The 56,541-nt window shown below is 62.8% G+C and carries 54 protein-coding genes (1 of these 54 only partly in view); 15 read left to right on the plus strand and 39 right to left on the minus strand.

Going from position 1 to position 56,541, the window contains the following annotated elements; all coding sequences use genetic code 11:
• Window positions 1-558 precede the first annotated feature (558 nt).
• The 3 genes from tyrS to CXQ94_RS14610 all read right to left on the minus strand — a co-directional run bounded on the left by tyrS (window position 559) and on the right by CXQ94_RS14610 (window position 4,819).
• A complete protein-coding gene (tyrS, locus tag CXQ94_RS14600) occupies window positions 559-1,869 on the minus strand; it encodes a tyrosine--tRNA ligase (protein ID WP_104091315.1) in 1,311 nt (436 codons plus the stop codon).
• A 92-nt stretch (window positions 1,870-1,961) separates the two neighbouring features.
• On the minus strand, window positions 1,962-4,202 hold the full coding sequence (locus tag CXQ94_RS14605; RefSeq protein ID WP_104091316.1) for a UvrD-helicase domain-containing protein: 2,241 nt from the start codon (window positions 4,200-4,202) through the stop codon (window positions 1,962-1,964).
• Between the two features lie 92 nt (window positions 4,203-4,294).
• Window positions 4,295-4,819 (minus strand): adenine phosphoribosyltransferase, encoded by a 525-nt coding sequence (locus CXQ94_RS14610; RefSeq protein ID WP_104091515.1) that lies wholly within the window; start codon window positions 4,817-4,819, stop codon window positions 4,295-4,297.
• Window positions 4,820-4,946: 127 nt separating this feature from the next.
• Between CXQ94_RS14610 and CXQ94_RS14615 the strand changes: the two genes are divergently transcribed.
• A complete protein-coding gene (locus tag CXQ94_RS14615; RefSeq protein WP_181034235.1) occupies window positions 4,947-5,606 on the plus strand; it encodes a GNAT family N-acetyltransferase in 660 nt (219 codons plus the stop codon).
• Here the strand turns inward: CXQ94_RS14615 and CXQ94_RS14620 are convergent.
• Window positions 5,566-6,210 carry a DNA-3-methyladenine glycosylase gene (locus CXQ94_RS14620; protein ID WP_104091317.1) on the minus strand — a complete coding sequence of 215 codons (645 nt, stop codon included), beginning with the start codon at window positions 6,208-6,210 and terminating at the stop codon, window positions 5,566-5,568. The two genes, CXQ94_RS14615 and CXQ94_RS14620, sit on opposite strands and share 41 nt — an antisense overlap.
• A gap of 66 nt (window positions 6,211-6,276) precedes the next feature.
• Between CXQ94_RS14620 and CXQ94_RS14625 the strand changes: the two genes are divergently transcribed.
• Window positions 6,277-7,152, plus strand: coding sequence for a DNA-3-methyladenine glycosylase (locus tag CXQ94_RS14625; RefSeq protein ID WP_181034236.1), 876 nt, complete (start codon window positions 6,277-6,279; stop codon window positions 7,150-7,152).
• Here the strand turns inward: CXQ94_RS14625 and CXQ94_RS14630 are convergent.
• Window positions 7,149-8,513, minus strand: coding sequence for a diaminopimelate decarboxylase (locus CXQ94_RS14630; protein WP_104091319.1), 1,365 nt, complete (start codon window positions 8,511-8,513; stop codon window positions 7,149-7,151). The two genes, CXQ94_RS14625 and CXQ94_RS14630, sit on opposite strands and share 4 nt — an antisense overlap.
• A gap of 194 nt (window positions 8,514-8,707) precedes the next feature.
• On the opposite strand from CXQ94_RS14630, the gene CXQ94_RS14635 reads away from it, so the two are divergent.
• Complete coding sequence (locus tag CXQ94_RS14635; RefSeq protein ID WP_181034237.1) at window positions 8,708-9,382, plus strand: response regulator transcription factor; 675 nt, start codon at window positions 8,708-8,710, stop codon at window positions 9,380-9,382.
• A 15-nt stretch (window positions 9,383-9,397) separates the two neighbouring features.
• On the opposite strand, the gene CXQ94_RS14640 is transcribed toward CXQ94_RS14635, so the two are convergent.
• Complete coding sequence (locus tag CXQ94_RS14640; RefSeq protein ID WP_104091321.1) at window positions 9,398-9,892, minus strand: helix-turn-helix domain-containing protein; 495 nt, start codon at window positions 9,890-9,892, stop codon at window positions 9,398-9,400.
• 99 nt (window positions 9,893-9,991) lie between these two features.
• Between CXQ94_RS14640 and CXQ94_RS14645 the strand changes: the two genes are divergently transcribed.
• Window positions 9,992-10,897, plus strand: coding sequence for a DMT family transporter (locus tag CXQ94_RS14645; RefSeq protein ID WP_104091322.1), 906 nt, complete (start codon window positions 9,992-9,994; stop codon window positions 10,895-10,897).
• Window positions 10,894-14,253 (plus strand): BTAD domain-containing putative transcriptional regulator, encoded by a 3,360-nt coding sequence (locus CXQ94_RS14650; RefSeq protein ID WP_104091323.1) that lies wholly within the window; start codon window positions 10,894-10,896, stop codon window positions 14,251-14,253. Before CXQ94_RS14645 ends, CXQ94_RS14650 begins: the two co-directional genes overlap by 4 nt.
• Here the strand turns inward: CXQ94_RS14650 and CXQ94_RS14655 are convergent.
• The 12 genes from CXQ94_RS14655 to argC all read right to left on the minus strand — a co-directional run bounded on the left by CXQ94_RS14655 (window position 14,250) and on the right by argC (window position 26,538).
• Window positions 14,250-15,068, minus strand: a complete 819-nt coding sequence (locus tag CXQ94_RS14655; RefSeq protein WP_104091324.1) for an ABC transporter permease — start codon at window positions 15,066-15,068, stop codon at window positions 14,250-14,252. The two genes, CXQ94_RS14650 and CXQ94_RS14655, sit on opposite strands and share 4 nt — an antisense overlap.
• On the minus strand, window positions 15,065-16,066 hold the full coding sequence (locus CXQ94_RS14660; RefSeq protein WP_104091325.1) for an ATP-binding cassette domain-containing protein: 1,002 nt from the start codon (window positions 16,064-16,066) through the stop codon (window positions 15,065-15,067). The genes CXQ94_RS14655 and CXQ94_RS14660 overlap by 4 nt, the downstream gene beginning before the upstream one ends.
• Window positions 16,067-16,151: 85 nt before the next feature.
• A complete protein-coding gene (locus tag CXQ94_RS14665; RefSeq protein WP_104091326.1) occupies window positions 16,152-16,796 on the minus strand; it encodes a hypothetical protein in 645 nt (214 codons plus the stop codon).
• A gap of 82 nt (window positions 16,797-16,878) precedes the next feature.
• Complete coding sequence (locus CXQ94_RS14670; RefSeq protein WP_104091327.1) at window positions 16,879-17,613, minus strand: maleylpyruvate isomerase family mycothiol-dependent enzyme; 735 nt, start codon at window positions 17,611-17,613, stop codon at window positions 16,879-16,881.
• Window positions 17,614-17,699: 86 nt separating this feature from the next.
• Window positions 17,700-19,163: an argininosuccinate lyase gene (gene argH, locus CXQ94_RS14675; protein ID WP_219817065.1), complete on the minus strand. Its 1,464-nt coding sequence runs from the start codon at window positions 19,161-19,163 to the stop codon at window positions 17,700-17,702.
• An 11-nt stretch (window positions 19,164-19,174) separates the two neighbouring features.
• Window positions 19,175-20,380, minus strand: coding sequence for an argininosuccinate synthase (locus CXQ94_RS14680; RefSeq protein WP_104091329.1), 1,206 nt, complete (start codon window positions 20,378-20,380; stop codon window positions 19,175-19,177).
• A 126-nt stretch (window positions 20,381-20,506) separates the two neighbouring features.
• Entirely contained in the window at window positions 20,507-21,043 is a 537-nt protein-coding gene (locus tag CXQ94_RS14685; RefSeq protein WP_104091330.1) for an arginine repressor, read from the minus strand.
• 2 nt (window positions 21,044-21,045) lie between these two features.
• A complete protein-coding gene (gene argF, locus CXQ94_RS14690) occupies window positions 21,046-22,017 on the minus strand; it encodes an ornithine carbamoyltransferase (RefSeq protein WP_104091331.1) in 972 nt (323 codons plus the stop codon).
• A 2-nt stretch (window positions 22,018-22,019) separates the two neighbouring features.
• Window positions 22,020-23,327 carry an acetylornithine transaminase gene (locus CXQ94_RS14695; RefSeq protein ID WP_104091332.1) on the minus strand — a complete coding sequence of 436 codons (1,308 nt, stop codon included), beginning with the start codon at window positions 23,325-23,327 and terminating at the stop codon, window positions 22,020-22,022.
• The gene (gene argB / locus CXQ94_RS14700; protein WP_104091517.1) at window positions 23,324-24,223 is read right to left on the minus strand and encodes an acetylglutamate kinase; all 900 of its coding nucleotides are present in this window, start codon (window positions 24,221-24,223) and stop codon (window positions 23,324-23,326) included. Before argB ends, CXQ94_RS14695 begins: the two co-directional genes overlap by 4 nt.
• Before the next feature lie 102 nt (window positions 24,224-24,325).
• On the minus strand, window positions 24,326-25,495 hold the full coding sequence (argJ, locus tag CXQ94_RS14705; RefSeq protein WP_104091333.1) for a bifunctional glutamate N-acetyltransferase/amino-acid acetyltransferase ArgJ: 1,170 nt from the start codon (window positions 25,493-25,495) through the stop codon (window positions 24,326-24,328).
• Window positions 25,492-26,538, minus strand: a complete 1,047-nt coding sequence (gene argC / locus CXQ94_RS14710; RefSeq protein ID WP_104091334.1) for an N-acetyl-gamma-glutamyl-phosphate reductase — start codon at window positions 26,536-26,538, stop codon at window positions 25,492-25,494. The genes argJ and argC overlap by 4 nt, the downstream gene beginning before the upstream one ends.
• 144 nt (window positions 26,539-26,682) lie before the next feature.
• Here argC and CXQ94_RS14715 point away from each other — a divergent pair, with 144 nt between their 5' ends.
• Both CXQ94_RS14715 and CXQ94_RS14720 read left to right on the plus strand, forming a co-directional pair.
• Window positions 26,683-27,657, plus strand: a complete 975-nt coding sequence (locus CXQ94_RS14715; protein ID WP_104091335.1) for a quinone oxidoreductase — start codon at window positions 26,683-26,685, stop codon at window positions 27,655-27,657.
• Between the two features lie 42 nt (window positions 27,658-27,699).
• Window positions 27,700-28,320 (plus strand): MBL fold metallo-hydrolase, encoded by a 621-nt coding sequence (locus CXQ94_RS14720; protein WP_104091336.1) that lies wholly within the window; start codon window positions 27,700-27,702, stop codon window positions 28,318-28,320.
• Window positions 28,321-28,385: 65 nt separating this feature from the next.
• On the opposite strand, the gene pheT is transcribed toward CXQ94_RS14720, so the two are convergent.
• Together pheT and pheS are read right to left on the minus strand one after the other, a co-directional pair.
• Complete coding sequence (gene pheT, locus CXQ94_RS14725) at window positions 28,386-30,929, minus strand: phenylalanine--tRNA ligase subunit beta (RefSeq protein ID WP_104091337.1); 2,544 nt, start codon at window positions 30,927-30,929, stop codon at window positions 28,386-28,388.
• Between the two features lie 5 nt (window positions 30,930-30,934).
• Window positions 30,935-32,041, minus strand: a complete 1,107-nt coding sequence (pheS, locus tag CXQ94_RS14730; RefSeq protein ID WP_258067106.1) for a phenylalanine--tRNA ligase subunit alpha — start codon at window positions 32,039-32,041, stop codon at window positions 30,935-30,937.
• A gap of 185 nt (window positions 32,042-32,226) precedes the next feature.
• Between pheS and CXQ94_RS14735 the strand changes: the two genes are divergently transcribed.
• From CXQ94_RS14735 to CXQ94_RS14745, 3 genes are read left to right on the plus strand one after another with little or no spacing between them, the layout of a single operon-like run.
• A complete protein-coding gene (locus CXQ94_RS14735; RefSeq protein ID WP_104091338.1) occupies window positions 32,227-32,811 on the plus strand; it encodes a hypothetical protein in 585 nt (194 codons plus the stop codon).
• Window positions 32,808-33,320, plus strand: a complete 513-nt coding sequence (locus CXQ94_RS14740) for a hypothetical protein (protein WP_258067107.1) — start codon at window positions 32,808-32,810, stop codon at window positions 33,318-33,320. Before CXQ94_RS14735 ends, CXQ94_RS14740 begins: the two co-directional genes overlap by 4 nt.
• Window positions 33,317-33,970, plus strand: coding sequence for an SIMPL domain-containing protein (locus tag CXQ94_RS14745; protein ID WP_104091339.1), 654 nt, complete (start codon window positions 33,317-33,319; stop codon window positions 33,968-33,970). The genes CXQ94_RS14740 and CXQ94_RS14745 overlap by 4 nt, the downstream gene beginning before the upstream one ends.
• A 69-nt stretch (window positions 33,971-34,039) precedes the next feature.
• Here CXQ94_RS14745 and CXQ94_RS14750 read toward each other — a convergent pair whose 3' ends face one another.
• Window positions 34,040-35,536 carry a long-chain fatty acid--CoA ligase gene (locus CXQ94_RS14750; RefSeq protein ID WP_104091340.1) on the minus strand — a complete coding sequence of 499 codons (1,497 nt, stop codon included), beginning with the start codon at window positions 35,534-35,536 and terminating at the stop codon, window positions 34,040-34,042.
• A 166-nt stretch (window positions 35,537-35,702) separates the two neighbouring features.
• On the opposite strand from CXQ94_RS14750, the gene CXQ94_RS14755 reads away from it, so the two are divergent.
• Window positions 35,703-36,863 carry an Rv2578c family radical SAM protein gene (locus CXQ94_RS14755; protein WP_104091341.1) on the plus strand — a complete coding sequence of 387 codons (1,161 nt, stop codon included), beginning with the start codon at window positions 35,703-35,705 and terminating at the stop codon, window positions 36,861-36,863.
• Window positions 36,864-36,890: 27 nt separating this feature from the next.
• On the opposite strand, the gene CXQ94_RS14760 is transcribed toward CXQ94_RS14755, so the two are convergent.
• A complete protein-coding gene (locus CXQ94_RS14760) occupies window positions 36,891-37,094 on the minus strand; it encodes a DUF5302 domain-containing protein (RefSeq protein WP_104091342.1) in 204 nt (67 codons plus the stop codon).
• A 98-nt stretch (window positions 37,095-37,192) separates the two neighbouring features.
• Window positions 37,193-37,639: a (deoxy)nucleoside triphosphate pyrophosphohydrolase gene (locus tag CXQ94_RS14765; protein ID WP_306418908.1), complete on the minus strand. Its 447-nt coding sequence runs from the start codon at window positions 37,637-37,639 to the stop codon at window positions 37,193-37,195.
• A 173-nt stretch (window positions 37,640-37,812) separates the two neighbouring features.
• On the opposite strand from CXQ94_RS14765, the gene CXQ94_RS14770 reads away from it, so the two are divergent.
• The gene (locus CXQ94_RS14770; protein ID WP_104091343.1) at window positions 37,813-39,072 is read left to right on the plus strand and encodes an MFS transporter; all 1,260 of its coding nucleotides are present in this window, start codon (window positions 37,813-37,815) and stop codon (window positions 39,070-39,072) included.
• Between the two features lie 59 nt (window positions 39,073-39,131).
• On the opposite strand, the gene CXQ94_RS14775 is transcribed toward CXQ94_RS14770, so the two are convergent.
• The 5 genes from CXQ94_RS14775 to infC form a co-directional block, all read right to left on the minus strand.
• Entirely contained in the window at window positions 39,132-40,070 is a 939-nt protein-coding gene (locus CXQ94_RS14775; protein ID WP_104091344.1) for a cation diffusion facilitator family transporter, read from the minus strand.
• A gap of 146 nt (window positions 40,071-40,216) precedes the next feature.
• Complete coding sequence (locus CXQ94_RS14780; RefSeq protein WP_104091345.1) at window positions 40,217-41,128, minus strand: RNA methyltransferase; 912 nt, start codon at window positions 41,126-41,128, stop codon at window positions 40,217-40,219.
• Window positions 41,129-41,190: 62 nt separating this feature from the next.
• Window positions 41,191-41,574 carry a 50S ribosomal protein L20 gene (gene rplT, locus CXQ94_RS14785; protein ID WP_104091346.1) on the minus strand — a complete coding sequence of 128 codons (384 nt, stop codon included), beginning with the start codon at window positions 41,572-41,574 and terminating at the stop codon, window positions 41,191-41,193.
• A 109-nt stretch (window positions 41,575-41,683) separates the two neighbouring features.
• Window positions 41,684-41,878: a 50S ribosomal protein L35 gene (gene rpmI, locus CXQ94_RS14790; RefSeq protein ID WP_062005911.1), complete on the minus strand. Its 195-nt coding sequence runs from the start codon at window positions 41,876-41,878 to the stop codon at window positions 41,684-41,686.
• A 107-nt stretch (window positions 41,879-41,985) separates the two neighbouring features.
• On the minus strand, window positions 41,986-43,113 hold the full coding sequence (gene infC / locus CXQ94_RS14795; protein WP_104091347.1) for a translation initiation factor IF-3: 1,128 nt from the start codon (window positions 43,111-43,113) through the stop codon (window positions 41,986-41,988).
• 283 nt (window positions 43,114-43,396) lie between these two features.
• Here infC and CXQ94_RS14800 point away from each other — a divergent pair, with 283 nt between their 5' ends.
• Window positions 43,397-43,804: a DUF1844 domain-containing protein gene (locus tag CXQ94_RS14800; RefSeq protein ID WP_104091348.1), complete on the plus strand. Its 408-nt coding sequence runs from the start codon at window positions 43,397-43,399 to the stop codon at window positions 43,802-43,804.
• 227 nt (window positions 43,805-44,031) lie between these two features.
• On the opposite strand, the gene CXQ94_RS14805 is transcribed toward CXQ94_RS14800, so the two are convergent.
• From CXQ94_RS14805 to CXQ94_RS14835, 8 genes are all read right to left on the minus strand, one after another.
• Window positions 44,032-45,354: an MFS transporter gene (locus tag CXQ94_RS14805; protein WP_104091349.1), complete on the minus strand. Its 1,323-nt coding sequence runs from the start codon at window positions 45,352-45,354 to the stop codon at window positions 44,032-44,034.
• 60 nt (window positions 45,355-45,414) lie between these two features.
• A complete protein-coding gene (locus CXQ94_RS14810) occupies window positions 45,415-46,305 on the minus strand; it encodes an SseB family protein (protein ID WP_104091350.1) in 891 nt (296 codons plus the stop codon).
• A gap of 5 nt (window positions 46,306-46,310) precedes the next feature.
• Window positions 46,311-47,051 (minus strand): bifunctional 1-(5-phosphoribosyl)-5-((5-phosphoribosylamino)methylideneamino)imidazole-4-carboxamide isomerase/phosphoribosylanthranilate isomerase PriA, encoded by a 741-nt coding sequence (priA, locus tag CXQ94_RS14815; RefSeq protein ID WP_104091351.1) that lies wholly within the window; start codon window positions 47,049-47,051, stop codon window positions 46,311-46,313.
• 48 nt (window positions 47,052-47,099) lie between these two features.
• Window positions 47,100-47,255, minus strand: coding sequence for a hypothetical protein (locus CXQ94_RS22670; RefSeq protein ID WP_181034238.1), 156 nt, complete (start codon window positions 47,253-47,255; stop codon window positions 47,100-47,102).
• Window positions 47,256-47,936 (minus strand): imidazole glycerol phosphate synthase subunit HisH, encoded by a 681-nt coding sequence (gene hisH, locus CXQ94_RS14820; RefSeq protein WP_104091352.1) that lies wholly within the window; start codon window positions 47,934-47,936, stop codon window positions 47,256-47,258.
• The gene (gene hisB, locus CXQ94_RS14825) at window positions 47,933-48,559 is read right to left on the minus strand and encodes an imidazoleglycerol-phosphate dehydratase HisB (RefSeq protein ID WP_104091353.1); all 627 of its coding nucleotides are present in this window, start codon (window positions 48,557-48,559) and stop codon (window positions 47,933-47,935) included. Before hisB ends, hisH begins: the two co-directional genes overlap by 4 nt.
• Before the next feature lie 174 nt (window positions 48,560-48,733).
• The gene (locus CXQ94_RS14830) at window positions 48,734-49,831 is read right to left on the minus strand and encodes a histidinol-phosphate transaminase (protein ID WP_104091354.1); all 1,098 of its coding nucleotides are present in this window, start codon (window positions 49,829-49,831) and stop codon (window positions 48,734-48,736) included.
• Between the two features lie 65 nt (window positions 49,832-49,896).
• Window positions 49,897-50,289 carry a LysM peptidoglycan-binding domain-containing protein gene (locus CXQ94_RS14835; protein ID WP_104091355.1) on the minus strand — a complete coding sequence of 131 codons (393 nt, stop codon included), beginning with the start codon at window positions 50,287-50,289 and terminating at the stop codon, window positions 49,897-49,899.
• Window positions 50,290-50,643: 354 nt separating this feature from the next.
• On the opposite strand from CXQ94_RS14835, the gene lexA reads away from it, so the two are divergent.
• Window positions 50,644-51,333: a transcriptional repressor LexA gene (lexA, locus tag CXQ94_RS14840; protein WP_146070327.1), complete on the plus strand. Its 690-nt coding sequence runs from the start codon at window positions 50,644-50,646 to the stop codon at window positions 51,331-51,333.
• Window positions 51,334-51,413: 80 nt separating this feature from the next.
• On the opposite strand, the gene CXQ94_RS14845 is transcribed toward lexA, so the two are convergent.
• Complete coding sequence (locus CXQ94_RS14845; protein ID WP_104091357.1) at window positions 51,414-53,486, minus strand: ATP-dependent DNA helicase; 2,073 nt, start codon at window positions 53,484-53,486, stop codon at window positions 51,414-51,416.
• Entirely contained in the window at window positions 53,479-55,131 is a 1,653-nt protein-coding gene (hflX, locus tag CXQ94_RS14850; protein WP_104091358.1) for a GTPase HflX, read from the minus strand. Before hflX ends, CXQ94_RS14845 begins: the two co-directional genes overlap by 8 nt.
• Window positions 55,132-55,284: 153 nt before the next feature.
• Here hflX and CXQ94_RS14855 point away from each other — a divergent pair, with 153 nt between their 5' ends.
• Window positions 55,285-55,923 carry a class I SAM-dependent methyltransferase gene (locus tag CXQ94_RS14855; RefSeq protein WP_104091359.1) on the plus strand — a complete coding sequence of 213 codons (639 nt, stop codon included), beginning with the start codon at window positions 55,285-55,287 and terminating at the stop codon, window positions 55,921-55,923.
• Here the strand turns inward: CXQ94_RS14855 and dapF are convergent.
• Window positions 55,904-56,541 carry the 3' portion of a diaminopimelate epimerase gene (dapF, locus tag CXQ94_RS14860; RefSeq protein ID WP_104091360.1) on the minus strand. It continues 295 nt past the right edge of the window, so 638 of the gene's 933 nt are visible here — the last part of the coding sequence; its start codon lies off the right edge, out of view; it ends in the stop codon at window positions 55,904-55,906. The two genes, CXQ94_RS14855 and dapF, sit on opposite strands and share 20 nt — an antisense overlap.

Below are 56,541 nucleotides of genomic sequence, written 5' to 3' on the forward strand. Positions count from 1 at the left end.
CAATCAAATAACCAATTCAATATAAATAAATTGGTATCAATAAAACTTGGCACACTATTGAGTTCTCAAACAACAACTGCAATTCGAGTAATTCCCAAGTACTTATTCCCTGGTTTTCGTCGCTGCAATATCTTTACTTTATCTTATTGGAATTCATTCTGTCCACTCCATATTGTGTATGGTTGGTCACTTCATGAATTCCACAAACCGGTATTTCTTTTTGTTTATCAACGACTTTAGAAGTCGTTGAATCCCATTCAGATTTTTTGGTTTGGTCTCCTGCAAGTTGGGAGTCCTGCTTCTTTCGAAGCGACTCAACCTTGTGCAAGCAACAGATAGAACAATACACAGATGCCCGCCCCGAATGCAAATCGGGGCGGGCATGAGGACCAGGCGGCGGCATCGGTGTTTCCGTAGGTGACGTAAAGGAGACACTAAGGCCGCCCCTCGGCCGTGTATCTGGGCCCACTGGCGCGAGGGGCCCCGGCCGAGCTTGCGAGGTTGGGGAGCGCTTGGGGAATAGTCGCCGCGGGAATGCCGGCTCCGACGCCACGGCTCTTAGCCGGCGAGCTCCACCATTGCCAGTGTCCTCTTGCCACGACGCACCAGTAAGTACTTGGCATGCAGCGCATCTGCGGAAGTCAGAACGGCGTCGGGGTCGGTGACCTTGACGTTGTTGACGTAGGCTCCGCCCTCCCCCACCGTGCGACGCGCTGCTGAGTTGCTTGCGGAAAGGCCGGAGGCAACCAGCAGTTCCACAATGCCCAGTCCATCGGCGGGTGCAGAAGCCCGGGGCAATTCACGCGTGGCCGATTCCAGTGTTGCCAGATCCAGTTCAGCCAGTTCGCCTTGGCCGAAGAGTGCTGCCGAGGCAGCGATGACCTTCATGGTGGCATCCACTCCGTGTACCAGCGAGGTGACCTGGAATGCCAGGGTGCGCTGGCCTTCTCGGGCCTGCGGCCGGCTGGCAACGGACTCGGCGATGGCGGCTATTTCTTCGCGGGAAAGAAAGGTGAACACTTTCAGTCGATCCACCACATCAGCATCGGTGGTGTTGAGCCAGAACTGGTACATGTCGAACGGGCTGCACATGGCCGCGTCGAGCCAGATGGCGTTGCCCTCGCTCTTGCCGAACTTGGTGCCGTCGGAGTTGGTGATCAGCGGCGTACCCAGTGCATGCACGGAGGCGCCCTCGACCTTGCGGATCAGTTCGGTACCGCTGGTGAGGTTGCCCCACTGGTCGGACCCGCCCTGCTGCAGCACGCAGCCGTACTGGCGGAACAGTTCCAGGTAGTCCATGCCCTGCAGGATCTGGTAACTGAATTCGGCGTAGCTGATGCCCTCGTCCGAGTTCAGCCGCGAGGCGACGATGTCCTTCTTGATCATGGTGCCGACCCGGTAGTACTTGCCGATGTCGCGCAGGAAGTCGATGGCGCTCATGGGCGCGGTCCAGTCGAGGTTGTTGACCATGCGGGCGGCGTTCACGCCATCAAAGGAAAGGAAGCGCTGAACCTGGCCCTGCAGGTAGCCAACCCACTCCGCAACCGTCTCTTTCGAGTTCATGGTGCGCTCCGCCGTCGGACGCGGATCCCCGACCAAACCGGTGGAGCCCCCTACCAGGCCCAGCGGTTTGTGGCCGGCGAGCTGCATACGGCGCATGGTCAGCAGCTGGACCAGGTTGCCAAGGTGCAAGCTGGGCGCCGTCGGGTCAAACCCGCAGTAATAGGTGATGGGTTCGCCGGCGAGCAGTTCCTCGAGGGCTGCCTCGTCGGTGGAGACCTGTACCAGGCCTCGCCACTTGAGCTCCTGCCAAACATTGGCGAAGCTGGGATCGTTCTCGGGGGCGCGGAGTTCAGTTTGCAAAGACACGCTTCAAAATTACCAGCACGACGCCGGTTCTTTACGATTTTGTGCGTTCGTTGCGGCCCGCTGTGGTCAATTCAGCGGGCCGCGGGCCCGAATTACTTTTCGATTCCTTCAGGCAATGGGGTCGAGGCGATGAGGCGAAGGCGCTGGGTGGGGCGCGTCATGGCCACGTAAAGATCGCCGACACGGCCACCTGCACCGGCCAGGAGTGCTGCTGGTTCAACGATGATGACGCCGTCGAATTCCAGGCCCTTGGCCTCGTGAGGATCGAGCACCACAATGTCCTGCTCCACCGATCCGGCCCCATGGCCCACCCGGTGACCATAGACAGCGCGTAAGGCCGCAGCCGTTTCTGCCACCATCGCCGGAGGGGCAATGACGGCCATCAGGCCACCGGAAACCGCGGCGGATTCCTCATCCATGACCGCCACCACCTGGGCCACCAAACCGTCGGGGCTCACGTGGTCAACAATCGGTTCCCATTCGCCGTCGCGCACTGCCTTGGGGGCAGAGACGATCTGGCCCGCGGCATTGGCCATACGAACAGCGGCCTCGGCGATTTGCGTGGGAGTACGGTAGTTCACCGTGAGTTCCTCCAGCGCCCAGCGGTCCCCCATGAAGGGTGTCAGGGCCTGGCGCCATGAGTTGGCGCCAGCTGCGGAACTCGTTTGGGCAATGTCGCCAACAATCGTGAATGATTTCACCGGGCACCGGCGTACCAACAGGCGCCACTGCATGGGCGAAAGTTCCTGCGCCTCATCAACCACCACGTGACCGTAGGCCCAGGTCCTATCGGTGAGTGCCTTCTCGGCGTTGGTCAGAGCTTCCTCTTCGACCACATTGAAGTCGGCCAATTGCTCGGCAGTCAGCATGCCGTCGACGCCGGAATCCTCCAACTGCTGGTTCATGTTGGAGATGGCTTTCTCGGCATTTGCGAGATCACGCTTGCGCTGGGCGTCGTTTGCGGCCTCGGCACGGCCACCTGTTTCATCAAGATCGCCCAAAAGTTCGGCGGCCTCATCAAGGAGCGGAACATCCGACTCGGTCCACGGCGAATTGGCCGGGCGCAGCAGCAGTGCCCGTTCTGCCTCGGTGAAGCCGGGGGTAACTGCACGCAGAATCTCCGGCTTGCTGAACATGTCCCGAACCAGCTTGTGGGCGCTGATGGGCATCCAGCACAGGTTCAGCATGATGCGCACGTCGCGGGAGCCTCGTACATCGTCGGCCAGGTAGGACCTGTCAGCCGTGTTCCCGGCCCCGGTGGACTCAATGTGTTCGCGCAGCTGATCCGTCAGTTCACCAAGCAGGATCTTGACGAAAGTCACGCGGGCCTCGTTGTGCGGCTTGCCGGTGGCACGCGCCCTGTCCCTGGCCCGGCGCACCTGGCGAGGTGTCAGGATCAAACGAGTGCCTTCGACGTCGAGCCTTTCATCCCCGCGCGGCAGGCGCTGGCGGTTGGCAACGGCGTTGGACATGACCTGGACCATGTCGATCCGGCCCTTGAGCTGGGCCACTTCGGCACTCTCAAAGGCCGTGGCGGTGACTCCGGGCAGCAGGTTGCCCATGCTGGACATCACCACGCCGGTCTCACCAAGGGAGGGAAGAACGCGTTCGATGTACTTCATGAAGGCATTGGAGGGACCCACCAGCAGCACGCCGGCCGACTCGAGCCGTTCGCGGTGCGTGTACAGGAGGTAGGCGGCACGGTGCAGTGCGACGGCGGTCTTGCCAGTGCCCGGGCCTCCCTGGACCACCAAGGCACCACTCAAGGGCGAGCGGATGATCCTGTCCTGCTCGGCCTGGATGGTGCCCACGATGTCATTCATCCGGCCCGTGCGCTTGGAGTTCAGGGCAGCCAGCAAGGCGCCCTCCCCCTGCAGGTGCTCGCCTTCGACCAGCATGCTGTGGTCCAGGACGTCGTCCTCAATGGACTTCACGGTGCGTCCCTGAAGGAGCAGATGCCGACGTCGGCGTACACCGAGCCGCTCGAAGGCGGTGGCCTGGTAGAACGTCCCGGCTTCCGGGGCCCGCCAGTCAACCATGAGCTGGCGCAGATCCTCGGTGGAGAGCCCGATGCGGCCAATGTAACGCTGCTCACCGGAGTCCAGATCCAGGCGGCCAAAGACCAGCCTGTCGTCAACAGCGTTCAGCTGCGCCAGGCGGTTCTCATACAGCGAGGCAAAGGCGTCGCGTTCGGATCGGTTCTGGTGCGTTCCCATGGATTTGGCGCGGCGAACTTCGGCCAGTTGCTGAACTTTTTCGGCACGGAGTTCATCCAGCCGGGCATACAGTCCATCGACGTAAGAACGTTCTTGTGCCAACTCGGCGTCATACATGCAAAGGCTCCTGTTACGAAAGGCGGACCGCAAAAGGCGGACCGTCTATTCTATACCTGTTGGGTGGGGCTGGGGTCCGGCGTGGCTGACGTCTAGACGCCAAGGAGGGATACAACCTCACGACCGGCGAGGTTGCTCCGGCCCGGCAGTGCCCCAATCTCCAGCACCACACCGATCCCGGCGACCACGGCTCCCGTGCGTTCCAACAATGCCGCGGCGGCACCAAGGGTACCCCCGGTGGCGAGGACGTCGTCGAGAATTAACACACGCGTGCCGGGAGGGACGTCTCCCTGGTGCAGTTCCAAAGTGGCCTCGCCGTATTCCAGCGCATAGCTTTCGGAGAAAACGGCGCGGGGCAGTTTCCCGGCCTTGCGAACGGTGATCACACCGGTGCCCGTGGCGTAGGCGGCGGCCGCTGCCAGCAGGAAGCCACGCGCCTCAACCCCTGCCACGGCGTCGAACTTTCCAGCGAACGGGGCCACCAGCGAATCCACCACCTGGCGAAGGGCCGGTCCGTCGGCAAAAACGGGGGTTAAATCTTTGAAAACAATTCCCTTCGACGGGTAGTCCTCAATGGTGGCGCACAAGCCCTCAACAACCGCGGAAACTGGCTGAATTTCGGCGTTTTTGGGAGCGTTCGAAAGGTTACTGGATGGGGTCTCAAAAGTCTCTTTCACCCCTCCACGCTACAGCGTCGCAAAAGAGGGCTTTTCGGATGCCCAAAAAGGTGCTTATATATTCTCCGTGCAACACAACATTTCACTCCCCGGACATGGTGTCCGGCTTGTGCCGTTACGGCGTCGTCACGCGGCAGATTTGTTCCCCTACATCGATGTAGACATGTGGGCCGGCATGGCCTCGGAACGCCCCACGTCCAAACGCGCCTTGGAGCGCCTGTTCGCCTCACGCATAGCGGATCCGGCCATTATCGCCTTCGCCGTTATCGACGAGGAGACCGGCACCGTGGCGGGAACAACCAGCCTGTACGACTACGTTCAAGATCAGTCACGGGTGGAACTTGGCATGACGTTTTTTGGCCGGGATTACTGGGGCCGCAACGTCAACGCCTCCTCAAAACTGGCTTTGCTCACCTTCGCCTTCGAGCAATTGCTGGTGCACCGGGTAACCCTTCGCTGTGACGTCCGCAACGTTCGCAGTGCCGCCGCTATCGTCAAGCTCGGGGCCACCCTGGATGGGGTGTTGCGCGGGTTCCGCCGGGGCCATGACGGGACACGGGTGGACACCAGCATCTATTCGATCCTGGAGCACGAATGGCCGCAGGTCCGCGCGGGCCTGGTGCACCGGCTCACCCCGGCGGACTTGCTACCCGAGGTGACCGAGCTCATTGAGCTGTCCGAGCAGCTTATGCGCGCCGACGTGGAGCACGCGCCACTCCCGGCTTGAATTTGGAGACTGTCGGATCCCCGTCAATCCAAAACCGCCACGGGTAGTGGGTGGTCCCGCCGGGTCCGCTGATGCCCACGCGCGGACCCGTCATGACCTGCCGGGCGGGGGCGGCCGGCAAGGTTACCGTGACCTCGCCTCCGAGCGCCGGAATTCCGTTGTGCTCGCGGCGCAAACCCATGGCCTTGGCGAGCCTGGCCGGGCCCTGCGCCAGCTCGTAATCGCGTTTGGCGGTGGGGCGGCGCAGACGCGCCAGCTCCAGGCCTTCCACGACCTCTCCGGCACGCATCAGGCATCCCGAGGACGTCCCCTCCGGTCGGCAGACGAGGTTCGCACAAAAGTGCATGCCGTAGGTGAAATAGACATATAGATGCCCGGGCGGTCCAAACATGACGGCGTTGCGGTTAGTCCTGCCCCGGTAGCTATGCGAACCAGGATCCGGGTCGGGGGAATCGGCAGGGCCAAGATAGGCCTCCACCTCGGTCAACCGGACGACGACGGGCCCTTGGGGACTCTCATGGCGCACCAAGGCGCCCAGCAGAAACGGTGCCGCCTCTGTGGCGGGGAGCGTCAGAAGTTCCAGGATGTCCAGTGGCCGGCCCATGGTTTTACGTTAGCAGTGAGGCTAGGAGGTCCCGGCGTGGTGGAGGCAGCGTGGGAGGATGTTTTCATGGCAATTGCGTTGACCTTCACTCCACCGTTTGAACCCGGCATCTTTGATTTTCTGGCTGTCCGCGCTGTGGCGTCAGTGGAAGAGGCATCGTCCTCCAGCTATGCCCGCACCCTTGCCCTTCACGGTGGCCATGCTTGGTTCCAGGTTCGATGGGACGGGGACGCTCTGCTGCTGGACTTCGAAGTGGAGGACGGGGCGGATGAGCCAGAATTGCTCGCCCGCGTCCGCCACCTGCTCAATTTGGATCACGACCCGGCCGCTGCGAACGTGGTGCTAGCCGGCAATGACCTGCTGGCGACCAGAGTTGCGGCATTGCCTGGCATCAGGCTCCCGGGTTGTGTCGACGCGCCCGAGATCCTGATCCGGGCCATGGTGGGCCAACAAATCACCGTGGCGGCCGCCCGCACAGCCCTGAACCAGTTGGTGGCACTGAGTACGCCCAGCCGTCTGCCCCACGGCACCATGACGCACCTTTTCCCGTCACCGGCCGAAATTGCCGCAGGCGGCGCCGACATCCTGCGCGGCCCCCGGCGCCGAATCGATTCGATAGTGGGCGTGTCAGGGTTACTGGCCACCTACGCCTTGAGGATCAGCGCCGGGGACACCCCGGAATCCCTGGCCGAAAAATTGCTGCCCATTGCCGGCATTGGACCGTGGACGGTGGGATACGTGTGCATGCGCGTGCTGGGCAGCCCCGATGTCTTCCTGCCCACTGATGCGGCAGTGCGCAACGGCTACGGGCTGTTGCGCGGCGATTCCCTGGCCGTGGCCCGGACCATCAAGGCCGCCGAGCTGGCCCGTATGGCCGAGCCGTTGCGGCCCTGGCGGTCCTATGCGACGCTTCACCTTTGGCGTGTCGCCGGGGAAGGCTAGAACTTTTGGCGCCCGGATACCGCACCGGCCCAGCGTTGGCGTTTGGCAGGATCCGCCAGCTCACTGCCGCTGGCGGTTAGCAAGTCCGCCATGGTTTGCTGTGCACGCAGAACGGTGAAGGATACGTCGCCGTCGTCCTCAAAAGTGGCCCCGTAAACGGGTGGTTCCTGAATCGAGTTGTAGGTGAATGGGGTGCTGGCGTAGTAGGCGCCCGTGTCCAACAAGGCGACGACGTCACCTGGTTCCAGAAGCGGCAGCGGCCGGTCTCTTGCCACCATGTCGCCGGCGAAACAGCACGGTCCGGCAATGTCTTGGCCCACGGGGTTCCCGGATTTCTCTTTGCCATCGGGACCGTGGGCAGTTACGCGCAGCGGCCAGGCATGCGGCATGAATACTGTACGGGTTGCCACATTGGCGCCGGCATGGGTGATGGCAATGTGCTGGCCACCGGACACTTTCGTGTATTCCACGTAGGCCGCCGTGAAGCCAAACTTCGCCAAAATGCTCCGCCCAAATTCGGTGACTAGGGCGAAGTCTCCATTGAGCAGCGCCGGAACCGTTTCGCGCAGATGGTCCACATACGCCGAAAAGTTGGAAAGCGCACTATCGCTTTGAAAGTCCACCGGAAGGCCGCCGCCGATGTCAATGGTAGTAACTTGCTGGCGGCCAATGTGGTTGTTGATCTCCTGCGCCAACGCCACGATTTTGGCAACCCCTGCGGCCATCAGCGGTAGCGGACAGCCCTGTGAGCCAACATGGGCGTGGAGGCGGTTCAGGCTGGGATTCCCGGCGTAGGCGGCTAGGAGCGCTTCACGGTTACCTGGATCTTCTAGCGCTACCCCGAATTTTGAATGGGATCCGGCTGTGCTCATCTCTGCAATGGCCCCCACCCCGATCTGGGGGTTGATCCGGAAACCCAGCGGTGAGGAGCTCGGAGACTGCTCTACTATGCGCTGTATGCGCTCAAATTCCTGGAAATTGTCGATATTCAGGGCGACGCCAAGTGCCAACGCCTTGCGCAGTTCGCGCACCGTCTTGGCCGGGGAGTCAAAAACGATGCTCTCCGGCTCGAAGCCCGCGGCCAACGCTTGGGCCAACTCGCCCTCGCTGGCCACCTCACATCCCAAGCCAAGGTCACGCAATCCGGCCAAGACCGGAACAATGGAGTTCGCCTTAGCGGCAAATGCATGCAAGACATTCACCGTCTCCGGGAAGGCACGCTTCAAGGTGCTGACATTTTCGGCTAGCGCGTCGACGTCAATGAACGCCGCGAGCGGGACGTTTTCCGGATCGAGTAACCCTCGGGCTATGGCCGCCTGCAAGATGGCTTCCCTGCGCGCCGCCGGATTTGAGCTAATCATGAGTCGTTTGTTCTCTACTTTCGGTGCCGTAACGGTGGTTCCTACCCCGTGCCTGAAACTCTAGGGAAATCCAGGCCAAAACGTATCCGCCCTCAGGGATGATCTTTCGGTCGGCCACGCGATTTACCGACCATTTTTCAGGCAATTCGTGGCATGATTCAAGAGCCGGAGCGATTGAAAAAGGGGACCTACCCGTGCGTGAGCCCACCATGGATTATCAGAGCCGGGAAACGAATGCCCTGACGGTAGGTGGGCAAGGCGGTGAAACGGCCACCACCATATTGCTGGTCGAGGACCACGCCATCATGCGGCTGGGCCTGCGAACCGTGTTGGGAGCCCAACCCGACATGCGGATCGTTGGGGAAGCGTCAACGGGGCCGCAGACGCTTGCGGCCGTTGCCGCCCACAACCCGGATCTGGTGATTATCCCCCTCCGGCTTGGCGGAGAATTGAGGGGCGTGGAACTGTGCCGAGAAATCAAGGGTGGTCTAAACGCGCCGCTGGTGATGATCTACACGTCGTACAACTCCCCCCAGGATTCATCGTCTGCATATCTTTCCGGCGCAGATAGTTTCCTGCATAAGGGGGAACGGGCCAGCCGCCTGCTGGACACCGTCCGTGCCACTGCAGCAGGCAAGAAGGTGTGGATTGTCGGCTCGGAGAACACCGCCCAGATTGAGTTTCTTGAAGGTCAAGTGGCAAACTCCAAAATCACGTCCCGCGAACGGGAAATCCTCGGATTCATGCTCCAGCGCTTTACAAATGCCGAAATTGCCAACGAACTCTTCATCGAGGTGCCCACGGTCAAGTCTCATGTGAGCAGCATTCTGGCGAAACTGGGTATTCGTAGCCGCCTGGATCTCTTCTAGTGCATGCCCGTCCCGTTACCGGCGGCCGACGGATCCCAGCTCGAGCAGGATTTCCGGGGACCGGGCCCTCCGCCATCCCGTGGTGTCAACCGTGAGTGGCTTGGCGCAGCCGACACACCAATCGGCGTGTTCAGCTTCCTCGCCGCACCGCATGCAGTAGATCCGCAGTGCCTGGCCCGCAACCGGCGGTGTGGTGTGCCTGCGTCCCCATAGTCCCAGGGCATGAAGAACAGGAAGCGTGTCGGCTCCTTTGTCAGTCATAACGTATTCCATCCGCTTCCGGGTGGTGCCAGCGTATGGCTCCTTGCTCAACAGGCCCTGCTCCACGAGCACCGACAAGCGTCTGCTGAGGACAGTGTCTGCAATCTCCAGCGCAGCCTTCAAGGTGTCAAAACGGCGATTGCCCGTGAACACCTCCCGGAGGATGAGCACAACCCAGGGATCCCCCAGCACATCAAGGCTGCGTGCAATGGGACATGCCTGCCCGGTCCATTCCGATCTCAACGCCATACGCTCTCCCGTTCCCGCCGCGGAGATTGCACCGCCGCGTTGCTTGAAGCCAATGTTACTATCTTCAGGATAGCTATATTTTTATCGGGAAGGCCCACCATGGCGGTTCGAAGCGGTACCCAGACATTGCCCACCCTGGCGGGACTTGCCGTGGTGGTCCTTTGGTCCAGTGCGTTCCCCGCCATCCGCGTTGCCTCACCGGAACTGGGTGTCATTGGGCTCTCCTTTGTCCGCCTGGTGGTAGCCGCGGCTGCCCTCCTGGCCATTGCGCCTTTCCTGAAGGTTCGCATCCCCGCAGCCCGTGACTTGCCCCTCATCCTCGCCTGCGCCTTTTTCGGCATGACAGCCTACCAACTGCTCCTGAACTGGGGTGAACTCTATGTCCCGGCAGGCACCGCCAGCATCATTGTGGCGTCGGCGCCGCTGGTGAGTGTCGCCATTGCCGCTTACTTCTTCAAGGAGCGCCCCTCCGGAATCAAGGTGGTAGGCAGCGCGGTGGCCATAGCCGGCGTGGTCCTTGTTTGCCTGGCACGGACCGGCCTGAGCATGTCCACGGCCGTCTGGATCATCATTGCCGCCACCGTTGTCCAGGGCATCTATCACCCCTTGACCAAGCCCCTGCTGCGAAAGTACACGGGTTTGGAGGTGGCCACCTACGGGATGGTTTTCGGAACGGTCATGACTTTGCCGTTCGTCCCCTTCGGCATGGACAGGCTATTCTCCGCCGACGGACCCGCCTGGCTTTCGGCCATCTACCTTGGCTTGTTTCCGTCGGCCCTGGGATTTGTCTTGTGGGGTTTCGCCGTGTCCCGGTTGAGTGTCACAGCGTCCACGTCGCTGCTCTACCTTGTCCCGCCAGTAGCCGTATTGATTTCCTTCCTCTGGCTGGGCGAGGTGCCGGTCGCCAGCGAATTGACAGGCGGTGCAGTGGTCATTCTTGGGGTAGTCCTTGTCAGCCAGGGTGAGCGAATCCGCAACCATCTGCGGGTAGCATCAATGAAGTGAATTCCGTTTCCGCACCCGAGCTCAAACTGCATCTTTTTGGCGGCGTCACGCTCGGATCCACGGCGTTGCCGGGTCCCCGTGCGAAGGCCCTGATTCTGGCTCTTGCCTTGTCCCACGGCCGGCCCGTGAGCGCGGCCTCCCTCATTGAGGACGTATGGGGCTCTGACGCCCCGGCCAGTGCAAGCACCGCGTTGCACACCATGGTTTCGCGGATCCGCACCAGCCAGTGGCACGGGCTGATCACCTCAACGGACACCGGGTATGCCTTGGGGATTGAACCTTTGTACATTGACTTTTGGGCCGCGGAATCCTTGCTTGCCGAGGCCCGGGCCAATCTGGCGGATCCCACGCAAGCGTTGGAACTTCTGGCAATGGCCAGGGACCTCACGGCCAGCGAAGCCGCTGCCGGGACGGCAAACTCACCGGTACTGGATGATTTCCGCCAGCGTACCGCCCGACAGCGAAACGTGCTGGCCCGGCTGGGCGCACAGGCACTCACCGCTGCCGGTGACCATGGCGCCGCGGCCGCGGCCCTGGGCGAACTGGCCGATGCGTCTCCACTCGATGAGCCTCTGCAACGGGAGTATCTGCTGGCCCTGAGCGCCAGCGGCCAGGCGAACAAGGCCTTATTGGCCTACGACCTGCTGCGGCGCAGGCTCCGCCGGAATCTTGGCACCGATCCCTCTCCCGAACTCGTGGCACTGCATGTCCGCCTCTTGAAAGAGACCTCCGACGCCGGAACCCCGCTATCTGTGGTCAGCGCCGCAGACGCTCGCGCACCCGAACAAGCAGGCGGTGCCCAGCCTGCCCGGCGGACTCAATCACCGCATTCCTTCGGCCTGCGTGCGGCCCCCAACCAGCTCTTGGGCCGCGAAGCGGACATTTCAGGCGTTGAGGAACTCATGGGTGCCGGGCGCCTGACCACCATTTTGGGCGTCGGTGGATTGGGCAAAACGCGTATGGCCCTGGAGTTGGCGAACAGGTCGGCCGCCCGTTCCATCGTCTCAGTCATGGTGGTGGAATTGGCCGGTATTCGCACCCCCGAGGACATGTGGCTGGCGCTGGCAGAAAGTGCCGGCATTCGGGAAGCCCGCACCATCCGAACGCTACAGGGAACCCCGCAGATTCATGACCTGCGCACACGTACCTTGCAGCGTCTGGCGGATTACCCGGCCTTGCTGGTCATGGATAATTGCGAACATTTGGTGGAGCAGGCTGCGGCCATCATCACTGAGATCCTTGGCAGCTGCGCCGTTGTTGACGTACTCACCACCAGCCGGGCGCCGCTCAACATTGCGGGCGAGCGGATCTATCAGCTTGCCCCACTGGCCACTGAAAGATCGACGACGGCCGCCCTGCCCGCCGCCGTCGCCCTCTTCCGCGACCGGGCTCTTGCCGCGCGCGGCAGCGTTCATCTGGACGACGCCGTGGTTGTCCGGCTGTGCCGACACCTTGACGGGCTGCCGCTAGCTCTTGAATTGGCCGCCGCCAAGGTTCGGCTGATGAGTGTTGAAGAAATTGAGAACCGGCTCGCCAGCCGTTTTGACCTCCTGGTGAACACGGACAGGTCTGCCCCGGAGCGGCACCGCACCCTGACGGCCGTGATCGAATGGAGCTGGAATCTTTTGGCCCCGGATGAACAGACGGTGATGCGGCGGCTGTCCCGGTTCCCCAGCGGTTTCTCCCTCGCCGCGGCGCGTGAGACCGCGGGCACCGTTGCAACCCTCGAGGGCCACATGTTGTCCGCGGCCGCAGTGGAAGCGGCCGTGGAGGCGCTCATCAACCAGTCGCTGGTCCTGGCCGAAGATGACCCCACCACCGGTTTTGTGCGGTTCCGCATGCTGGAAACGGTCCGTGAGTTCGCCGCGCTCCGGCTTGGCGACGCGGGCGAGGAAGCCGCCGTCGAACAAGCAATGACGGCCTGGGCGGTGGCGTTTTCACTCCGAGCCTTGGCAAGCAATGCCGGGCCCAGGCAGTTGGAAACGATTCGTTTGGTCACGGCCGAGCAAGAAAACCTGCTTCACGTACTGCGCACGGCCATGGGTGCCCCCAGCGACGCCCCTGACAGGGCTGGAAACGTATACGCCATCTTCGGTTCGCTGGCTAGCTACTGGTCCCAACGCGGCATGCACGGGGAGGTGTTCACCCTGGCCGAGCAGATCATGGCCGCCACGGCAGACTACGTGCCCGTTCCGCACACCGTTAACGCCGCCGTGTTCTCCCAGTCCGTTATTGGTGTGACCACCATGATTTTCAACCTGCGCAAAGGTGCCGCATCGCGGGCCCGCCTGCGCCGGATCCAGCGCGCCGGGCTCGTTCTTGAGCCGCGGATGGACGTGATGTTGCGTCTGATCCTGGCGGCCGGCAACGAACCGAAGACCATGGCGCTTTTGGCGCAATTGCGCCGGGACCCGAACGACGAGGTGGCGGCGCTTGCGATGCTCTTCAGCGGCCTGTGGGCGGAGAATACTGGCGATCCGCAGCTAGCTATCGGCTTCGCAGAAGGCTCGTACGTGCTGTCAAAGAAACTACAAGACACCTGGACTGCGGGCTCGGCCGCCGACAACGCCGCACAACTCCACAGCCAAAGCGGCCACCCAGAGGCGGCCCTGCTCTGGGCCCAACGCGCCATAGACCACCTCTCGATGGTGGGCGCCGATCCCGACGTGCGCACGGCCACCCTGACACTGGCGCTTAACCATGCAGCCCTGGGGCAGGCGGAACAGGCCCAGCAGGCCCTCGAGTCAGTCAAGACCATGCCGCCAGTGGGCGAATTCCAATCCGATCTACTGATGTTGGAGACGGCCGCAAGTGCGGAAACCGCCTTCGCAGCGGGAGATACCAACGACGGGCTTCGGCTGTACCGTTCACTTGGAAAGCCGACGCAAAGTCGACGCAATGAAGGTCCCATGGGCCTGATTGCGGCATCCGCTCAGATTTGTGCCGAATTGCAATTCAACCCGAAGGCGACAACGGATGCCGGGATTGTTCGGGCCGCCAAACGTCTACGCCAGGCCAGCATAGCCACCATCCGGATAGCGCCGACCGTGGTTGACCGGCCCGTCCAGGGCACCTGCGCACTTGCTGTTGGTGCGTGGCACACACGGTCGGCGGAACCGGGAACCCAGCGCGCCGCCGTCGGGCTCGAACTGCTGGTCATGGCAGAAATCCTGGCGAGCCGACAGGACGAAGCCGTGCTGCTCCGGCACCGGCACGAGGAGGCCGCCGTCGCACGGCATGGCGCGGAGGCCCTGGCAAACGCAAAAAGTTCGGTGGCCGGCTATGTCAAGGACAAGGCACAGGCCACCGAACTGTTGATGAAGCTGCTTACCGACCCGTCACTGCGGGGCCGCTAAGCCTTCCGCATGTAAGCCCGGACGGTCAGCGGGGCGAAGATGGCGACAATCACCACTGCCCCAACCACCGCCCACAGCGCCGCCATGCCGATCTGACCGGTATTGGCCAGATCACGGACCGCGGTCACCACATGGGAAACCGGGTTGACGTTGGCGAAGGCGCGCAGCCAGGACGGCAAGCTATCGGCCGGGACGAAAGCGTTGGACAGAAACGTCAGCGGGAACAAGATGATCATGCTCATGCCCTGCACGCTGGATGCGCTGCGGGCGATGACTCCGAAGAACGCCCAGATCCAGCTGACCGACCAGGCACAGAAGATGACCAGCAGGCCCGCCAGCACCACGGCACCGAACCCTCCGGCGGGGTGGTAGCCCATGACCCAGCCGGTGGCGAACGTCAAGGTGACGGCGATCGCGTAGCGCAAGGTATCCGTGAGCAGGGCTCCTGCCAGTGGGGCGATGCGGGCAATGGGCAGGGACTTGAAGCGATCAAATACGCCCTTGTCCATGTCCTCGCGCAGCTGCACACCCGTCACCATGGAGGTGGTGATGACCGTCTGGACCAGGATGCCGGGAATCATCAGCGGCAGGTACTGCTGGACATTGCCGGAGATGGCACCGCCAAAAATGTAAGCAAACATGAGTGTGAACAAGATGGGCTGGACGGTGACGTCGATCAGCTGTTCGGGTGTGCGCTTGATCTTCAGAAGTCCGCGCCAGGCCATGGTCAGGGTGTTTTCGAGGATTTGCCTGGGCCCCACATAGTTGCGCAGGGATCCGGTGTTGTTCAGGAGGGCTGGGGTCACTGTGCTCATCGCGCGGTCTCCAATTCAGGTGTCGGGGCGTCCGTGGTGGCGCCGGTGTCGTGCCCTGTCAGGGCCAGGAAAACCTCATCAAGGGTGGGCTGTTGGACGGAAATCTCGGCCACGGCAATGCCGTCGCCGCGCAAGGCCACGAGCAGGTCCGTCACCAACTCCGCATGTTGCATGGGTGCGCTGAGCCGGGCTGCCTCTGCGGAGACGGCGGATTCGACGCCGAGTGTGGTGCGGATGAGCTCGCGGGCGGCGGGGATGTCCGCTGCGTTGACGAGCCGCAGCTGGAGGGCTGCCGTACCGACGGATGATTTCAGTTCATCACTGGTGCCCTCGGCCACAACCCGGCCCTTGTCGATGACCGCCACACGGTCCGCCAACTGATCCGCCTCATCCAGGTACTGGGTGGTGAGTAGGACCGTTGATCCGCCAGCGACGAGTCGCCGGATGGTGTCCCACATCTGGCCACGGGTGCGCGGGTCAAGGCCGGTGGTGGGCTCATCCAGGAAGATCAGCGGGGGCTGAGCGATCAGGCTTGCAGCCAAATCGAGCCGGCGGCGCATGCCACCGGAAAAATTCTTCAACGGCCGCTTGGCCGCTTCTGTGAGGCCGAACTCTTCAAGGAGCTCCGCAGCCTTGCGCTTGGGCGCCGATCCCTTCAGGCCCAGTAGTTTCGAGAACAGCACCAGGTTTTCGGTGGCGCTGAGGTTCTCATCCACCGATGCGTACTGGCCCGTGACGCCAATGAGTTGACGGACGATCTGAGCTTCGGTGCGGACGTCGAACCCAAAGATTTTGGCCTCCCCTGCGTCGGGGCGCAGCAGCGTGGCCAGCATGGAGATGGTGGTGGTCTTGCCGGCGCCGTTGGGGCCCAGCACGCCGTAGACGGTGCCTGTCTTGACGGCGAGGTCCACGCCGTCGACGGCACGATTGTTGCCAAAGAGTTTGACCAAACCGTGGGCCTCAATGGCCAGCTCGGTGGGTCGGGATGTCGATACCATGATCGGTTCCTTCGTTGTGAAAGGTTGTGTTTGCTTCTTGGTATCCAGTTTTCTCCCCGCCGCTTACATGGGGCTTACGTGGGCCTTACATCCCGACCCCACGGAGGTCCTCACGGGAAACTCTGACTTCTTCCCATCCCGGTGCATCGTGAACCACAACATTGAGTTCAGGCTCCGGCAGCCCCGCTTCAACGAGCGCCAGGCGCATAAACGTCTCCGGTGGCGAGTCTGCCCCCGCGCGAATCAATTCCAGGGCAAGCCGGGCGGTGCGCAGGCCCCTGTGTCCGTGGTGCCGGGCAACCATCTGCACCAGCTCGTCGATGCTGGCGATCGCCTGGCGCGGGGAGGGAAAGTCGGGCCCGTGGCGGCACACGAGGAAATCCCCTCCCGCCACCAGATCCTGCAATGACAAGCAGGAAGCAATATCCAGCCACGTTCGGGCCGCACTGGTGAGCCGCACGCCGTCGAACTGGAGGGTCTCCCCGACGGCAAGTGCCAGCCTATGTCCCACCACATTGACCCGCCGGGGCGCGCCCACCGACGGCGGATTGGCCAGATGGATCCGCCAGTCGTTCCCCTCCACAGACGGCAGCGGAATCCTCCATAGCTGGGCGGCTGACAGGTGACTCAGGACGCTGAGCGGATTGGCCTCGGTGTAGGCCGCCAGGGCTGCGGCGCCTTGCAACGGCACCCCGGCCGGGATCAGTATGCCGCGCGAGATCCGGATCAAATCACGGGCACGTGTCCGCCCCGGCGAGACACCCGCGTCTGTGGAAGCTCGGGTGGTGAAGGACCTCCCCGTTCGGCGGGGGCTACTTGGCGCTAAAGGCGGACGGCCACGGCAACAGCGTGGGAAGTGCCACGGAGTCGGCGGCGGCTTCGGCGCGCAGGCTGCCCATGGTGGGTGTGCGCCCGGCCAGCCAGGCGGCGATGTCGGTGAGCATGCCGGAGACCGACACGGCGTTGTCCCCGTCACCAACTGTCAGGGGCGGGAGCGCCAGTGGCAGCAGCTTCAAGCGAGTGTCGGCAGGAACCCGTACCGCAAGGAAGTCAATGAGATAGAGGCAGAACTCCTTCGACCAGGTCTCCGGGCCGCGTCCCACCTGCAAGTCGGCAAGGTGGATCACCAGTTCGCGCCAATAGGCCAGTGCGCCGTCCATGACCACGCCGTCACGGTAGCTGATGGGTAGCTGCCACTGATCCGGGGTCAAGGAGCCAAGGACCGTCAAGGCGCGGGTGAAAGCGGCCGCAATGTCGGCCCGGTGCTCGTCCGCCGAATGCCCGGCCGCCATTTCGATGGCCTGCGTTCGTCCGCCTTGTCCGCCGTCGTAGAACTCAATCAACTCGCCGCGCAGGGCGTACTCAGCCTGGCGGGCGACGGCGTTGGAAACATGGGTGACATGGGCCAGCAGGTGGCCTCTGGTCCAGCCGGGCAGTTCGGTGCCAGCGCGGACGTCGTCGTCACTCAGGGAGCCGATCTTGGCGGCAAAGGTGTCCGCTGCGCGTTCGAGACGGTCGGTGAGCTCTGCCGGAGAAATGGAAGTCATGCACCCAGCTTAACTGTCATGGGGCACAAAAATGCCCACATCCGTACATGGATGCGGGCATTTTTGTAGTGAAAGAACGACGCCGGTCAGGCCAGGAAGCTGCGAACCTCGCCAAGCTGCGCCTCAAGGGCTGCCAGCTGGAGCAGCACCGCCGAAGGCGCGGTACCGCCCTGAGCGTTGCGGCTGTTCAGGGAGCCCTGAGTGCTGAGCACGGTACGGACCTCCGGGGTGAGGTGTGCGGAAATACCCGCGTATTCCTCGTCCGTCAGGTCCCACAGCTCAACGCCACGGCCCTCGGCTACCTTGACGGCGGCACCGGAGAGTTCGTGGGCGTCGCGGAACGGCACACCTTGACGGACCAGCCATTCGGCAATGTCTGTGGCCAAGGCGAAGCCCTGCGGCGCCAGCGACTCCATGCGTTCGGTGTTGAACACCAGTGTGGCCATCATGCCCGAAACCGCCGGGAGCAAGAGTTCCAGAGTGTCGGCCGCGTCAAAGACGGGCTCCTTGTCCTCTTGCAGGTCCCGGTTGTACGCCAAGGGCAGGCCCTTGAGCGTGGCCAGCAGCCCGGTCAGATCGCCGATGAGGCGTCCGGCCTTGCCGCGGGCCAGCTCGGCCACATCGGGATTCTTCTTCTGCGGCATGATCGAGGAACCCGTGGAATATGAATCGTGCAGCGTCACGAAGGAGAATTCCTTGGTGGCCCACAGGATGACTTCCTCGGAGATCCGGGACAAGTCCACGCCGATCATGGCGCAAACCCACGCGAACTCGGCGAAGACATCGCGAGAGGCGGTGCCGTCGATCGAGTTCCATGCGGCGGAGTCGAAGCCCAAATCGGCGGCGACGGCGTTTGGGTCAAGACCCAGCGAGGATCCCGCCAGGGCGCCGGAACCGTACGGCGACACCGCGGCGCGCTTGTCCCAGTCCACGAGGCGCTGCACATCGCGCAGCAAAGCCCAGGCGTGGGCCAGCAGGTGATGGCTCAGCAGGATGGGCTGCGCGTGCTGGAGGTGTGTCCGGCCCGGCATGGCAACACCGTGGTGTGCCTTGGCCTGCGCCACAAGTGCGTCGACGACGGAGAGCACTCCCCCGGCGATAATCCGCGCATGGTCGCGCAGGTACATGCGGCCCAGGGTGGCGATCTGGTCGTTGCGTGAACGGCCGGCACGGAGCTTGCCGCCCAAAGCCGTTCCGGCGCGTTCGATCAGGCCACGTTCCAGGGAACCGTGCACATCCTCGTCGGAGTCGGCCGGGCCATAGGCGCCGGACTTCACATCGACTTCCAGCTCTTCCAGTGCCTTGAGCATGCCGGCCAGCTCGTCAGTATCGAGCAAACCAGCGGTGTTCAGAACACGGGCATGAGCCTTGGACCCGGCAATGTCATACAGTGCCAGGCGCCAGTCAAAGTGTGTTGACTTGCTCAGTGCCGCCAGGGCATCTGCGGGGCCGCCCTGAAAACGGCCACCCCACAGGGCGCCCTCGTTCGTCCCCGAGCGCACCCCAACCTCGCTCCGCTCGGCCGGGGCCCCCTGCGCCCGTTGGCCCATATGAGTCATGGTTAGAGACCCTGAACGCGCTGGTCGCGGCGTGAGGCAACCTTGGAGGACATGCCCCACAGCTCGATGAAGCCCTTGGCCTGCGACTGGTCGAACGTGTCGCCGGTGTCATAGGTGGCCAGATCGAAGTCATACAAGGAAGTATCCGAGCGGCGGCCGTTCACAATTGCCTGGCCACCGTGCATGGTCATGCGGATGTCACCGGAGACGTACTTCTGGGTGTCTTCGATGAAGGCGTCCAAGGAGCGCTTGAGCGGGGAGAACCACTGGCCGTCGTAGACCAGCTCGGCCCAGCGCTGGCTCACGGTGGCCTTGAAGCGGGCCTGCTCGCGCTCGATGGTGATGTCTTCGAGGTGCTTGTGTGCGGTGATCAAGGCCATGGCACCGGGTGCCTCGTAGATCTCGCGGCTCTTGATGCCCACCAGGCGGTCTTCGACGACGTCGATCCGGCCTACGCCCTGCGCGCCGGCGCGGCGGTTCAGTTCTTGGATGGCCTGCAACGGGGAGACCTTGACGCCGTCGATCGCAACGGGGACGCCCTGGTGGAAGGAGATGATGACTTCATCGGGTGCCGGCGGGAATTCCGGGGTGGCCGTGTAGTCGTAGATGTCCTTGGTGGGTGCGTTCCAGATGTCTTCGAGGTAGCCGGTTTCCACGGCGCGGCCCCAGACGTTCTGGTCGATGGAGTACGGGTTCTTCTTGGTGGTTTCGATCGGCAGGCCCTTGGCCTCGGCGAACGCAATGGCCTTGTCACGGGTCAGGGCCAGGTCGCGGACAGGTGCGATGCACTTCAGGTCCGGGCCCAGGGTCTGGATGCCGACCTCAAAGCGAACCTGGTCGTTGCCCTTGCCGGTGCAGCCGTGGGAAACGGTGGTGGCGCCGAACTCGCGGGCGGCCTTGACCAAGTGCTTGACGATCACCGGGCGTGAGATGGCGGAGACGAGCGGGTAGTGGCCCTGGTACAGGGCGTTGGCCTTCAGGGTGGGCATGGCGTATTCGTTGGCGAACTCGTCACGGGCATCTGCCACATAGGCTTCGACGGCGCCGCAGGCAAGGGCGCGCTGGCGGATGTCCTCGAGTGACTCACCACCCTGTCCAACATCAACTGCGACGGCGATTACCTCGGCACCGGTGGCTTCACCGATCCAGCCGATGGCAACGGAGGTGTCCAGGCCACCGGAGTAGGCCAATACAATGCGTTCAGTCACGTTCTTGTCTCCCTAGTTTCTTGCCTCTTGGCAGAGTGCATTTCATTCGTTACTTCAAAGCATAGTGCATGATTATGCAGACTTGCTAAAAGATATTCAATGTTCCGGTGCTGGGACCGTGGGCCCCTAACTGCCCGCACTAGACTCGGCCGCGAATTGCAGGAATCGCTCCGCAACGTCGGTGCCACCCTGCGGATCGCGAGTAATGACCATGACGGTGTCGTCACCGGCGATGGTGCCCAGAATGGACGGCATCACCGAATGATCGATGGCCAGGGCCAGGAAGTTCGCCGCGCCGGGAGGGGTCCGCAGCACCGCAATATTTGCCGAGGCCTCGGCCGTCACCAAAAGTTCCCCGCACAGGCGGATCAGGCGCGTATCCAACAATTCCTGCGACGACGCCGAGTGCACACTGCGGTCGCCGCCTTCACGCGGCAGCGCATAGATCAGCGCCCCGTCGGAGCCCCTGACGCGCACGGCCCGCAACTCCACGAGGTCCCTTGAAAGAGTTGCCTGGCCCACCACCAAGCCGTCGTCTGCCAGCAGATTGGCGAGTTCGGCTTGGGACCGCACCGCCCGGCTGGTCAGCAGGGCCTGAATGCGGGCCTGCCGGGCAATCTTGGTTGCTGGCATGGCCGCCGCGGGGGACGTTGGCTTGGACATGGTCAGTTTCCGGCCGAATTCTTGGCAGCATCGTCAGCGGCGGAGCGCTCCACGAGCCACACCATGAGCGCCTTCTGGGCGTGCAAGCGGTTCTCGGCCTCATCCCAGACCACTGACTGCGGCCCGTCAATGACGGAGGCGGCAATCTCGTAGCCCCGGTAGGCGGGCAGGCAGTGGAGCACGACGGCGGCCGGGTCGGCTTTGGCGAGAGCGGCGTCGTCGAGCGCGTAATTCTTGAACAGTTCCAGACGCTGCGCCTTTTCCTCTTCTTGCCCCATGGACACCCAGGTGTCGGTAACCAGGACGTCCGCGCCCAGCACGGCCGCCTGGGCGTCGGTGGTGATGAGCACGGAGCCGCCTGTGAGGGCAGCCCTGTCCTCGGCGGCGACTACCACTGACTCGGCGGGCAGGTAGCCCTCAGGTCCTGTAATGCGCACGTGCATACCGGCAGTGACACCGGCAAGCAGGTACGAGTTGGCCATGTTGTTGGCACTGTCCCCCATGTAGGTCATGGTCAGACCGGCCAGTTCACCCTTGTGCTCCTTGATGGTGAGTAGGTCCGCGAGCAGCTGGCACGGGTGGTAGTCGTCGGAAAGCGCATTGATGACGGGAACCTTGGAATTGGCGGCCATCTCCTCAAGGCCGGCCTGGCTGTAGGTCCGCCACACGATGGTGGAGACCATGCGCTCGAGGACCTTGGCAGTGTCGGTCACGGTTTCCTTGTGCCCGATCTGTGCCTCGCCCGGGTTGATGATCAACGCGTTCCCGCCCAAGTCGGCAATCCCTGTTGCGAAGGAAACGCGCGTCCTGGTGGAGGTTTTGTCGAAGATGACCGCCACCGTCTTGCGCCCTGCGCCGTCACCGGCAAAGGTGCTTTTCGAGTACGGCGCCTTCTTCAGCTCGGATGCCAGGGCAAGCACTTCGGCCTGCTCTGCGGGACTGAGGTCGGTGTCAACGAGGAAATGCCGGGTCATGGTCAGGCTCCTTCGGAGGTGTGGGCCGCAACGGCCGTTTGGATGAGGGCCGGCAGTGCGGCCAGGAAAGACTGAGCCTGCGCCACGGTCAAGTTCAGCGGCGGGGCGAGGCGGATGGTGGCGGGGCGTGGGGCGTTGATGATGAAACCGGCGTCCAGGGCGGCATTCACCACACCCGCTGCCACCGGCTGCGCCAAGTCAAAGCCGATCAGCAGGCCATAGGCGCGAACATCCGTCACGCCGTCGACCTTTGCCAAACCGTCAGCCAACAGCTGCCCGATACCGCGCACATTGGCCAGCACATCCTGAGTTTCCAGGACGTGCAAGGTGGCCAGTGCGGCGGCGGTCGCCACGGGATTGCCGCCAAAGGTGGTGCCGTGCTGCCCCGCGGACAGCAGCCGGGAGGGATCCTCACCGAAAGTGATGATGGCACCGATGGGGAACCCGCCACCAAGGCCCTTGGCCAGGGTCATGGCATCGGGTGTCACACCGGCGGCAATACCGGCAAACCAATCGCCGGTGCGGCCCACTCCGGTCTGAACTTCGTCCAGAATTAGGAGCGCACCGGCGGCTGTGGTGAGTTCGCGGGCGGCTTTCAAGTACTCGGCGGAGAGCGGACGAACCCCGGCCTCGCCCTGAATGGGTTCGATGATGAGCGCTGCAACGGTCTCATCCATGGCCTCGCGCAGTGCGTCAATGTCGTTGAAGGCAATGTGGCGCACGCCGGCGGGCATGGGTTCGAACGGTTCGCGGTACGCCTGCTTGGCGGTCATGGCCAAGGCGCCCATGGTACGGCCGTGAAAGGCACCTTCCAGAGCCAGAATGGTGGTTCGGGCGGGCCCATCCGCGGGACTGGCGGCCTTACCGTGGGCGCGCGCAAGCTTGAACGCGGCCTCATTGGCCTCGGTGCCAGAGTTGGCAAAGAACACCTTGGAGCCGGCCGGGGCGTCACTGAGCACCAACAGCTTTTCCGCCAAGGCGATCTGGGTGGGGCTGGTGAAGAAGTTGGACACATGGCCCAGGGTGGAGAGCTGGCTGGCGATGACCGAGGTGACGAACGGGTGGGCATGGCCCAGGGCGTTAACGGCGATCCCCCCGAGCAGGTCAAGGTATTCCTTGCCGTCGGCGTCCCAGACCAGGGCACCGGCGCCGCGAACCAAGACGCGCTGCGGGCTGCCAAAGACGCCCATCAGGGAGTCGCTGTAGCGGGCCAACCATTGGGCGCTGGTGCCCGTGCCGGTGACGGCTGCCGCGTTGGCCTGGGCCAGGTTGGTGGTTGCTTCCGGGTTCTGCGGGCTGTCGGTGCTCATTGCGCGTCCTCGTCATCGGGAAAAATTTGGGTGCCGTTGCCGGCGGTGGTCATCAGTTCCAGCAGGACTGAGTGGGCGCTGCGCCCGTCGACGACGGCGGCGCGGGCCACCCCGCCGTCGACCGCGGCCAGGCAGGCGCCCATCTTGGGGATCATGCCGGATTCAAGCTCCGGCAGCATGGCTCGCAATTGGTTGGCGCTCAGTTCAGACAAGAGTGAGGATTTGTCAGGCCAGTTGGCGTAGAGGCCTTCGACGTCGGTCAGGATGACAAGGCGTGAGGCGTCCAAGGCGATGGCCAGGGCTGCGGCGGCGGTGTCGGCGTTGACATTCAGGACGGTGGACGCGTCCCCGACTTCCGGTGCCACGGTGGAGATGACGGGGATCCGTCCGGCCTCCAGCAGGTCCAAAATGGCTCCCGGGTTGACCCCCACCACTTCCCCAACAAGGCCCAGATCGACGGGTAAGCCGTCGACGACGGTGCCTGTCCGCTCGGCCTGCAGCAGCGCACCGTCCTCACCGGAGAGTCCCACCGCGTAGGCACCGTGCTCGTTGATCAGGCCCACCAGTTCCCTACCAACCTGGCCTGTCAGCACCATGCGAACCACGTCCATGGCCTCGGGCGTGGTGACGCGCAGGCCACCCTTGAACTCGCTCTGGATACCCAGGCGTTTGAGCATCGAGTTGATCTGCGGGCCGCCGCCATGAACCACCACGGGCCTGATGCCCACGTGATGCATAAACACGATGTCCTCGGCGAAGGCACGTCGGAGCTCGTCATTGATCATGGCGTTGCCGCCATACTTGACCACCACCACAGTGTTGGCGAACTGCTGAATCCACGGCAGGGCCTCAATGAGTGTCCCGGCCTTGTCCTGTGCGGTTTCCACCGAAGTCATCATGCTCTTCTTCCTAGTTCGTTGTCGTGTGCCGGACCCGGCCGTCGGTCGGGAAGCGACTGAGGGAATGCCGATTCGCGGCCGCGTCCACGGGAGCCGCGCTTACGAGGAGTAGGCGCTGTTTTCTTCGACGTACGCGTGCGTGAGGTCGTTGGTCCAGATAGTTGCGGCCGATTCACCGGCGCGCAGGTCGATCTCGACGGTGACTTCGCGTCCGCTCAGGTCAACGAGATCTCGGGAATCGCCGATCCCGCCCTTGCGGCAGATCTGGATGCCGTTGATGCTGACGTTGATCTCGTTGGGGTCAAAGACGGCGTCGGTGGTGCCCACGGCGGAGAGGACGCGGCCCCAGTTGGGGTCGTTGCCGAAGATGGCGCACTTGAACAAGTTGGACCGGGCCACGGAGCGGGAGACGATCTCGGCGTCCCGCTCGCTGTCGGCGTTGACCGTGGTGATGGCGATGTCGTGGTTGGCGCCTTCGGCGTCGGCGATCAGGGCCCGGGCCAGGGTGGCACACACTTCGGTCAGACCGGCGGTGAATTCGTCCATGTCCGGGAAGACCGTGGACGCGCCGGAGCCCAGCAGCAACACGGTGTCGTTGGTTGACATGCAGCCGTCAGAGTCGGCCCGGTTGAAGGTGACGCGGACGGCGTCGCGCAGTGCCGCATCCAACCCCTCGGCTTCCACCACGGCGTCGGTGGTGATAACCACCAGCATGGTGGCCAGGCCCGGTGCCAGCATGCCGGCACCCTTGGCCATGCCACCGATCGTGTAGCTGGCACCGTCGGCGTCGGGTGCCGATGTCCAGGAGGCCTGCTTGGACACGGTGTCGGTGGTCATGATCGCGGTGGCCGCGGCAGCTCCGCCGTCGGCCGTGAGTACGGCCGCGGCAGCCTCCACTCCGGGCAGGATCTTGTCCATGGGCAGCTGCTCACCAATGAGCCCCGTGGAGCAGACGGCAACGTCGCCGGCAGAGATGCCAAGCACGTCGGCCACTTTTTCGGCCGTGGTGTGCGTGTTTTGGAAGCCTTCTGGCCCGGTGCAGGCGTTGGCGCCGCCGGAATTGAGAACGACGGCGTCAACCCGGCCGTCGGTGAGCACCTGCCGTGACCAGTGCACGGGTGCCGCGGCAACCCGGTTCGTGGTGAACACGGCTGCGGCGTTGTGGTGGGGGCCGTCATTGACCACCAAGGCGAAGTCGGGATTGCCGGATTTTTTCAGGCCAGCGGTGACTCCGGCGGCGCGGAATCCTTGGGCAGATGTCACGCTCATGGTGCTACTCCTTGGAAGGACAGGCCGGCGTCTTCCGCCAGGCCGAGGGCAATGTTCATTGATTGCACTGCGCCGCCGGCGGTCCCTTTGGTGAGGTTGTCGATGACACAGCACACAACCACCCGGTTCACGTTGGCGTCGTAGGCGATCTGGAGGGCGGCGTAGTTGGACCCCTGCACCGACTTGGTGGTGGGCCACTGGCCTTCGGGCAGAACGTGCACAAACTGCTCGTTGGCGTAGGCGTCAGCCCAGATTTCCCGCAACGCCGCTTCAGGATCGGCCAGTGCGGCAATTTGTGGTGCCACCTTGGCCGTTGCGGTGGTGAGGATGCCGCGGCTCATAGGGGCCAGGGTTGGCGTGAAGGAAACCCGTACGTCCAGGCCGGAGGCGTTGGAGAGGCCCTGCTGAATTTCGGGGGTGTGGCGATGCCCGCCGCCCACGCCGTAAGGGTTCATGGATCCGATGACTTCGGAGCCAATCAAATTGACCTTGGCGGCCTTGCCCGCCCCGGAGGTGCCGGATGCGGCGACGATCACGACGTCGTCGGGCAGGAGGGCGCCTGCGCTGAAGCCCGGCAGGAGTGCCAGCAAGGAACTTGTCGGGTAGCAGCCGGGAACGGCGATCCGCTTGGCGCCCCTCAGTTGGGCGCGGGCACCTGGCAGCTCAGGCAACCCGTAGGGCCAGGTGCCGGCGTGCGGGGAGCCGTAGAACTTTTCCCACGCAGCGGAGTCTTCCAGGCGATGGTCCGCACCGGCGTCGATCACCAAGGTGTCGGGGGGAAGCTGCGCGGCGATGGCGGCGGAGGCACCGTGCGGCAGGGCCAGGAACACCACATCGTGCCTGGCAAGGTTTTCCACCGTGGTGTCCACCAGGATGCGGTCGGCCAGGGCGTGCAGATGCGGGGCCAGCGACCCCAGCCGGGCCCCTGCGTTGCTGTGGGCGGTGATGGCGCCGATGCTTACATTCGGGTGGCTGGCCAGAAGGCGCAGCACCTCTCCCCCGGCGTATCCGCTGGCGCCGGAGACGGCTACAGAAATTGTCATAAAATGACTATACAGCAGAAGTATGCATTGTTGCCGATATTTATTCAACCAATGCTGGGCACGTTCATGACGACCTCCTATGATGGTGGCAGGGGCGGTTGATTCTTCCCCCACGGAACTCATGCCAATGAAATGGAGCACACCATGACCGAGCACGGACTTGCCATCGTCGCCGACGCACCAGGCGGCCCGGAGGTGCTCAGGATGACGCAGGCGCCCATCCCCGTCGCCGGACCTGGCGAGTTGCTCATCCATGTCGCAGCCGTTGGGGTGAACTTCATTGAGACGTACCAGCGAGATGGCACCTACAACGTCCCGTTCCCCTTCACCCCGGGCGCCGAGGCCTCCGGAACCGTGGTGGCTGTGGGAGCTGAGGTAACGGGGTTTGCCGTGGGTGACCGCATTGCCACCGCCGAGGGCAGGGGGTGCTATGCGGAGTACGCGATCGTGCCCGCCGCCGTGGCCCTGCCCGTTCCGGCGGCCGTGCCGATGGACATCGCCGCCGCGCTCCCGTTGCAGGGCATGACTGCCCACTACCTGATGAACTCGGCCCATTATGTGGAGCCCGGCCAAACCGTGCTGCTGCATGCGGGCGCCGGAGGCGTGGGCCTGCTGCTCACACAAATGCTCAAAGAGCGAGAAGCAAGGGTCATCACCACCGTTTCCACCGATGAAAAGGAAGAGCTGTCCCGCGTGGCAGGAGCCGATGAGGTGCTGCGCTACGACGGTTTCGCCGACGTGGTGCGTGAGCTCACCGACGGCGACGGCGTTGATGTGGTGTTCGACGGCGTGGGCAAAGATACCTTCGATGGTTCCCTTGCGTCGCTGCGCACCCGAGGGACGCTTGTGCTCTTTGGCGGAGCATCCGGCCAGGTCCCGCCCCTGGACCTGCAACGCCTGAATGCTGGCGGATCCTTGTTCGTCACCCGGCCCAAGCTCGGTGACTACCTGCTCAACCCGAAGGAGCGGCACTGGCGTGCCGCCGAGGTGTTTGAGGCCGCCGCCGCCGGTCAGCTCACGGCACGAATTGGTGCCCGATTCCCACTAGCAGAAGCGGGGGCCGCCCATGCGGCACTCCAGTCACGTGCAACCACCGGCAAAGTCATCCTGGAACCGTAGGCCCCTGTTATTCATGTACGTCCAACGCTCTAAGGAGCCAGCGTGAAGAAGTTACCCAACGGAGTATTGCAGTTGGAAAAGTCCCGTGGCGCGAACGGTTACGTGCTGCCTCTAGGCGACTCGTATGCCGTGATCGATCCGGGCATGAAATCCGGTGCCGGCGGCGTCATCGCCGAGCTTAGTGACGCCGGCGTTGCCAGGGACGTCAGCCACATCCTGCTGACGCATTACGACATCGACCATGCCGGTGCGGCCCTTGCTCTGGTTGAGGCGACCGGGGCTCAGCTGTGGATCGGGCGGCCCGACGCCGAGATTTTGCGTGGCCAACGACCCGCCGGGACATTCTCACGACGCATAACGTCCTCGATCGGCCGACCCAAACTCCCAGCAGAAGTCCACTTTCTGGGCGAGTCTCCCGGCTTCTTGGAGGAAGTCACGGCCATTGCCACCCCGGGCCATACCCCCGGACATCATGCATTTGTGTGGGGGAAGTCTGTTTTCTCCGGCGACGCCGTCATGGTGCGCGACGACGGCACCCTGAAACAGTTTCCACGGCTGTTGATCACTGACAAGCCGGCGGCCCTGGCCTCAACTGCGGTTCTGGAATCGCTGGACGTCCAGTGGATCTGCCCCGGCCACGGCAAGGTCACAGCCCGCCGTTAAACCGAGTGGGCAGTAGTTGTTGATGTTTGCGAAAAACATCAACAACTACTGCCCACTCGACATGGCTAGCGCTGGGCGGCGCCGAACCGCTCTGCTGCCAATTCGACGGCGGATGCCCGCGCAGCGGACGCCTCGTCGGCGGTCAGCGTGCGGTCCGCGGCGCGGAAGCGCAGCCCAAAGGCCAGCGACTTGTGGCCTTCGGGAATGCCCTTGCCCTGGTATTCGTCGAACAGTGAGACGTCCTCGAGCAGCTCGCCTGCGCCCTCGCGGAGCGTTTCCAGCACTGCCTCGGCGGGGATCTCCACCGGGACCACCAGAGCCACGTCCTGGGTGGCAACCGGGAAGGTGGAGATCGGCTTGGCCACAATAACGTCGGCTGCTGCTTCGAACACCATCTCGGCGTTGATTTCCATGGCCACGGTGCGCGCCGGCAGGTTATGCTCGGCCAGCAGCTTGGGGTGCATCTCGCCGGCATGACCCACAACTTCGCCGCTGCGCAGCTTCAGCACAGCGGCACGGCCGGGGTGGAACGCCTGGTGTGAGCCCTGCTCCACCACGAGTTCGACGCCCACAACGTCGGAGACCAAGCGGGCGGCGTCGAGCGCGTCAGCCCAATCCCATGGACGCGGAGTATGGCCGGGAGCTGCCGGTGAATCCTTACCCGTGAAGATCGCGCCAATGGTCAACGGCTGGTACGGGATACCGTTGTACAGGGCGTCGAGGACGTCCTCAGCTGGCTTGACGCCCAGTGGCGGAATCGAGGCGGTGCCCACGGTACCCGAGGGCAGGAAGACCAGTCCGGACTCGAAAAGTGCCAGATCGTTGAAGCCGCGTGAGTGGTTGCGCTTGGCAATTTCGATCAGGCCCGGCAACATCGAGGTGCGCAGGTAGCCGAATTCTTCGCTCAGCGGGTTGGCCAGCTTAACAGCGGAGCGCTCGGCACCGGCCTCAGCAACACCAAACGTGTCATTGGCGGCCTTGGACACAAACGGGTAGGCCAGGATCTCGGTCAGACCGGAATCGGCCAGCGCCTGAACGGCCCGCCTGCGCTGCTGCTGGGCGCGTGAATAGCCGCGTCCGGGAGGAGCCGTAGGCAAGGTTGCCGGGATCAAGTCGTAACCCACCAGGCGGGCCACTTCCTCGGTCAGGTCCTCCGGGGTGACCAGGTCGTAACGCCAGCTCGGGGCTGTGACGGAGTAACCGCCGTCGACCGTTTCCACCACGGCACCCAGATCCACCAGAGAGCCTACGATCTGCTCCGGGGTGTAGTCGATGCCGATGCGGGCCGAGGCGAAGCCAGCGGGCAGGAACACCGTAACCGGCGCAGGCTCGGTGCCAACATCGGTGCCGGTGGTCTCTTCAGTACCACCAGCCAGTTCGACCAGCAGGTTCACGGCACGCTGGGCAGCCTCATCGGCTACTTCCCAGTCGACGCCGCGCTCGAAGCGCTTGGACGCCTCGGAGGGCAGCTTGTGGCGTCGGCGGGACCGTGCGATGGAGACTTCCTCGAAGTGGGCGGCCTCGATCAGCACGTTGACGGTGCCGGAGGTGACCTCGGTGGAGGCCCCGCCCATGACACCGGCAATGCCGATGGCGCCCGAATCGTCGGTGATCAGCAGGTCCTCGACGTCAAGCTTGCGCACCTTGCCGTCAAGGGTCTCCAAGGTTTCCCCGGCGTTGGCGCGGCGGACCACGATCTCGCCGGTGAGCTTGTCGGCGTCGTAGAAGTGCAGGGGCTGGCCCAGCTCAACCATGACGTAGTTGGAGATGTCCACAGGCAAGGAGATGGAGCGGATCCCGGCCAAGCGCAGGCGGGAGGACATCCACGTCGGCGTGGGAGCGGACGGGTTGATCCCGCTCACGGTACGGGCCACAAAGCGGTCGCAGCCGGGCTTGGCGTAGATCGGCGCGCCGTCGGCCAAACGAACAGGGTAGCCCGCGCCCGAGGTAGCAGTGACGGTAACCAGCGACGCCGGATCCGTGAAGGAGGTGCCGGTGGCGTGCGCATATTCGCGGGCTACGCCGCGGATGCTGAATGCGTAGCCGCGGTCCGGGGTCACGTTGATTTCGGCGGCCTCGTCATCAAGACCAAGCAGCGCCAGCGCGTCGGTGCCAAGCTCAGGGTCGAGACCCAAGGTAGAGAGCACCAGGATGCCGTCGTGGTCGTCGCCTATGCCGAGCTCTCGCACGGAGGCGATCATGCCGGCGGAAACGTGGCCGTAGGTCTTGCGCGGGGTGATGCGGAAGTCTCCGGGCAGCACGGCGCCGGGCAGGGTGACAACCACCTTGTCGCCCACCACAAAGTTGTGGGCGCCGCAGACGATCCCCTGCACACCGGAGGGGTCGATCCCGTCGATGGTCAGCGTCTGTTCGGCGCCTTCGGGAACCACGCGCACGGTGCACCAGTTGATGGTTTTGCCGTTGCTCTGCGGTTCCTTCTCCAAGGACAGGACCTGGCCCACCACAATGGGGCCGCTGATCTCGTTGGAGGGACGGTGAACGTCTTCCTCTTCAAAGCCAACCTTGACCAGGTCCATCATTACGTCTTCGGCTGTTGCTCCAGCCGGTACCTGCGCATACTCGCGCAGCCAAGTCAGTGGAATACGCACTTGATTTAGATCTCCATCCCAAAGTGTTCGCTGAATCGTACGTCGCCCTCGATCATGTCGCGCATGTCGCCAACCTCGTTGCGGAACATCAATGCCCGCTCGATGCCCATGCCGAAGGCAAATCCTGAGTAAATCTCCGGGTCGATCCCGGCAGCGCGCAGCACGTTCGGGTTGACCATGCCGCAGCCGCCCCACTCGATCCAGCGCGGTCCGCCCTTGGCGCCCGGGTGCCAAATGTCCAGCTCGGCGGAGGGCTCGGTGAAGGGGAAGAAGTTGGGGCGAATACGCACACGGGCTTCCTCGCCAAACATCTGCCGGGTGAAGTGTTCCAGCGTTCCCACCAGATCCGCCATGGACAGGTCCTTGTCGATGGCCAGGCCCTCGAACTGGTGGAAGACGGGGGTGTGCGTGGCGTCGAGCTCATCCGTGCGGAACACCTTGCCGGGGCACAGCACGTAGATGGGCAGTTCACGTTCCAGCATGGAACGGACCTGCACCGGGGAGGTGTGCGTGCGCATGACCAAGTGGGCCTCGGGCGGCTCAACGAAAAAGGTGTCCTGCATTTCACGGGCGGGGTGGTCCGGCTTGAAGTTCAGGGCGTCAAAGTTGAACCATTCCGATTCCACTTCCGGGCCTTCCGCAATTTCCCAGCCCATGCCCACAAAGATGTCGCAGACGCGATCTTGGAGGGTGGAGAGTGGGTGCCGGGCTCCGGCACGACGGCGGCGCGGGGCGGCCGTGACATCCACAGTTTCCTCCACCAGAATGCGGGCAGCATCCTCTGCCTCAAGCACCTCGGTGCGGGCTGCGAGCGCCTTGGCGACGCGGCCTCGGGAGGCTCCCATCAGTTTGCCGGCGGCAGCCTTAAACTCCTTGGACAGCCCGCCGATCTCACGGTTGGCCAGGCTCAACGGGGACTTTTCACCGGTGTGCGCCAGGCGTGCGGTCTTCAGCTCATCAAGGGTGGATGCTGCAGCGATAGCTGCGAGCGCGGCCTCGACGGCTGCGCCAATGGCGGCCTCGTCCAGGGGGTCCGGGACCGTGACTGGTTCAGCGGTTGCTTCAAGTGTTTCTTCGGGCGCGGGGGCGCTCTTCTGGGAAATGTCAGACATCTACAGTTTTTACCTAAGCTCGTGTGCGAGTAAGCGGCGGCGTAGCTCGGGCCGCCTCATCCTAAGTCTAGTTGACAGGCGGGGGCTGTCCGGAATCCTCCACCCGGCCCTCTGACACCTCATTGGTATGGACTCTTTACCCCCGGACTATCCCCCTCTTAGAGCTAAGTTGCTAGGCTCGGCTCATGCCCGTCCCGACCGCCCGAAGACGTACGACGCCGGGCACCGCCTTGGCGTTTCTGCTTCCCCTGACGCTGGCGTTGGGTGCCTGTGGCCTCCTGCCCATGACGGTGAGCCACTATCGCTTTGATCCTGCGCCCGTGCAGGACGGATACGACTGCCTGGCAGATGGCACGACTCCCCCTGGCTCTGCACCTACTAAGGGCAGTGTTCCCGAGGGATTCGAACCGGCGGAGGCGGTCCTGTGCAGCATGGACCTCGGCGGCTTATCCCCCACGTCGGGTCCTGTGCGGCAAAAAATCAGGGAAGACTACTTGTCAGGGGACCTCTCGGCACTGCTGGCAGCGTTGGCCGTGCCGAGCGATCGATCCAGCACTGGGGCCTGCACCGCGGACGGGCAAATACTACCCAATCTGTGGCTGGTGAATGCCTCAGGGAAGGCCATCCACGTCCAATGGCCGCTAGATAGGTGCAGCAAGGCCAAACCCGGCACCTTAGCGGCGTTGGCAGCCTTGACTGTGCGGGAGGCCCGTTTTCTTGACGTCCCGGCGCCGCCCTCTGGCTCCCAGCCTCAGACGACTGCCCCATGAGAGCCACCCTCCGCGTTCGCCAGTTGGCCAATGCCGCAAATTTATCAACCGCTACGGGGCTGCTGTTGGCTGCACTGAGCCGCACTCCGCTAGAAAGGGGGCCCGACGGGCTACTCTTTGGCATCAACTACCGCCCGAAGCTCCCTTTGGCTGGCGCCTTTACGGTGGGAAATGTGATTTTCTACCGGGCGGGGCGGGCGTTCATCGATTCCCGTCCGGATCTGCTCCGACACGAGGCCGCACACGCCACACAATATGCGTGGTGCCTTGGACTGCCGTTTCTGCCCCTGTACGGCGTCTGCGCGGCGTTCTCGCTATGGCGCACGGGCGACCCCGGGAGCCGAAACTTCTTTGAGCGCAACGCGGGCCTGGCCCGGGGTGGATACCGGGAATTGCCAACCATCGCCAGATTCGCGGCACTGCGGAACCTTTTTCACGGCATTGCGTTATCAACTGCAAGAAGCAAATCCGCCAGCATGGCAAGAAGTCAGGAAAGGTCACACCCATGAGCGAGTCAGTAGCCTCACCAGCGAAGACAGTCACCGTTACAGGTCACGGCAGCGTCGCGGCCGCACCGGACCACTTCCACATCAACATCGGCATAGAGGCCCAGCGCCCTACCGTCAAAGAGGCCTATGCCGCAGCCAGCGAGGCCATGAACGCCGTGCAGGAAGTCCTGCTGGCACGCCAGGTGGCCAGGGACCTCATCCGCTCCTCCACCTTGGATGTCCGGGTGGAAACCCGCTGGCAGGACGGGATTGGTTCCCTTGTCACCGGCTACACAGTCTCCGCCACCATGAACGTGCTGCTCCGCTATGACCAGGGCGCCGAGGAGATCATTGCCGCAGTGGTCGATACCGGCAATAACAGTGTCAGGCTCAACGGGCTCTCACCCGCCATCACCGACGCAACAGCGGCCCAGGATGCCGCGCGCGCCGTGGCATGGGCCGATGCCTCCCGTGCTGCCGGGCTGTACGCACAACTAGCGGGAAAGACCCTGGGCGCGGTTGTTTCCATCACCGAGGGCCAGGAGCAGAGCACCGGTCCGGGACCCATCATGGCCCGGGCCATGATGGCCAGTGGTGACGCGGCCATGCGAATTGAGCCGGGCCAAAGCAGTGTCAACGCCACCGTGACGGCCACCTGGGATCTGGTCTAGGCCCCGCCGCGAGCCGTGAGCTGTGGTGACTTTGGCCGTTCTAAGCCGCCACAGCTCACAGGTCACGGGTTAGATGGTGATTTCGCGCTTGAGAATCTTGCCCGTGGGCCCCTTGGGTAGGGTGTCCATGATGATCACCTTGCGCGGGTATTTGTAGGCGGCCACCCGCTCCTTGACGAATTCGACGATGTTGACGGCGAGCGCCTCGGGATCATCTGCACCCTCGGCACCTGGCTTCAGCGACACCGCCGCGTACACCTCTTCGCCGTGGACGTCGTCGGCCCTGCCCACGACTGCGGCCTCGGCAACCGCAGGATGCTCGTAGAGGACTTCCTCGACTTCACGCGGGTAAATGTTGTAGCCGCCGCGCAAGATCATGTCCTTCTTGCGGTCGACAATGAAGAAGACACCGTCCTCGTCTTCACGGCCAAGGTCACCGGTGCGGAACCAGCCGTCAGGGATGGCCGTGGCGGTCGCTTCGGGATTCTTCCAGTACCCCTTCATGACGTAGGGCCCGGCAACGGCGATCTCACCCACGGTTCCACGCTCGACGTCGTTCCCGTCGTCGTCGAGCACCCTCAACTGGGCGCCGTTCACTGGTGTGCCGATGGATCCGGCCTTGCGGATCCCGTCCATCTGGTTGAAGCAGACCACGGGCGACGTCTCGGAAAGGCCGTAACCTTCGAGCAGGACGGCGCTGAAAGTCTTTTCGAACTCGTGCAGGACCTCCAGCGGGAGGGGCGATCCGCCCGAAGCCGCCAGTCGCAGGCTAGAGGTGTCATAGTTCTCCACGCCAGGCGCCCGGAGCAGGCCGATATACATGGTGGGCACGCCCTCAAAGATGGTGACCTTGTCGCGCTGGATGATTTCCAATGCTTTGACGGGGTCGAACCTGGGCAAGATGGTGACGGTGGCCCCGGCCATCACAGCCGAATTCAAGGCACAGGTTTGCCCAAAGACGTGGAAGAACGGCAACCCTCCGAAGATGACGTCTCCGTCCTTGCTGTCAAACAAGCTGACGGAAACTTCGGCGTTGCTGCGCAAGTTCTCATGAGTCAGCTCCGCGCCCTTGGGCTTGCCCGTGGTGCCTGAAGTGTAAAGGATCACCGCGGTGTCATCCTTGGCCGCGGTGGCCACCTCGGTGAGCGCCTCGGATTGGGCGATCAAGGCCATGAGATCGGCATTGATGGGGATGATGTCGGTGCCAGTTTCCTGTGCACCGGCGGCCACCTCCCCCATCACTCCCTCCCAGGCAAAGGCAAGCGTGGCACCGGAGTCCGCCAGGTGGTAGGCCACTTCACGGGATTTCAGGAGCGGATTCAGGGGCACCACCACGGCACCGTAGCGCAGAATCCCGTAGTAAAGGGCCGGCATTTGCGGCAAGTTCGGGGAGATCAGAGCCACCCGGTCACCGCGCTGCACACCGCGCGATGCGAGGAGCCCGGCCACTTTGGCGCTCAGCACTTCCAAAGCCCCGAAGGAGATTTCAACGTCATCCATCTTGATGGCGATACCTGCGGGATTTCGTCGCGCCGAGGTGCCCACGATCGTGGCCAAATTTGTCATATCGACTCCTGGTGTTTGGAAGCTGAAGTTGAGCAGCGGAGCGCCATTGCCCCGCAACTCCAGCCTAGCGCCCCATTTGTGATCCGCGGCACATTTCTACTGGCGAGTAGCAGAGAGTCAATAGCAGCGCATTGCCATTCATTCGAATATATGTTCTACTTTTGTTATGCGGTGGAACACTCAGCAACTTGACCAACCCCTTTTCCCGGACCAGGTCCCGGCCAGCTTGAGCCCCGGGCAGGCCAACCCCGCCCCGTTGTTGCCCCTGGCCGGTTTGGTGAAAAGCGTTCAAACACCCGAATTCGCGGGAATCACCTTTCATGAGGTGCTCTCAAAAAGTGCGTTGAATAAAGTCCCGGCAACTTCCACCATGCCCTTCGAATGGACGGTAAACCCCTACCGGGGCTGCTCTCACGCCTGCGTTTATTGTTTCGCCCGCAAGTCGCACACCTACCTCGACTTCGATCCGGGCGTGGATTTCGATTCCCAGGTAGTGGTCAAGGTCAATGTTGCACAGGTGTTGCGAACCGAAGTGATGAAGGCGTCCTGGCAGCGCCCCCATGTGGCCCTGGGCACCAACACCGACCCCTACCAACGGGCCGAGGGCCGTTACAAACTGATGCCCGGAATTATCAGTGCCCTGGCAGATTCGGGCACCCCGTTTTCGATCCTGACTAAGGGCACCTTGCTGGCACGGGACATCCCACTACTGAAGGAGGCGGCCCAGCGTGTCAGTGTGGGCATGGGCATCTCCCTGGCCTTGCTCGATGATGACCTCGCCGCTGCTATCGAGCCGGGTACACCCTCCCCCAAGGCCAGGCTGGCACTGATTGGCAAACTCCGCGATGCCGGGCTGCCCTGCGGCGTCATGGCGATGCCCATTCTGCCCTGGCTGAGCGATTCACAGGAGTCCTTGGACTCGCTCTTCGCTGCCCTGGCGCGGGCCGGGGCCACGGGGGTGAGCGCAGGAGCACTGTACCTGCGCCCTGGCACGCGCGAATGGTTCATGCAATGGCTGGCCAGGGAGCATCCGGCACTGGTGGGGCGCTACCAACGTTTGTACGGGGCGGGAGCCTACGCGTCAAAGGAGTACCGCCAATGGCTTGCTGCACAGATCCATGAGGCCAAGGTGCGCAACGGCTTTGCCGGCACCGACGGGTTCATCCACGACCCACGCCAGGAGGAAGCCAATTACCCGAACGGCAGCCTGCCCCAAAACTCCGCGGGGCATCCCCAAGCGGCCGCAACTTGGGGCAGAGGCGACAAAAAGGCAGGGGCCGCTGTGCGTACCCCTGCCTCCCCTGCGACCGAGGGGACCCTCTTCTAAGACGGTCCCCTCGTGACGCTCAAGCTCTTATCCGCTCTTGCGGCGGAACTCGCGCTTGTGCGATGCAGCGCCGTGCTGCGAGTTAATCTTGGCCCCATTGGCAGCTTCCACGCTCCCGTGGTGCTGATTCTTCTTGTTCTCCAGCGCCTGGCGAAATTTTTCTTTCGTTTCTTCGCTGGCACTTCCGGCCGCAGCCGGTGTTTCTTCGTTGTGTTGTCCGTTCGATGTCACTGCACAACCTCCTAAAGATCTTTGGGTAACCCCCAGTTTGGCACAGGGAACACCTATTCCAACACCCTCCCACGGAGGGAGGGGCCAGCGCCGAAGTCTTACGCCTGTTTGCGGAGTCCCGCGATCAACGCCTGCACAATGGGCAGGTCGGCGGGAATCCAGGGCAGCCCCAGCAGTTCGGGGCCCACCAAGTCCACCCAGCGCAACTCGTCATGGTCTTCCAGGGGAGCCGCCGTTCCTTCTGTTATTTCAGCCAGCCACACGCGCATTGAGGCCTTGATGCTCAGGGGCCAGCCGTCCGACGTCGGACCCCGAAGTTCGGCGCCCAGGCGCACCTTGACGCCCAACTCCTCCACAAGTTCCCGGTGCAGGGCCTCTTCAGGAGTCTCCCCCGTTTCAATCTTTCCGCCCGGGAACTCCCACATGCCAGCGAACTCCGGCGGGGCCGTGCGCCGTGCCGCCAAGAGCTTGGAGGGGCGTGCCAGGGAGTCGACCACGGCGCCGCCGACAATTTGTTTGGGCTGCTTAAGTTCAGGGGATTTCACGTGCCTAAGTTTATGACCCTCCGGGACACCGGTGCAGCAGTTCCAACTAGACTGGAACTTGCACGCACCCAGGAATCTGCGCTCGTGCTGCCCGATCGCGGGCAACCGTTACCCGTGCCACAGCGTCGTTTGCACCGGAGCCCTAGACAATCCCTCTTTTGTGAAAGCGATTTATGTCACCGCGTACCTCCCAGCCCGCCTCTAAGCGCGACCCCGCCAGCATCGCCGCCTGGGCCATCCTGGCCCTGGCCATCGGTGGATTCGGCATCGGAACCACCGAATTTGCCATGATGGGCTTGCTGCCCAACGTCGCCGCTGATGTGGGGATCTCCATTCCCGAGGCCGGACACGTCATCTCCGCCTACGCGCTGGGCGTGGTCATTGGCGCACCGGTGTTGGTGGCCATTGGCGCCAAGATGCCCCGCAAGGTGCTTGCGCTGGGGCTGATGGGCTTGTTCACCGTGGGAAACCTATCCTCGGTGTTCGCCCAGGACTACACCATGCTGCTAATCTCACGATTCATCGCAGGGCTGCCCCACGGCGCCTACTTTGGCGTGGCGGCAGTCCTGGCCGCATCCTTGGTGGCGCCCACCAAACGCGGCCACGCCATCGCCATGGTCATGATGGGGCTTTCAGTGGCCAACGTGGTTGGTGTCCCCTTGGCCACCTTTGTGGGCCAGCAACTTGGCTGGCGCTGGCTGTTCGTCATGGTCGCCGCCATCGGCCTGGTCACCGTGGCCGCCATCGCCGCGTTTGTGCCCGCCAAAAAGGCACATCCAGACGCCAGTATCCGAAGCGAACTGAGCGCCCTGCGACGCGGCCAGGTCTGGCTGACCCTCCTGGTGGGCGTGGTGGGCTTCGGCGGCTTCTTCGCCGTCTATACGTACGTTGCCAACACCATGACCGACGTCGCCGGGTTCCCCTCCACCTTCCTTCCGATCATCGTTGGCCTGTACGGGCTCGGCATGGTGGCGGGCAGTTTCGTGGGCGGTCGCATGGCTGACTGGTCCGTCATGGGCAGCATCTACGCCATGATGGGATTCATTGCGGTGTCACTGGTCATCTACGCCGTCTCCGTCCACATCCAGTGGATGGCCCTGATCATGATCTTCGTGATCGGCGCCTCCGGTTCCATGCTGGTCCCGTCCTTGCAAACCCGCCTACTGGATGTCTCCCCGGGGGCGCCCACACTGGCATCCTCACTGAACCATTCGGCGTTGAACATGGCCAACGCACTCGGCGCCTTCGCCGGCGGCCTGGTCATCACCTGGGGGTGGGGCTACACGGCTCCGGCCCTTGTCGGTGCCGCTCTGGCCGTTCTGGGCCTTGCCATAGCCCTGTTCAGTGGGCTCCTGGACAAGCTCAAGCGCCCAGCCGGACCGGCCTCGCTCACACAATCACACGCCGACGCCTCTTCTTCGGCGCACAAGTAGCCACACCACAAAAAGGTGCCGGCGCCGAGAAATCATCTCGACGCCGGCACCTTTTGCTTTTATGAGCTTGGCCGGGCGGCGGTCACATCCGAATAGATGTCGGGCTCCAAATAGATCATCGTGGCAATGGGCACGGCGCTGCGCACGCGCTTCTCGGCGGCGTCGATCGCCGCAGCAATCTGAACTCCGGTTTCCGACTCCGTGACGGCAATCTTTGCAGCCACCAACAGCTCCTCCGGGCCCAGGTGGAGCGTCTTGAGATGGATGATCCGGCTAACACCCGGGCCAACCAGGGCAGCCTCGATGGCCCGCACGTCCTCGACGGTGGCCGATTCGCCCAACAGGAGCGATTTTGTTTCAAGTGCCAGAATCACCGCCACACAGACAAGCAACACGCCGATCAGTCCGGTGCCCAGGGCGTCCCAGAGACCGTTGCCGGTGGCAATGGTCATGCTCACCCCGAACAGGGCGAAGACCAGGCCCAGCAGCGCCGCCGCATCCTCTAGGAGGATCACCGGCAGCTCCGGTGCCTTGGCAGTCTTGATGAACTGGCCCCAGCTCTTGGACCCGCGGGTGACGTTTGATTCCTTGATGGCCACCGTGAAGGAACGGCCCTCCATAACGATGGCACCCACCAGCACAACCAGCGGCACCCATGCCCACTGCGGCTCCATCCCGTGCGGGTGCTGCCACTTCGAATAGGCCTCGTAGAGGGCGAATACGCCACCGACGCTAAAGAGGATGATCGAGACCAGGAACGCGTACACGTACCGTTCGCGGCCGTATCCAAATGGGTGCTCGGGGCTGGCCTGGCGTTTGGCCCGCTTGCCACCCACCAGCAGCAGGAGTTGGTTGCCGGAATCAGCCAGCGAGTGGATTGATTCGGCAAGCATGGAGGAGGACATGGTGAGCAGGTAGGCCAGAAACTTCATGGCCGCAATGGACAAATTTGCAATCAAAGCAGCGACAATCGCCCTGCTCCCGCCTTCATGAGACACGGTGGCTTCCCCTCGCGATCCTCGACCCAGCGGTCTCGGCAATGGACGATTTGTCCACCGATGAGATATTACAGTCCCGGGTCCCCGCACCGGAACACCCGGAGCCGGGTGTTCGCTACAACAACGCAATCACCGATGGCGTTCGTTTAGTTGGCCCGGCGCTGCGCCCTGGCGCTTGCGTACAGGCACACCGTAGCTGCGGTGCCTAGGTTTAACGATTCGGCGGATCCGTACACGGGGACTGCTACCCGGTGGTCAGCTAGGGCTTTCTCCTCGCCGGCGAGGCCCTGGGCCTCGTTGCCGAACAGCCACAGCGTGGGCTCCTCCAACGCGTACTGGGAATCGGGAATCTCTTGTTCGAACGCCCTGGCCGCGCTTTCATCCTGGAGCAGGTCCAGATTCAGTTGGCCATAGCCGTCAGCAGCAAGTACACCGAGCCCGGCGGCCTTGGCCGCGGCCACCACATCGGCCAGTTCAACGCCCCGGACCACCGGCAAGTGGAACAGCGATCCGGCCGTGGACCGCACGGCCTTGGGGTTGTAAATGTCAACACTGGAATTGGAGAAGATGACGGCGTCGGCACCGGCAGCATCGGCGGCACGCAGCACTGTTCCGGCATTGCCAGGATCCCTGACCTGACACAACATGGCGATCAATTTGGGTTTCGCGGCTAGAACTTCTGAAAGCGGCACGTCAACAAAGTTGCATACGGCCACCACGCCCTGAGGCGTGACGGTGTCGGTCATGGCCGAGAGCACCAAGTCGCTGGCGACGCGGATGTGAAGTTTGGAGTCGCGGTGCTCCGTCAGTTCAAGCAGTTCGGGGTGGCGCTTGAGGCACTCGACCGACGCATATACCGCTTCAACGATGGGGCTTCCGCCAGCATCCATGCATTCTTTGTGGGCCTGCAGCGCTTCACGAACAGCCTGGGGGCCCTCCACGAAGAACTGTTCACGCTTTAAACGGCCCGAGCGCCCGGCCAGCTTCGCAACGTCCCTCACTCGATCTGCTCGAGGATTTGTCATTGCATCTGCTGGCGGGCGCCCGGGTTCACTCATGCTTAGGACTTTAGCAGTCCGCGGCTATGAATACGGAACCAGAGGTTCCGGCAAAAAGGGTATTACTTGGCAGCCGGTGCAGAGGTATCTGCAGGCAGGGCAGCCTTGGCGATCTTGACCAGTGCAGCGAAGGCACCGGCGTCGTTGACGGCCAGGTCGGCCAGCATGCGACGGTCAACCTCGATCTCAGCAGCCTTCAGGCCCTGGATCAAGCGGTTGTAGGTCAGGCCGTTGGCGCGGGAAGCAGCGTTGATACGCTGGATCCAGAGGCGACGGAAGTCACCCTTGCGCTTGCGACGGTCACCGTAGCTGTACACAAACGAGTGCAGCAGCTGCTCTTTGGCCTTACGGTACAGGCGTGAACGCTGTCCGCGGTAACCCTTTGCGCGCTCAAGAACAACCCGACGCTTTTTGTGGGCGTTTACAGCCCTCTTCACACGTGCCACGTGCGTACTCCTTCAAGTTTTAAAGATCCCAAGCCAATCAAGCCAGGGAAGGCTTTGATGAAATGGTTTTACGACCCGGATCGGGCCAAAAACCGATTGACTTGCGAAATTAGATTCCGAGCATCTTTTTGATGTTGCGGATATCAGCCTTGGCGACCAAGAGGTCACCCTTGAGGCGGCGCTTCAAGCTGGAAGGCTTGTGCTCCAGGTAGTGGCGGCGGTTGGCCTGCTGGCGAACGAGCTTACCGGAACCGGTGAGCTTGAATCGCTTCTTTGCACCACTGTGTGTCTTCATTTTAGGCATGAGGACCTGTCTCCTTACGTATCCACCGGCGCTGCCTGTGGTTCTCTTGCAGCGACTGGTTGGGTCACTGTGGGGGTGTATATTCACCGCTGAATAGTGAAAATACCTTATTCAGCTGAGTCTGTGGTTTCGACTGCGGTCTCGCTCTTTGCAGAGGCGGTCTTCGCAGCCGGTTTTGCTGCAGCTTTCGCTGCGGGCTTGGCGGCAGGCTTGGCTGCAACCGGCTTCGGCATCGGCTTGGGCATCGGGATCGGCTTGGCGGTCACCGGCTTAGGCGCTGCAACAGGCTTGGCGGCAACGACGGGCTTTGCGACAACCGGCTTTGCCGCGGCCGGAGCCTTGGCGACGGGTGCCTTGACCGCAGGCTTCACGGCGGCGGGAGCCTTGACGGCTGCCTTGGCTGCGGGGGCCTTTGCCACGGGGGCGGGCTCGACGGCGGGTGCAGCAGCCTGGGCCGGTGCGCTCACCGTTGCGATTTCCTCCGCGACGGCAGGTGCCGGCTCGACTACCGGCGCAACGGTTGTGTCCAGAAGCTCGACGACGGTATCGCCTTCGCCACCGGTCAACTGCAGACCCGCAGGAAGCAGATCCGCCAGGGACTGCGTCATGGGTGCCTTGTTGTCGCGGTCAACATCAACGCGGGCGGTGCCATTGGCAACGGCCTCGTTGTGCGCCTTGGCGTCTGCACGCTGCTGGTTGCGTCGGGCTTCAGCCTTGGCCTCAGCCTTGTTCTTCAACGGGCCAATAACCATGACCATGTTGCGGCCGTCAATACGCGGGCTCGACTCGATGATGCCGACCTCGGCAACGTCTGCGGCGAACTTCTGGAGCAAGCGAATGCCCATTTCGGGGCGCTGCTGCTCACGTCCACGGAACTGGATCATGGCCTTGACCTTGTCACCGGCACCGAGGAACTTCAGCGCATGTCCACGCTTTGTCTCGTAGTCATGGGTGTCGATCTTGAGGCGGAAGCGGATTTCCTTCAGAACGGTGTTCGTCTGGTTCTTCCGTGCTTCACGCGCCTTGACGGCGGCCTCGTACTTGTACTTACCGAAGTCCATCAGTTTGCACACCGGCGGCTTAGCCGTCGGTGCTACCTCAACCAGATCCAAGTCTGACTCAGCGGCAAGACGAAGGGCATCCTCAATGCGGACAATCCCAACCTGTTCGCCTGCTGGCCCAACCAACCGCACCTCAGGGACGCGGATACGATCATTGATGCGTGGCTCGCTAATGTGTAACTCCTGTTGAGTCTAAAAAGTGAACACCACCAGCAACGGAAGAAGGCCCCCCATTGCTGATGCAATCGGAGGCCTCGAGAGAGTTGGTGCCTGCATCCGTCAATCACGGGGTGCGGCCCGCCTTCACATGAAAGGCGCCAACCTGAACCAGACAACGCCATTGCTGGGTCGAAAGGTGGGAGAGGACTCCACTTGCAAACTGAATGCGTAGAAAATCACGGGGTTTTCGCCCCGTTCAAGTAACAGCACTCAGTCGGTCTGTGACAAGCTTAGCAGTATGAGTACCTCAGATAATAATTCGGACACCCGCCACAGTTTTGACGCCACCGCCGAGGACGCGCACGGCCACGCCGACGCCGCCTCCGAGATGCGCGATATTGCCGAAGTTCCCGCCATCGAGGTCATTACGACGGCGGCCGTTCACCTCATGAGCGCAGCAGCGGTCAAGTGCGGCCTGGCCGCAGGCCCGGACGCCGAGGAACTGAAAGACCTGGATGAGGCCCGCAAGCTGATCACGGCACTGGCCGGATTTGTCACGGCCGCCGCACCGGAAATCGGCAGCCAGCACGCCGGACCGTTGCGCGACGGCCTGCGCTCCTTGCAGCTTGCTTTCCGCGAAGCCTCAACCATCCCCGACGCACCGGGCAAGGGCCCGGGCGAAAAGTACACCGGAGCCGTCAACTAGTCCCCACTCGCTCCCACCACTCGCTTCGCTCGCGGCGGGTCCCTCGCGAGCGTGGGCCCAACGCGCCTCCGTTTGCCCGTGAGTGCGCACATAACGTGAGTAAAAGCACCACAACTCACGTTATGTGTACACTCACCGCGCTCGGGCTGCGGCGACGGCAAGTAAACAGATACAAAAAGTAGGGCCCGGTTCGTGATTCGAACCGGGCCCCACTTTTTGCCATCAGGCTAGACCGGGTCCGGTTCGCCGATGAGATCGTCAAAGTCGTCCGAGATGCCGGAGCCGTTCCGGTTTCGAATCACCCGCTGTGCCAGCAGACCAGCCACGGCCAAGGCGCCAGCTATGACACCGATGATCACAAATCCGGCCCATGGCCCGATGCTGTCAATCATGGCCCCGGCGAACGGTGCGCCCATGGCGCTACCAATGGTCATGGACGAGCCATACCAGCCCATGGCTTCCCCACGACGTCGTTCTTCCACGAGGTCCGCAATGTGTTCGGCACTGGAGGTCAGCACGGGGGCGCACAAGAGGCCCGGGAGGATGGAGAGCAGGCCCAGGGTCCATGCGTTCGTGGCGAAGCCCATGGGAATAGTCAGCACAGCCATGATGCCGAGCAGCCACAAGGGGTTGATGGAGCGCTTGAGCGCACCGTAGATCAGGCCACCGAGCAACGAGGCCCCGCACCAGAAGAAGAAGACGATGCCCAGCTCGCCTACCTGGTCGTTGGCTCGCAGTACAGCCACCATGCCAACATCGGTACCCGAGAGCACCAGCCCGGCCCCCAAGGAGGCACCCAAGACGGCAAGGACAGCAAGGTTGACCCACGACAAATTGTTGCGGGTTCGTCCCCAGAACCTGCCAACGGCATTGCTGGATACCGTGGTAGTTCCTTCGGAAATCTTCAGCGATCCGTTGTCAGCGACTGCCTTCGGTTTAGCATCCACTTCCACATAGGCACCGGGTTGTCCAGTGCGGGTGGGCGGATTTGTCCACATCAGCAGGAGACCAGCAAGGGCCGAGGACACGCCGATGATGACCAGACCAACCACCGTGTGGATGGTGGTCGCCAGCATCACGCCGGCTGCCGGACCCACCATAAAGGTCAGCTCGGAACCCATGGAGTCAAGCGCATAGGCTGAGCGGCGCTGGTCTTGGGGAACCATCACGCCAAGGGCCTGGCGAACCACCGAGAAGATCGGCACGGCAAAGAGCCCGCCAATCACGGCAGCCACCACCAGCAACTGATAGTTCAGGAACGGAGCCACGGACCAAACCACGACCTCGGCAATGACCGAGGGAATAAGGGCCCGTCGCAGACCATAAATATCAACCTGACGTCCACGCCACGGAGCACCGACGGCCATGCCGATGGTAATGGCAGCGGCCACCCCGCCGGCGGCGGTGTAGGACAGCCCCATGGTTTGCACCACGTGCAGCGTCAAGAGCACCCCAGCCGCGGCATGCGGGATCCGGGCGACCATTGCTATCAAAATCAGGCGTCGCACGGAGGCGACCGCGAGGATCTCGCGGTAGCTGGCAAAATTCACGTCAAAACTTCTCTCTTGTGATCCATCACAAGAGAGCATCAGGGCTACGCTGCGATGGTGTTAGGTGGTGGGGCTGGGGTGACGCAAACGTACTTTGACCGAGTCAACTGCCTGGGCAAAGTATTCATTCCCGGCCCAAGAATTCTGCAACGCGCCAAGGATGCTTTCTACGGCCGGTTGATCGAGCCCTGGCAGCAAGGTGATGGTGACGGCTAGTTCGGGCCCGGCACCGCCCCCGGCTACTAACCGTCCAGACGGTTCAGTTTTTTTGTCCCACAGGGATTCTATGCCCTGCCCCGCTGCAGCGGAAATATCAACCACGGCGGGATTACCTAGTGCAGTAACAGAGTCCCGGAGCACCTGCGCAACCGTGCTGTCGGAGTAGCTAGGAACCCAATTCTGCTGCTGGGCAAGGGCCCACATGGCGGGCCGGCGCACCACGAAGGGACGTTCCGAGCCGGGATCCAAAACCAGCAGTTGCGCTTCCTCAGCAACCGCGGACAACGCGGCCCGGGCCGCGTAGACAGCCACGGGCCGGGCCTCCGGGTGCCAGCGCGTCAGAGCATCTGAATGGGTAAAGACCGGCAGTGCGCGCCTGCCGTCGGGCGCCTGAACGGTCACCAGCGCCATGTCCGACTCCTTGTCGGAAACGAGTCCGTTCTCCCCCACAGTTTGTTCCGCCAGCTGGGCCACGATCGGAATGAACACCCGGATCGTCGCCAGCGAGGCAACTACGTCCGTTTCGGCACCGGATCCGGCAACCAATCGTGCAACCGCCTCCGTGAAAATCGGGTCGGCGGCGCCGTCGTCCTCGTCAAAATTGTGGTACTTTTCCCCGTCAGGCAGCGCCCTCCCGGACCATGGCTGGCCGGCGGAGTCAGTCCTCCCACCGGCTCCAGCCAAGGCTGCTGCAATGTGGGCCGGCAACTGTTTCTTGGGCGCGTCAGTCATGGTGGTTAGCGGCGGCCGGCCACGTCGAGAGCTTCAGGCAGGGTGAATTTGCCCGCGTAGAGGGCCTTGCCGATGATGGCGCCTTCGACGCCTTCGCCCACCAGTTCGCGCAGCACGCGCAGGTCTTCGAGACTGGAGATTCCCCCCGATGCCACTACCGGCTTGGAGGTGCGGGCACACATCTCGCGCAGCAGTTCCACGTTGGGTCCGCGAAGCGTGCCGTCCTTGGTGACGTCCGTGACAACGTAGCGGGCGCAGCCGGCGTCCTCGAGGCGGGCCAGCACCTCCCAGAGGTCCCCGCCCTCCTTGGTCCAGCCGCGGCCGGCCAGCGTGGTGCCGCGCACGTCAAGTCCGACGGCGATTTTCTCGCCAAAGCGCTCGATCACCTTGGCGGTCCATTCCGGGTTTTCCAGGGCGGCCGTACCCAGGTTCACACGGCCGACACCCAGTTCCAGAGCGCCTTCGAGGGAAGCGTCGTCACGGATACCGCCGGAAAGCTCCACCTTCACGCTCAGCGACTCCACTACTTCACGGAGCAGCGGCAAGTTCGAGCCACGGCCAAAAGCGGCGTCCAAGTCCACCAGGTGAACCCATTCGGCGCCGTCGTTCTGCCAGTTCATGGCAGCCTCAAGCGGTGAGCCGTAGCTGGTTTCCGAACCAGCTTCACCTTGGACAAGGCGCACTGCCTGGCCATCGGCAACATCAACGGCGGGCAGCAATTCCAGGATGGGGGCTGTGGTGGTCATGAGGTCCTCAACGTGATTTGTGAATGGGTAAGTACTGCGTGGGAGCCGTCAGGCGGAAAGCGTGAACAAGTACGCGGCCAGCAGTGCCAGGACGGCAAGAAAAGCAAAACTAATGGGAATCCAGCGCGGCGACTTTTGCTGGTAGAACGTGTAGCAACCGCCAATGAGAAGACCTGCAAGGGCCATGAGAAGCAAGGACCACATTTAGCGTGCACCTTTTCGCAGAGACTTGACCCAGTTGCGGAGCAGCCGAGCACCTGCGTCGCCGGACTTTTCCGGGTGGAACTGTGTGGCACACAGGGGCCCGTTCTCTACCGCGGCAATGAAGGGGGCACCGTGTTCGGACCAGGTCACCATGGGCGGCTTCATTTTGGGCTGAGCAACGTCGAAGTCCCACTTTTGCACACCATAGGAGTGGACAAAGTAGAAACGTTCGGCCTCGACGCCCTCGAACAACATGGACCCTTCGGGCACCGTAACCGTGTTCCAGCCCATGTGCGGGACAACGTCGGCGGGAAGCAATTCAACGGTTCCCGGCCACTCCCCCATGCCATTTTCACGCACGCCGTGTTCCACACCGGCGTCGAAGAGCACCTGCAGGCCAACGCAAATACCTAGGACTGGGCGCCCACCGGCAACGCGGCGGCCGATCATGCGCAGGGCATCGACACTTTTCAACTCGGACATGACTGAACCGAAGGCGCCCACACCAGGAACCACTAGCCCGTCGGCGGTCAGCACGTCATCCGGTTTGGCACTGAGAGTGACCTGCGCACCCGCACGCTCCAAGGCGCGAACAGCCGAACGGACATTGCCGGAACCGTAGTCAAGAACGGTGACGGTCGGTTGGTGTGCTTCGGGGGCGCCGTGCGTTTCGGTGCTCACAAAAGGCCCTTCGTGGACGGGATTCCGGTGACGCGCGGATCGGATTCCACGGCCGATCGCAAAGCCCTCGCAAACGCTTTGAACTGGGCCTCCACGATGTGGTGCGGATCGCGGCCGGCGATCACGGTCATGTGCAGGCAGATCTGCGCGTGCAAGGTGATGGCCTCGAAAACGTGCCGAGTCAGTGAGCCCGTGAAGTGGCCACCGATCAGGTGGTATTCCTGGCCAGCCGGCTCGCCGCTGTGGACGAGGTAGGGACGCCCGGACACGTCAACAACAGCGTTCGCCAATGCCTCGTCCAGTGGGATCGTAGCCTCGCCGAAACGGCGGATTCCCGCCTTATCCCCCAACGCCACACGAAGTACCTCACCGAGTGAGATGGCAACGTCTTCCACCGTGTGGTGCACATCGATGTGGGTGTCGCCGGTGGCCTTGATCTTCATGTCAATCAGGGAATGCTTGGACAGGGCCGTGAGCATGTGATCGTAGAACGGAACGGAGGTATCAATCTCAGATACCCCGGTGCCGTCCAGATTGATCTCAACCAGCACACTGGATTCGCTGGTGCCGCGTTCAAGGCGAGCTGTGCGTCCCTGGCCCGGCTGCCGGCTGTTCTCGGTCATCGTAAAAGCGTCCTTTGATTCGTTGGTTTCTCGCACCGGCGCGCATGGCCGTGTGCGGGAGAAAAGTGAAACAAGTGTTGGTGTTCCATCAGTTTAGAAGAGAGTGCCTGTTTCCACCCAAAACGGCCGCCCAAGGGGCAGCAAGCACAGGGTGCCACCGAGAGGTTACCTGGGCTACTTGGCGAGGATCGCTCGAAGCCCAGAAAGAAACGCCGTGGTCTCCGCTTCCGTGCCGGCTGTTACGCGCAGGTGACCGGCAATGCCGACGTCCCGGATGAGTACGCCCTCGGCAAGCAACTGCTCCCAAACAGACTGGGGGTCGCTGAGGCCACCGAAGAAGACGAAGTTGGAGTCCGACGAAGCTGGGCTCAACCCCATATCAATTAGTTCCGCCACAATCCGGTCCCGTTGGACCTTAATGGCCTCAACATTGGCCAAGAGCGAATCGGAGTTGCGTAACGCAGCCACGGCGGTGGCTTGGGTGATGGCGGAGAGGTGGTACGGGAGCCGGACAAGGCGGACAGCGTCCGTGACCTCCGGGGCAGCGGCCAAGTAGCCGAGTCGTGCCCCTGCCAAGGCAAACGCCTTGCTCATGGTGCGGGAGACAACCAGACGGGGGCGCCCAGGCAACAGCGACAGGGCACTGGGTGTTCCGGCATGGGAGAACTCGGCGTAGGCCTCATCCACAATCACGATGGCCTGTGAGGCTTCACCGGCCGCGTAGACCGCCTCGATAACGTCGAGGCCAAGGGCAGTTCCGGTGGGGTTGTTCGGGGAGCACAGGAATATGACGTTGGGCGCGTGGGCCCGAACTTGCTCGGCTGCCGAATCCGCACTCAAACCATAGTCCTCGGATCGGATCCCGGCCACATAGCCCGTGCCCGTTCCGCTGGCCAGCAAGGGGTACATCGAGTACGTGGGAGGGAAGCCCATGGCGGTTCTTCCCGGGCCGCCAAAGGCCTGCAGCAATTGCTGTAGAACCTCGTTGGAACCATTACCAGCCCAAATATTCTCTTGCGTCATCCCGTGCCCCAGGTAGGCCGCCAAGGCCCTGCGCAATTCCGTGAACTCACGGTCGGGGTAGCGATTCAGGCCATCCAGCTCATCCGCGACAGCCTTGAGGATCGCTTCTTTGGCATCTAACGGAACGCCGAAGGTGTTCTCGTTGACGTTGAGCAGGATGGGAACATCTAGTTGAGGGGCGCCATAGGGATGCTGTCCGCGCAGATCGTCGCGGAGCGGTAACTGGCTGAGGCGTTCAAACTGATCCATGTCACTAGTTTAAGTGGATTGGGGCCCAAGGCTGAACTTGTGACGGTCAACGTCCCACCATGTGGCTATTTGTGGATGGGCACAAACAGCTGCTGGCCGGCCTGCACTACGTTGGTGGTCAGCTCGTTCAGGGCCACGATCTCGCCGACTACTTCTCGAACATCACGGCTTGAATCACTTGCCGCCGCGATGGACCACAGGCTCTCTCCCTGTAAGACCGTTACCTTGCTGGCGTAGTCGGCCATGTCAATGGGGCTGTACTTTGTGGCGGCATTTGCGGGACTGGCCAAAGCGCCCATGAACAGGGCGAATACCGAAAGTAGCAGAACGGCGCTAAGCACCAGGGCCGGAATGCCTAGCAGGACCATGCGTCCGCGCCGGGTCAGCCGCAGAGACTGTGTGGCGGTTGCTGTACTCAGGACGGGGCGGCTAACTGTTGAAATCACCAATGCGCTCATGACTTAGGTTCCTTTTCACACCGTGGAGTTTCATCCCGTGAGATCCCACCGGGTGGCGGGAGACTCAGTCATTTTGCAGGAGCAAAACTTCCATAAACAATTTGTTCGATAGAACGTATGTTCTAACTGCTGTACTACTGTTTTAGCATCTATGAACGACTCCTGACAAGACTCGCTAGAACAAATGTTTGAAATTCGCACTTTTCTGGCTTAATCTTGAAGGTAAGGATTCGCCTCTAAAAGCAGTCCACCAGCAGGCACTGACATTATTGGTGGCATCCAAGAAAGGACCGAAGGATCATGACGCTTCCAGAACCTCCGCACCGCATACCCCAGGCCCCGAGCAGGGCTGGCATGAAGGGTCTGACAGTCCGTCAAAAAAAGATCCTTGAGTGCATTCAGCGTTCCATTGCGGACAAGGGCTACCCGCCCTCGATGCGTGAAATTGGCGACGACGTCGGTCTTGCCAGTCTTTCCAGCGTCACCCACCAGCTGACCCAGTTGGAACGCCACGGTTACCTTCGTCGAGACCCCAAGCGCCCGCGCGCCATGGAAGTGTTGATTCCGCTGGTTCTCGACGACGGCGTCGTGGAGATCGAGGGCGTAAGCTCCCCCGATCAAGTTCGCAGTTCCAACGGATTGAATTTTGCCCAGCTGAGCAGTTCCTCAGACACGGCGTTTGTTCCGCTCGTGGGCCGGATCGCCGCTGGCGGCCCCATTCTTGCCGACCAGATGGTGGATGACATCATGCCGCTACCGCGCCAGATCGTGGGCAACGGTGAGCTTTTCATGCTCAAGGTTGCCGGCGATTCCATGATCGACGCCGCCATTTGTGACGGTGACTGGGTGGTAGTGCGCCGGCAGAACACGGCCAACAATGGTGAAATTGTTGCCGCGCTGCTTGAGGACGAGGCCACTGTCAAGACGTTCCGCCAGCGCGACGGCCATACCTGGTTGTTGCCGCAAAACACCCGCTACGAGCCCATCCTTGGCGACAACGCCACCGTCATGGGCAAGGTAGTTTCGGTTCTCCGCAGCCTGTAGCAAGTGCGCAGCCCGTAGCAAGTGTCAATGACGAAGCGCCCGTGGTCCGCAGGCCACGGGCGCTTCGTTATGTCGCCAGGCTATTTGCCGGAAAGCCGTTCTAGTGCCGACAGGGCGACAGCCCTGTCCTTTGTGGACCAAAACGGCGGCAGTGCCGCCCGCAGGAATCCGCCGTAGCTGGCGTTGGCCAGGCGGGAGTCCAGAACGGCTACCACTCCCCTGTCGCTGCTGGAACGAATGAGGCGTCCTACGCCCTGTGCCAGCCGAATGGCTGCGTGGGTTGCGGAGATGGCAATGAAACCGTCGCCCCCGCTTTGGGCCACGGCCCTGGCCCGGGCGGTTACAAGCGGGTCATCCGGACGGGGAAAGGGAATCCTGTCAATGACGACCAGGCGGCAGGAGGCCCCCTGGACGTCGACGCCCTGCCATAAGGACATGGTGCCGAACAAGCAGGTGTCGGGTTCGTCGGCAAATTCCTTGATCAAACCGGCAATCGAGGAATCCCCCTGGCAGAGGATCTTGACCTTGAGCTTCTTGCGGAGCTTCTCTGCGGCGTCCTCGGCCGCACGACGTGAGGAGAACAAAGCAAGAGTTCCTCCCCCAGCGGCGGTGATCAAGGCCTCCAATTCGGCTAATTGCTCCGGAGAGTTCCCGAAACCGGGCTTTTGCAGATGCGCCGCAACGTACAGCATGCCCTGTTTGGGATAGTCGAAGGGCGAGCCGACGTCGGCACCAGTCCAGTCAGGCGCATTGGCACCCAACAGACCAAGCCCCCCGGCCGTGGCTTGGAACGACTCGCCAATGGCAAGTGTTGCCGAGGTGAGAATGACGGTGTGGTCGGCGAAGAGGCCTTCGCGCAGTTTCCCGGCAACGCTGAGCGGGGCAATGTTGATGACGGGAGGTTCGGTCTCATCCGCCTTTTGATACCCCTGCCCTGGCGTGAAGCTGCCCACCCGCGCAGTCCATACGACTTCCCGGGCATCCTGGGCATCCAGGAACCTCTCACACAGGTCAAAGATCAGGTTCAGCCGGGATCGGGCAATGGAGCGCCCGCCGTCGACGGCCGCCGATCCTTCCGGTTTAGAGTCCGAAAGTGCCACGCGCGCAGCGTCGCGCAACTGGCTAATGGCGTCCGTTTGGACGTCGTTGAGCCCGTTGGGCAACAGCCCCGAAGGAGTCCCGGCAAAAGCCAGATCCAAGGCGTTGCCAGCCGCATGGAGCGCATCAACAGAAACGCCGGTGTGTTTGCGTGTGCTTGATGCCGCGGCTTGCACCATCTGGACCGAAAGCTGACCGGTGACGGCACCCGTTACACGGTCTTGAAGCTCGTGAGCCTCATCTACCACCACCACGTCGTAGTCCGGCAGCACAGCGATCCCCTCAAAAGCGCTGATGGCCAGCATGGCGTGGTTGGTGACAACAATGTCAGCCTCGGCACCCTTGGCCCGGGCTACTTCGGAGAAGCAAATCTCTGCCAGCGGGCATTTTTGCGCACCAAGGCACTCCATGGACGTGACAGAAACCTGCCGCCATGCCTTGTCCGTGACACCGGGCAGCAACTCGTCACGGTCTCCGGTTTCGGTGTCCTGAGCCCAGTCACGCAGGCGCACCACTTCGCGGCCAAGAGCGGATGTTGGTCCGGTCTTGGCACCGGGCAGGTGCACAACGCTGGAGTCTTCACCCAGGCTAAAAAGCGCTCCCTCGGAGGAGTCCTCAGAGGGAAACCCGCCTTCGAGCTTTTGCTTGCACACGTAGTTGCTGCGGCCCTTAACAAGGGCGACGTCGATAGGGCGCGGAAGCAGCGGCTCCAAGGCAGCAAGCAACCGGGGCACATCCCGGCCCACGATCTGGGCCTGCAGGGCTAGTGTTGCCGTTGCCACCACGGACGGCTTATCACTGGTCAGGGCATGGACAATCAAGGGGATCAGGTAGGCCAATGACTTACCGGTGCCAGTTCCGGCTTGCACCAAGAGGTGATCGCCGGTTTCAATGGCCGCCACTACCTTGCGAACCATCTCATGCTGACCTTCACGACGCTGGCCACCCATGGCGTCCACGGCGCTATCGAGCAGTTCCAGGGCCTGGGCCGTCAGGTCGTCACTTGAAGACTCCGAGGGTCGGGAAATCGTCGCTTCGGCAACACCTTTATCCATGCTGGACAAAGGGTGCCACTTCGGCGGCCAAGTCGTCACGGACACGCACGTGCGCCACCGTGCCGGTTTCGCCATGATCGATGCTGAGAATTTCTGCATCGCTTCCGTGCAATCGGTTCAACACATCGCCGCGGTCATAAGGAATCAGGAGTGTCAGGTCTACCCCCGGACGGGGAATGGCCTCGCTGACGGCGTCGAGAAGTACCTGAAGGCCCTCTCCTGTGCGGGCGGAAAACTCCACACTGCGGGGCTCACGCTGGCGCAGGCGTTGAACGACCAAAGGATCGGCGATGTCCACCTTGTTCAAGATGATGATCTCGGGAATCTTCAGTGCGCCGACCTCGGCAAAAACGGTGCGCACGGCAGCGATCTGGCCCTCGGGATCCGGATGGGAGGCGTCAACGATGTGCAAGATCAAATCCGCGTCCGCCACTTCCTCCAAGGTAGAGCGGAAGGCCTCAACCAGCTGGGTGGGCAGCGAACGCACAAAGCCCACCGTATCGACAAGGGTGTAGCCAAGCCCGTCTGCAGTCTCCGTCTTGCGCACAGTGGGATCCAGGGTCGCGAACAAGGCGTTCTCAACCAGGACACCGGCATTGGTGAGCCTATTGAGCAGCGATGACTTACCGGCGTTGGTGTAGCCGGCAATGGCCACGGACGGGACCGCATTGCGCTTCCTGTTGGCACGCTTGGTCTCTCGCGCGGGCTTCATGGCCGCAATTTCACGGCGCAGCTTCGCCATGCGGGTGCGGATCTTGCGGCGGTCCAGTTCCATCTTGGTTTCACCGGGGCCTCGAGAGCCAATGCCACCGCCTGCGGCACCAACACGGCCACCGGCCTGGCGGGACATGGATTCACCCCAACCGCGCAGGCGCGGCAACAGGTATTCCATCTGGGCCAGCTCCACCTGGGCGCGGCCTTCGCGTGACTGTGCGTGCTGGGCGAAAATGTCAAGAATCAGTGCCGTCCGGTCAATGACCTTGACCTTGACGACTTCCTCAAGAGTGCGGCGTTGGGATGGGGCCAGGTCGCCGTCAATGATGACGGTGTCGGCGCCCGTGGCGTGGACAATCGCCTTGAGCTCCTCCGCCTTGCCGGTCCCCAGGTAGGTGGCCGGATCCGGCTTGGCCCGGCGCTGGACCATCCCGTCGAGGACTTCCGAGCCGGCGGTTTCGGCTAGTGCGGCGAGCTCGCGGAGCGAGTTCTCGGCGTCGGCCATGGTGCCCGTGCTCCAAATACCTGCCAGAACAACCCGTTCCAGCCGCAGCTGGCGGTATTCGACCTCGGTGACGTCTTCAAGTTCGGTGGACAGCCCGGCCTTGCGCCGCAAGGCGTTTCGTTCAGCCAGTTCCGACTGGTCGCCGTCGAACCGGCTGTGCTCAAAGGCTAGGTTGGAGACGGCCTGGGCGCGGCCGATGATGGGGTGGCTGGCGACAGGCGTGGCCTGGGGATCGTCGGCGTCGAGCCGGGCCTCGTCGCGGACTGCCCGTGAAGTTGCCGCGTCCTTGGCAAGAATCCGGTCAATCACTGCCTCGATCTCGGCCACAGAAAGATCCGAGGCCGCGTTCCCGGCAGTCCCCGATGAGGGTTCACTGGCGGGGACGTTGGGGTCAGCGGAATCGTGTGGTGCAGATGCGTTGGACATGTTCTCCTTATTGGCGTTACCTCAATCGTAGTCCCGTGCACCGACACGCACATCTTCACCCGCGCCTTGCCTGTGGACAAAGCCGGTCAAGAGGTGGCGCTTAGGCGTGCCTAGATACCGATTTGGGCCATTTCGCACTAATCTGGCATGACTATGGGTACTCAGGGCGCAGATCATTATTTCACTTCACAGCCGTCAACACCGTTGAAACGGCGACCACTTAAAGTGGTCTTGGCCGGACAGGAACGGCAGCTCCAAACGGCAGGCGGCATTTTCAGCCCAGACGGCGTCGATAAGGGCACCACCATTTTGCTCGCCGAGGCTCCGCCGCCCGCCGCAGAAGGCAATTTGCTCGACATTGGCTGCGGCTGGGGTCCGGTGGCACTGACCCTGGCCCTGCGCTCCCCCGACGCCGTGGTGTATGCGGTAGATGTCAACGAACGCTCCATCGACCTGACCAACGACAACGCCAAAGCCCTTGGTCTGGGCAACGTCCACGCCTCAACCCCCGACGCCGTGGACCCGGATCTGCGCTTTGACACGATCTGGTCCAACCCGCCCATCCGGGTGGGCAAGGAGGAACTGCACTCGATCTTGTTGATGTGGCTGCCCCGCCTCGCAGTCGGCGGCAACGCCTACCTGGTGGTGCAGAAGAATCTGGGTTCGGATTCCCTGCAGCGCTGGTTGGCGCAGGAATTGACTCAGCGTTTCCCCGAGGCAGGCTTCAAGGTCTCCCGAGACTCCACCAACAAGGCATTCCGGATCCTTCGCGTCACTCGAACAGCGGGCTAAGGACGCCGTCGGCCACGATCACGGCGGGGCCGCTAAGTTCCACGTGCTCACGTCCATCGGGCCCCGGGAAGAAGCGTACTCCCACGGTTCCGCCGGGAACCGTGACTTGCCACGTATCGGGGGCGTCAGAGCCTGCCCAGAAGCGTGTTGCGACGGCGGCGGCGCAGGCTCCCGTGCCGCAGGAGAGCGTCTCCCCCACGCCACGTTCGTGGACGCGCATACTGATGTGCCCGACGTCGTCCGTCACCAAGGGCTCGGCCGGCACCGCGAACTCCACATTGGTTCCGTGCGGGGGCACCGGCGAAACTACCGGAGCCTCGTTAAGGTTGGTGCCGGCGAGCTCGTCGGCGTCGGCCAGCGCGACCACCGTATGAGGGTTGCCCATGTCCACTGAAAGTGCGGGGCGGGTCACGGCCAGCCCCGCGGCATCGACCAGCGAATCCATGCCACGTTCGGCAACGCTCTCCGGGAAGATAAACGCCCACGGGCCCATGTCCACCCGGTAGCCGTGCTCGGTGCGGGCCACCACTTTGACACCGCCCCGGGTCCCGATGACCAGTTCGCTGCCGGGATGAAGCACCACCAGGCCCTGCTCGATCAAGAAGTGCACAAAGACTC

The sequence above is a fragment of the Arthrobacter sp. GMC3 genome, assembly GCF_002929305.1.
GTDB lineage: Bacteria > Actinomycetota > Actinomycetes > Actinomycetales > Micrococcaceae > Specibacter.

Excerpts from the sequence above, each read along its gene's own strand:
- CXQ94_RS14755 (WP_104091341.1), top strand. The coding sequence starts at position 35,703 with ATGCGGTGGAACACTCAGCAACTTGACCAACCCCTTTTCCCGGACCAG.
- argH (WP_219817065.1), bottom strand. The coding sequence starts at position 19,163 with ATGGGCCAACGGGCGCAGGGGGCCCCGGCCGAGCGGAGCGAGGTTGGG.
- CXQ94_RS14655 (WP_104091324.1), bottom strand. The coding sequence starts at position 15,068 with ATGAGCACAGTGACCCCAGCCCTCCTGAACAACACCGGATCCCTGCGC.
- CXQ94_RS14855 (WP_104091359.1), top strand. The coding sequence starts at position 55,285 with ATGGGTACTCAGGGCGCAGATCATTATTTCACTTCACAGCCGTCAACA.
- CXQ94_RS14660 (WP_104091325.1), bottom strand. The coding sequence starts at position 16,066 with ATGGTATCGACATCCCGACCCACCGAGCTGGCCATTGAGGCCCACGGT.
- priA (WP_104091351.1), bottom strand. The coding sequence starts at position 47,051 with ATGACCACCACAGCCCCCATCCTGGAATTGCTGCCCGCCGTTGATGTT.
- CXQ94_RS14715 (WP_104091335.1), top strand. The coding sequence starts at position 26,683 with ATGACCGAGCACGGACTTGCCATCGTCGCCGACGCACCAGGCGGCCCG.
- argF (WP_104091331.1), bottom strand. The coding sequence starts at position 22,017 with ATGACCCGGCATTTCCTCGTTGACACCGACCTCAGTCCCGCAGAGCAG.
- CXQ94_RS14640 (WP_104091321.1), bottom strand. The coding sequence starts at position 9,892 with ATGGCGTTGAGATCGGAATGGACCGGGCAGGCATGTCCCATTGCACGC.
- CXQ94_RS14670 (WP_104091327.1), bottom strand. The coding sequence starts at position 17,613 with ATGACTTCCATTTCTCCGGCAGAGCTCACCGACCGTCTCGAACGCGCA.
- CXQ94_RS14630 (WP_104091319.1), bottom strand. The coding sequence starts at position 8,513 with ATGATTAGCTCAAATCCGGCGGCGCGCAGGGAAGCCATCTTGCAGGCG.
- CXQ94_RS14780 (WP_104091345.1), bottom strand. The coding sequence starts at position 41,128 with ATGAGTGAACCCGGGCGCCCGCCAGCAGATGCAATGACAAATCCTCGA.
- CXQ94_RS14800 (WP_104091348.1), top strand. The coding sequence starts at position 43,397 with ATGAGTACCTCAGATAATAATTCGGACACCCGCCACAGTTTTGACGCC.
- CXQ94_RS14830 (WP_104091354.1), bottom strand. The coding sequence starts at position 49,831 with ATGGATCAGTTTGAACGCCTCAGCCAGTTACCGCTCCGCGACGATCTG.
- CXQ94_RS14625 (WP_181034236.1), top strand. The coding sequence starts at position 6,277 with ATGGCAATTGCGTTGACCTTCACTCCACCGTTTGAACCCGGCATCTTT.
- CXQ94_RS22670 (WP_181034238.1), bottom strand. The coding sequence starts at position 47,255 with ATGTGGTCCTTGCTTCTCATGGCCCTTGCAGGTCTTCTCATTGGCGGT.
- lexA (WP_146070327.1), top strand. The coding sequence starts at position 50,644 with ATGAAGGGTCTGACAGTCCGTCAAAAAAAGATCCTTGAGTGCATTCAG.
- rpmI (WP_062005911.1), bottom strand. The coding sequence starts at position 41,878 with ATGCCTAAAATGAAGACACACAGTGGTGCAAAGAAGCGATTCAAGCTC.
- hisB (WP_104091353.1), bottom strand. The coding sequence starts at position 48,559 with ATGACCGAGAACAGCCGGCAGCCGGGCCAGGGACGCACAGCTCGCCTT.
- CXQ94_RS14745 (WP_104091339.1), top strand. The coding sequence starts at position 33,317 with ATGAGCGAGTCAGTAGCCTCACCAGCGAAGACAGTCACCGTTACAGGT.
- CXQ94_RS14845 (WP_104091357.1), bottom strand. The coding sequence starts at position 53,486 with ATGGATAAAGGTGTTGCCGAAGCGACGATTTCCCGACCCTCGGAGTCT.
- CXQ94_RS14735 (WP_104091338.1), top strand. The coding sequence starts at position 32,227 with ATGCCCGTCCCGACCGCCCGAAGACGTACGACGCCGGGCACCGCCTTG.
- CXQ94_RS14770 (WP_104091343.1), top strand. The coding sequence starts at position 37,813 with ATGTCACCGCGTACCTCCCAGCCCGCCTCTAAGCGCGACCCCGCCAGC.
- CXQ94_RS14750 (WP_104091340.1), bottom strand. The coding sequence starts at position 35,536 with ATGACAAATTTGGCCACGATCGTGGGCACCTCGGCGCGACGAAATCCC.
- CXQ94_RS14835 (WP_104091355.1), bottom strand. The coding sequence starts at position 50,289 with ATGAGCGCATTGGTGATTTCAACAGTTAGCCGCCCCGTCCTGAGTACA.
- argB (WP_104091517.1), bottom strand. The coding sequence starts at position 24,223 with ATGACTTCGGTGGAAACCGCACAGGACAAGGCCGGGACACTCATTGAG.
- argC (WP_104091334.1), bottom strand. The coding sequence starts at position 26,538 with ATGACAATTTCTGTAGCCGTCTCCGGCGCCAGCGGATACGCCGGGGGA.
- pheS (WP_258067106.1), bottom strand. The coding sequence starts at position 32,041 with ATGTCTGACATTTCCCAGAAGAGCGCCCCCGCGCCCGAAGAAACACTT.
- CXQ94_RS14695 (WP_104091332.1), bottom strand. The coding sequence starts at position 23,327 with ATGAGCACCGACAGCCCGCAGAACCCGGAAGCAACCACCAACCTGGCC.
- CXQ94_RS14620 (WP_104091317.1), bottom strand. The coding sequence starts at position 6,210 with ATGGGCCGGCCACTGGACATCCTGGAACTTCTGACGCTCCCCGCCACA.
- CXQ94_RS14605 (WP_104091316.1), bottom strand. The coding sequence starts at position 4,202 with ATGTATGACGCCGAGTTGGCACAAGAACGTTCTTACGTCGATGGACTG.
- CXQ94_RS14685 (WP_104091330.1), bottom strand. The coding sequence starts at position 21,043 with ATGTCCAAGCCAACGTCCCCCGCGGCGGCCATGCCAGCAACCAAGATT.
- CXQ94_RS14740 (WP_258067107.1), top strand. The coding sequence starts at position 32,808 with ATGAGAGCCACCCTCCGCGTTCGCCAGTTGGCCAATGCCGCAAATTTA.
- hflX (WP_104091358.1), bottom strand. The coding sequence starts at position 55,131 with ATGTCCAACGCATCTGCACCACACGATTCCGCTGACCCCAACGTCCCC.
- CXQ94_RS14810 (WP_104091350.1), bottom strand. The coding sequence starts at position 46,305 with ATGACTGACGCGCCCAAGAAACAGTTGCCGGCCCACATTGCAGCAGCC.
- argJ (WP_104091333.1), bottom strand. The coding sequence starts at position 25,495 with ATGAGCGTGACATCTGCCCAAGGATTCCGCGCCGCCGGAGTCACCGCT.
- CXQ94_RS14645 (WP_104091322.1), top strand. The coding sequence starts at position 9,992 with ATGGCGGTTCGAAGCGGTACCCAGACATTGCCCACCCTGGCGGGACTT.